44 protein-coding genes, 16 tRNA genes, 3 rRNA genes, 2 pseudogenes and 1 CRISPR repeat array (2 of these 66 running past the window's edge) are annotated in these 57,671 nt (G+C 40.2%); of the genes and pseudogenes, 46 read left to right on the top strand and 19 right to left on the bottom strand.

Annotated features, from left to right (window positions below):
• Positions 1-521: the 3' end of a tetratricopeptide repeat protein gene (locus tag RI196_RS15105; RefSeq protein WP_063386257.1), read on the top strand. It extends 2,200 nt beyond the left edge of the window; only the last 521 of its 2,721 coding nucleotides appear in the window; its start codon lies off the left edge, out of view; it ends in the stop codon at positions 519-521.
• A 686-nt stretch (positions 522-1,207) separates the two neighbouring features.
• On the opposite strand, the gene RI196_RS15100 is transcribed toward RI196_RS15105, so the two are convergent.
• Together RI196_RS15100 and RI196_RS15095 are read right to left on the bottom strand one after the other, a co-directional pair.
• Positions 1,208-2,281 (bottom strand): FUSC family protein, encoded by a 1,074-nt coding sequence (locus RI196_RS15100; protein ID WP_063386256.1) that lies wholly within the window; start codon positions 2,279-2,281, stop codon positions 1,208-1,210.
• 339 nt (positions 2,282-2,620) lie between these two features.
• Positions 2,621-3,922: a glutamate-1-semialdehyde 2,1-aminomutase gene (locus RI196_RS15095; RefSeq protein ID WP_311066456.1), complete on the bottom strand. Its 1,302-nt coding sequence runs from the start codon at positions 3,920-3,922 to the stop codon at positions 2,621-2,623.
• Positions 3,923-4,084: 162 nt separating this feature from the next.
• Here RI196_RS15095 and RI196_RS15090 point away from each other — a divergent pair, with 162 nt between their 5' ends.
• The 6 genes from RI196_RS15090 (at position 4,085) to perR (ending at position 8,458) form a co-directional block, all read left to right on the top strand.
• Complete coding sequence (locus tag RI196_RS15090; RefSeq protein WP_094244558.1) at positions 4,085-5,119, top strand: ABC transporter ATP-binding protein; 1,035 nt, start codon at positions 4,085-4,087, stop codon at positions 5,117-5,119.
• Positions 5,112-5,903, top strand: coding sequence for an ABC transporter permease (locus RI196_RS15085; protein WP_144598203.1), 792 nt, complete (start codon positions 5,112-5,114; stop codon positions 5,901-5,903). The genes RI196_RS15090 and RI196_RS15085 overlap by 8 nt, the downstream gene beginning before the upstream one ends.
• A 4-nt stretch (positions 5,904-5,907) precedes the next feature.
• Positions 5,908-6,693, top strand: a complete 786-nt coding sequence (locus RI196_RS15080) for an ABC transporter permease (protein ID WP_063386253.1) — start codon at positions 5,908-5,910, stop codon at positions 6,691-6,693.
• 140 nt (positions 6,694-6,833) lie between these two features.
• The gene (locus RI196_RS15075) at positions 6,834-7,238 is read left to right on the top strand and encodes an ion channel (RefSeq protein WP_063386252.1); all 405 of its coding nucleotides are present in this window, start codon (positions 6,834-6,836) and stop codon (positions 7,236-7,238) included.
• A gap of 61 nt (positions 7,239-7,299) precedes the next feature.
• Positions 7,300-7,770, top strand: coding sequence for a thioredoxin-dependent thiol peroxidase (bcp, locus tag RI196_RS15070; RefSeq protein WP_063386251.1), 471 nt, complete (start codon positions 7,300-7,302; stop codon positions 7,768-7,770).
• 244 nt (positions 7,771-8,014) lie between these two features.
• Positions 8,015-8,458 (top strand): peroxide-responsive transcriptional repressor PerR, encoded by a 444-nt coding sequence (perR, locus tag RI196_RS15065; RefSeq protein ID WP_186439264.1) that lies wholly within the window; start codon positions 8,015-8,017, stop codon positions 8,456-8,458.
• 24 nt (positions 8,459-8,482) lie between these two features.
• Here the strand turns inward: perR and RI196_RS15060 are convergent, their stop codons facing one another.
• Positions 8,483-8,845: a YgzB family protein gene (locus RI196_RS15060; protein WP_311066455.1), complete on the bottom strand. Its 363-nt coding sequence runs from the start codon at positions 8,843-8,845 to the stop codon at positions 8,483-8,485.
• A gap of 1,209 nt (positions 8,846-10,054) precedes the next feature.
• Between RI196_RS15060 and RI196_RS15055 the strand changes: the two genes are divergently transcribed.
• The 19 genes from RI196_RS15055 (at position 10,055) to RI196_RS14965 (ending at position 16,540) form a co-directional block, all read left to right on the top strand.
• Positions 10,055-11,608, top strand: a 16S ribosomal RNA gene (locus RI196_RS15055).
• A gap of 138 nt (positions 11,609-11,746) precedes the next feature.
• Positions 11,747-14,678 (top strand): 23S ribosomal RNA (locus tag RI196_RS15050).
• Between the two features lie 138 nt (positions 14,679-14,816).
• Positions 14,817-14,932, top strand: a 5S ribosomal RNA gene (gene rrf, locus RI196_RS15045).
• The 16S, 23S and 5S rRNA genes sit together here with 16 tRNA genes alongside, the layout of an rRNA operon.
• Positions 14,933-15,045: 113 nt before the next feature.
• A tRNA-Asn gene (locus RI196_RS15040) sits at positions 15,046-15,120 on the top strand.
• 3 nt (positions 15,121-15,123) lie between these two features.
• Positions 15,124-15,215 (top strand) — tRNA-Ser (locus RI196_RS15035).
• Between the two features lie 13 nt (positions 15,216-15,228).
• Positions 15,229-15,303: transfer RNA gene (locus RI196_RS15030), tRNA-Glu, on the top strand.
• A gap of 1 nt (position 15,304) precedes the next feature.
• Positions 15,305-15,380, top strand: a tRNA-Val gene (locus RI196_RS15025).
• A 108-nt stretch (positions 15,381-15,488) separates the two neighbouring features.
• A tRNA-Met gene (locus RI196_RS15020) sits at positions 15,489-15,565 on the top strand.
• Between the two features lie 2 nt (positions 15,566-15,567).
• Positions 15,568-15,643, top strand: a tRNA-Asp gene (locus tag RI196_RS15015).
• Positions 15,644-15,648: 5 nt separating this feature from the next.
• Positions 15,649-15,724: transfer RNA gene (locus RI196_RS15010), tRNA-Phe, on the top strand.
• 16 nt (positions 15,725-15,740) lie between these two features.
• Positions 15,741-15,813 (top strand) — tRNA-Thr (locus RI196_RS15005).
• A 12-nt stretch (positions 15,814-15,825) separates the two neighbouring features.
• Positions 15,826-15,910, top strand: a tRNA-Tyr gene (locus RI196_RS15000).
• A gap of 4 nt (positions 15,911-15,914) precedes the next feature.
• A tRNA-Trp gene (locus RI196_RS14995) sits at positions 15,915-15,988 on the top strand.
• 11 nt (positions 15,989-15,999) lie between these two features.
• A tRNA-His gene (locus tag RI196_RS14990) sits at positions 16,000-16,075 on the top strand.
• Between the two features lie 12 nt (positions 16,076-16,087).
• A tRNA-Gln gene (locus RI196_RS14985) sits at positions 16,088-16,162 on the top strand.
• Between the two features lie 16 nt (positions 16,163-16,178).
• Positions 16,179-16,253: transfer RNA gene (locus RI196_RS14980), tRNA-Gly, on the top strand.
• Between the two features lie 5 nt (positions 16,254-16,258).
• Positions 16,259-16,332, top strand: a tRNA-Cys gene (locus RI196_RS14975).
• 9 nt (positions 16,333-16,341) lie between these two features.
• Positions 16,342-16,430 (top strand) — tRNA-Leu (locus RI196_RS14970).
• Between the two features lie 26 nt (positions 16,431-16,456).
• Positions 16,457-16,540 (top strand) — tRNA-Leu (locus tag RI196_RS14965).
• Between the two features lie 124 nt (positions 16,541-16,664).
• On the opposite strand, the pseudogene RI196_RS14960 reads toward RI196_RS14965, so the two are convergent.
• The 7 genes and pseudogenes from RI196_RS14960 to RI196_RS14930 all read right to left on the bottom strand — a co-directional run.
• Positions 16,665-16,874: pseudogene (locus RI196_RS14960) on the bottom strand (tyrosine-type recombinase/integrase); the annotation flags it as partial.
• A gap of 101 nt (positions 16,875-16,975) precedes the next feature.
• On the bottom strand, positions 16,976-17,326 hold the full coding sequence (locus RI196_RS14955) for a hypothetical protein (protein ID WP_029761977.1): 351 nt from the start codon (positions 17,324-17,326) through the stop codon (positions 16,976-16,978).
• A 5-nt stretch (positions 17,327-17,331) separates the two neighbouring features.
• Positions 17,332-18,436 (bottom strand): annotated as a pseudogene (locus RI196_RS14950) (pre-toxin TG domain-containing protein).
• 79 nt (positions 18,437-18,515) lie between these two features.
• Positions 18,516-18,914, bottom strand: coding sequence for a hypothetical protein (locus RI196_RS14945; protein ID WP_094244560.1), 399 nt, complete (start codon positions 18,912-18,914; stop codon positions 18,516-18,518).
• A 23-nt stretch (positions 18,915-18,937) separates the two neighbouring features.
• Positions 18,938-19,354, bottom strand: coding sequence for a hypothetical protein (locus RI196_RS14940; RefSeq protein WP_311066453.1), 417 nt, complete (start codon positions 19,352-19,354; stop codon positions 18,938-18,940).
• A 381-nt stretch (positions 19,355-19,735) separates the two neighbouring features.
• Positions 19,736-21,406: a glycerol-3-phosphate dehydrogenase/oxidase gene (locus tag RI196_RS14935; RefSeq protein ID WP_311066452.1), complete on the bottom strand. Its 1,671-nt coding sequence runs from the start codon at positions 21,404-21,406 to the stop codon at positions 19,736-19,738.
• A 398-nt stretch (positions 21,407-21,804) separates the two neighbouring features.
• On the bottom strand, positions 21,805-22,365 hold the full coding sequence (locus tag RI196_RS14930; RefSeq protein WP_063387204.1) for a glycerol-3-phosphate responsive antiterminator: 561 nt from the start codon (positions 22,363-22,365) through the stop codon (positions 21,805-21,807).
• Between the two features lie 368 nt (positions 22,366-22,733).
• Here RI196_RS14930 and RI196_RS14925 point away from each other — a divergent pair, with 368 nt between their 5' ends.
• The 16 genes from RI196_RS14925 (at position 22,734) to RI196_RS14850 (ending at position 39,037) form a co-directional block, all read left to right on the top strand.
• On the top strand, positions 22,734-24,779 hold the full coding sequence (locus tag RI196_RS14925; protein ID WP_066250993.1) for a sigma 54-interacting transcriptional regulator: 2,046 nt from the start codon (positions 22,734-22,736) through the stop codon (positions 24,777-24,779).
• 115 nt (positions 24,780-24,894) lie between these two features.
• Entirely contained in the window at positions 24,895-25,890 is a 996-nt protein-coding gene (gene dhaK, locus RI196_RS14920) for a dihydroxyacetone kinase subunit DhaK (protein ID WP_311066451.1), read from the top strand.
• A 54-nt stretch (positions 25,891-25,944) separates the two neighbouring features.
• On the top strand, positions 25,945-26,574 hold the full coding sequence (dhaL, locus tag RI196_RS14915) for a dihydroxyacetone kinase subunit DhaL (protein ID WP_311066450.1): 630 nt from the start codon (positions 25,945-25,947) through the stop codon (positions 26,572-26,574).
• Positions 26,571-26,963 carry a dihydroxyacetone kinase phosphoryl donor subunit DhaM gene (dhaM, locus tag RI196_RS14910; RefSeq protein ID WP_063387208.1) on the top strand — a complete coding sequence of 131 codons (393 nt, stop codon included), beginning with the start codon at positions 26,571-26,573 and terminating at the stop codon, positions 26,961-26,963. The genes dhaL and dhaM overlap by 4 nt, the downstream gene beginning before the upstream one ends.
• A gap of 24 nt (positions 26,964-26,987) precedes the next feature.
• Positions 26,988-27,251, top strand: coding sequence for an HPr family phosphocarrier protein (locus tag RI196_RS14905; protein ID WP_063387209.1), 264 nt, complete (start codon positions 26,988-26,990; stop codon positions 27,249-27,251).
• Positions 27,252-27,549: 298 nt separating this feature from the next.
• Positions 27,550-28,377, top strand: a complete 828-nt coding sequence (locus RI196_RS14900; RefSeq protein WP_311066449.1) for an MIP/aquaporin family protein — start codon at positions 27,550-27,552, stop codon at positions 28,375-28,377.
• Between the two features lie 35 nt (positions 28,378-28,412).
• On the top strand, positions 28,413-29,903 hold the full coding sequence (gene glpK, locus RI196_RS14895; protein ID WP_311066448.1) for a glycerol kinase GlpK: 1,491 nt from the start codon (positions 28,413-28,415) through the stop codon (positions 29,901-29,903).
• 320 nt (positions 29,904-30,223) lie between these two features.
• Positions 30,224-30,622: a hypothetical protein gene (locus RI196_RS14890; protein ID WP_235600421.1), complete on the top strand. Its 399-nt coding sequence runs from the start codon at positions 30,224-30,226 to the stop codon at positions 30,620-30,622.
• Positions 30,623-30,960: 338 nt separating this feature from the next.
• Positions 30,961-31,311: an avidin-fold protein gene (locus tag RI196_RS14885; RefSeq protein WP_311066447.1), complete on the top strand. Its 351-nt coding sequence runs from the start codon at positions 30,961-30,963 to the stop codon at positions 31,309-31,311.
• Between the two features lie 240 nt (positions 31,312-31,551).
• Entirely contained in the window at positions 31,552-32,091 is a 540-nt protein-coding gene (locus RI196_RS14880; protein WP_311066446.1) for a dienelactone hydrolase family protein, read from the top strand.
• Between the two features lie 276 nt (positions 32,092-32,367).
• A CRISPR array of direct repeats spans positions 32,368-32,670; the repeat unit is 30 nt; unit sequence GTTTTTATCTTAACTATAAGGAATTGAAAC.
• A 603-nt stretch (positions 32,671-33,273) separates the two neighbouring features.
• Positions 33,274-33,858: a DJ-1/PfpI family protein gene (locus tag RI196_RS14875; RefSeq protein WP_311066445.1), complete on the top strand. Its 585-nt coding sequence runs from the start codon at positions 33,274-33,276 to the stop codon at positions 33,856-33,858.
• Positions 33,859-34,755: 897 nt separating this feature from the next.
• The gene (locus RI196_RS14870) at positions 34,756-35,190 is read left to right on the top strand and encodes an RrF2 family transcriptional regulator (protein WP_063387215.1); all 435 of its coding nucleotides are present in this window, start codon (positions 34,756-34,758) and stop codon (positions 35,188-35,190) included.
• 82 nt (positions 35,191-35,272) lie between these two features.
• Entirely contained in the window at positions 35,273-36,385 is a 1,113-nt protein-coding gene (gene mnmA, locus RI196_RS14865) for a tRNA 2-thiouridine(34) synthase MnmA (RefSeq protein WP_311066444.1), read from the top strand.
• Positions 36,386-36,517: 132 nt separating this feature from the next.
• Complete coding sequence (locus RI196_RS14860) at positions 36,518-37,462, top strand: LLM class oxidoreductase (RefSeq protein ID WP_063387217.1); 945 nt, start codon at positions 36,518-36,520, stop codon at positions 37,460-37,462.
• Positions 37,463-37,505: 43 nt separating this feature from the next.
• The gene (locus tag RI196_RS14855) at positions 37,506-38,150 is read left to right on the top strand and encodes an SDR family oxidoreductase (protein ID WP_063387218.1); all 645 of its coding nucleotides are present in this window, start codon (positions 37,506-37,508) and stop codon (positions 38,148-38,150) included.
• 38 nt (positions 38,151-38,188) lie between these two features.
• On the top strand, positions 38,189-39,037 hold the full coding sequence (locus RI196_RS14850) for a sugar phosphate isomerase/epimerase family protein (RefSeq protein ID WP_063387219.1): 849 nt from the start codon (positions 38,189-38,191) through the stop codon (positions 39,035-39,037).
• Between the two features lie 119 nt (positions 39,038-39,156).
• On the opposite strand, the gene RI196_RS14845 is transcribed toward RI196_RS14850, so the two are convergent.
• Genes RI196_RS14845 through efeO form a run of 3 tightly spaced genes read right to left on the bottom strand, consistent with a single transcriptional unit; the run spans position 39,157 to position 43,100 of the window.
• Positions 39,157-40,914, bottom strand: coding sequence for an FTR1 family protein (locus RI196_RS14845; RefSeq protein WP_144597039.1), 1,758 nt, complete (start codon positions 40,912-40,914; stop codon positions 39,157-39,159).
• Between the two features lie 32 nt (positions 40,915-40,946).
• The gene (gene efeB, locus RI196_RS14840) at positions 40,947-42,245 is read right to left on the bottom strand and encodes an iron uptake transporter deferrochelatase/peroxidase subunit (protein ID WP_311066443.1); all 1,299 of its coding nucleotides are present in this window, start codon (positions 42,243-42,245) and stop codon (positions 40,947-40,949) included.
• Positions 42,246-42,248: 3 nt separating this feature from the next.
• Positions 42,249-43,100, bottom strand: a complete 852-nt coding sequence (gene efeO, locus RI196_RS14835; RefSeq protein WP_063387222.1) for an iron uptake system protein EfeO — start codon at positions 43,098-43,100, stop codon at positions 42,249-42,251.
• A gap of 534 nt (positions 43,101-43,634) precedes the next feature.
• Here efeO and RI196_RS14830 point away from each other — a divergent pair.
• The 4 genes from RI196_RS14830 (at position 43,635) to RI196_RS14815 (ending at position 48,988) form a co-directional block, all read left to right on the top strand.
• A complete protein-coding gene (locus tag RI196_RS14830) occupies positions 43,635-45,485 on the top strand; it encodes a sigma-54-dependent Fis family transcriptional regulator (protein WP_311066442.1) in 1,851 nt (616 codons plus the stop codon).
• Positions 45,486-45,639: 154 nt separating this feature from the next.
• Positions 45,640-46,632, top strand: coding sequence for a thiamine pyrophosphate-dependent dehydrogenase E1 component subunit alpha (locus tag RI196_RS14825; protein ID WP_063387224.1), 993 nt, complete (start codon positions 45,640-45,642; stop codon positions 46,630-46,632).
• Positions 46,633-46,658: 26 nt separating this feature from the next.
• Positions 46,659-47,693 (top strand): alpha-ketoacid dehydrogenase subunit beta, encoded by a 1,035-nt coding sequence (locus RI196_RS14820; RefSeq protein WP_063387225.1) that lies wholly within the window; start codon positions 46,659-46,661, stop codon positions 47,691-47,693.
• A gap of 77 nt (positions 47,694-47,770) precedes the next feature.
• Positions 47,771-48,988 carry a dihydrolipoamide acetyltransferase family protein gene (locus RI196_RS14815; RefSeq protein ID WP_094244576.1) on the top strand — a complete coding sequence of 406 codons (1,218 nt, stop codon included), beginning with the start codon at positions 47,771-47,773 and terminating at the stop codon, positions 48,986-48,988.
• Between the two features lie 151 nt (positions 48,989-49,139).
• On the opposite strand, the gene RI196_RS14810 is transcribed toward RI196_RS14815, so the two are convergent.
• The 6 genes from RI196_RS14810 to RI196_RS14785 form a co-directional block, all read right to left on the bottom strand.
• A complete protein-coding gene (locus RI196_RS14810) occupies positions 49,140-50,582 on the bottom strand; it encodes a sigma-54-dependent transcriptional regulator (RefSeq protein WP_311066441.1) in 1,443 nt (480 codons plus the stop codon).
• An 18-nt stretch (positions 50,583-50,600) separates the two neighbouring features.
• Entirely contained in the window at positions 50,601-52,250 is a 1,650-nt protein-coding gene (locus RI196_RS14805) for a sensor histidine kinase (protein WP_311066440.1), read from the bottom strand.
• A 2-nt stretch (positions 52,251-52,252) separates the two neighbouring features.
• Positions 52,253-53,401 carry an iron-containing alcohol dehydrogenase gene (locus RI196_RS14800; RefSeq protein ID WP_063387229.1) on the bottom strand — a complete coding sequence of 383 codons (1,149 nt, stop codon included), beginning with the start codon at positions 53,399-53,401 and terminating at the stop codon, positions 52,253-52,255.
• A 259-nt stretch (positions 53,402-53,660) separates the two neighbouring features.
• Complete coding sequence (locus RI196_RS14795; RefSeq protein WP_063387230.1) at positions 53,661-55,148, bottom strand: aldehyde dehydrogenase family protein; 1,488 nt, start codon at positions 55,146-55,148, stop codon at positions 53,661-53,663.
• Between the two features lie 2 nt (positions 55,149-55,150).
• Positions 55,151-56,170, bottom strand: coding sequence for an alcohol dehydrogenase AdhP (gene adhP, locus RI196_RS14790; RefSeq protein ID WP_063387231.1), 1,020 nt, complete (start codon positions 56,168-56,170; stop codon positions 55,151-55,153).
• Between the two features lie 298 nt (positions 56,171-56,468).
• Positions 56,469-57,671, bottom strand: the 3' portion of a protein-coding gene (locus RI196_RS14785) for a ribulokinase (protein WP_066250957.1). 447 nt of this gene lie beyond the right edge of the window; only the last 1,203 of its 1,650 coding nucleotides appear in the window; the start codon falls outside the window, past its right edge; its stop codon occupies positions 56,469-56,471.

Here is a 57,671-nt window from a genome sequence, read left to right as displayed (position 1 = left end):
TGTCTGATTTCAAAGTAGTGGATGATTGGCGGCGGGATATTGATCGTCTGACAACAGTGGTGAACATCGAAGAAGAAAATATTATGAACCGCTTTAAGCCTGCACAAGTTATATTAAAAGGAGCAGGAAAGCTGTTTTCGTCCATTGGGAAAAACAAGCTGTTTATCGCACAGCAATACAAAAAATACATTGAAACTGAAACATTCGACGATGCGATTCAATCGATGATCCGAAAATTTTTTGCTCAATTCGACTTATTTGAAAAAGGAATTGAACGAGATGTGAAAATGTTTTTCCGTGAACCTGTTCACAACCTTGAACAAATTGTGCAAGAAGGAGAGCAGCAAATTTGGACAGATCAACAACAATTGGACAGCTTGAAAACAAACCCAGAGATTTATTATGATCCGCTGACAGTTTTTGAATTAAACTTAAGACAATGTGAAATATTGAATGAATACCATTCCTTAAACAATAAAGCGGTCGAAACGAATATAAATAAGTTTTCTAGCGGAGATTAAAGCAATGCTTAGCACATTTTTAGATTAGGGGCTGTCCATAAAGTCAAATCCCCATTGAAAAACAAAAAAATCATAGACATCGATATATCAACGTTTCTAAAACATTAAAGGGGGCGTCTATAAGCCGAAAAAACGACTTATTAGACAGCTCCTATTTATTTTATTAGTAGAAGTGAAACGCAGGTCGAGACTGTCTGAGAGCTTTGAGCTCAAAAAGCTGACGTGATTCTAAAGGAGCCTCCTTGTGATAACATCCAACAAAGCTTTGAGTTGGAAAGCTGAGAAAATACAGCTGTTCCAAATGATATAAAACTTGCCTGCGCTTGGATGATATAAGACGATTTCAATTTAACAAGATGAAGCGGTTTGGAAACAGCGTTTCGGCGGGGATCAGTTGGATCTTGAAGACAAATTAAAACGCAGCCTTTATCTGCAAAGCTGCGTCCATGAAATTCCAGTTATCATTTGCAGAGGATAAAAATGAAATAAGATTTATTTCCAAGGCAGAAAAGCTCCCGATACTTTTCTGAGAGAAGAGAGGTCATTCAGCTTCTCAAATAAATTAAATGATTGTCTTAAAAAAGATGAAAGACTACAGAATTTATGAATGAAATTCTGTAGTCTTTTACAATTTTTTGCTTTTTTCATCGCCTTCTGAAGGCTGTAAGACACGGAGATGAACTTGTTTACTCTTCATCCTCCACATGAATTTTATTTTCTTTTTTATGGAAATGTTGAAAGCTGTTAATCAATGTATCTAAATGCTCCAATTGATCGTGATAATCAACGATGGCGGAGACTAAAGATAGTATTTGGTAAAACGAATCGGAATCTTCCGCTTCTTTTTCAAATTTCAAAAACGCTTGAATGAATTCTTTTCGATTAAATTTGTCATAAGGAAGCAGGTCTTCAGCGTGATTATTTTTAATTTTTTTTGTTATTTTTAACAGCGCCTGCTCATGCAAAATTAATAAAAAGTCAAGCTCTGATATAAGCATTTCATGGAGCTTTCTAGGTATTTGCCGAAGTTCGTTTTCCAAGCAATGAATTTGGCGCAATGTGTAAAATGCCCTGTTCGTTGTGATAATCATCTGTCTATACAGGACAAGTTTTCTTGATTTTGGCAATACCTTCGCTTTAGAATAAGTTCGCTCTTCTTTGTAAAGCAAAAATAAATGATCAAGTTTTATCAGCTGATCTTTGATTTTGTCTATTTCCTCTTTAAGAGGGGCAAACTCAGATTTATTTCGAATATTGATCCGAATCCATTTCATAATCTCATGGGAAATTTCGGTGATTTTATGGTAAAGCTTTGTTTCGTATTTTGGTGGCATAAATATCAAATTAACAAAAAAAGCTGATAAAACCCCAAGTAAAATCGTTAAAAACCGTATGGTAGCAAACTGTACAAAATCGTCACCTGTTGTTTCAAGTATCGCAATAACCGTTACTAAAGCAATTGCGATTGTGTTTTCAATCTTTAATTTTAAACAAATAGCAATGGTAATCACTGCTGTAAGACCAATAATAAACGGGTTTGTTCCGAAAGAAATCCCGAATAAAACTGCGACAACAGCGCCGATTATATTTGCCTGAACTTGTTCAATGACGGTTAAATATGATCTATATATTGACGGCTGTATCGCAAAGATAGCTGCAATCCCTGCAAATGCTGGAGATGGAAAATGAAGCATCTCTGCCAGCATTAATGCCAGTGTAATTGCAATACCTGTTTTTAAGATACGGGCTCCAAGTTTCATGTTGAATAAAAATTTTTCCTTCCTTTCATCAAAAAGGTTGTAAGCTATTCAGACTATACATTGTTTAACACGAATATTCAAGGTTATTTTAAGAGAAAGGAAAAAATTAACACTCTTGTAATATGATATGATCCTTTAATATAGACAGACCAAATAGCTACGTTGTGATAGAGCGAACTTTTGCACTTTTTTTGTACAACTGAAGAGGCGGCAGTTTTACATCACCTCCATCGTTTCCAAAAGAAATAAACAACCTGAGTCCATAAATATCGGGCTCAGGCTGCTTAAAGATTTACTTTTTCATTTTGCCTGCTTGTGCAGTAGGCGCTTTAGTAAGACTCATTTTTTGTCATGTGAAAGCTGTTTAAACGATTGTTCGACTGCCGAAATGGTTTTTTTAATGTCCTCTTCTGTATGAGCGATTGTAATAAACCAGGCCTCATATTTAGACGGCGCCAAATTAATGCCTTGATGAAGCATCAGTTTGAAAAATTTAGCAAACATTTCTCCGTCTGTTTTTTCGGCTTGCTCATAATTCGTCACCTTTTCGCGTGTAAAATATACTGTTAATGCACCTTTTAAACGGTTGATGGTGATCGGTATATTATATGATCTTCCAGCGTTTAAAATGCCTTCTTCAAGCATCCTGCCGAGCTTATCAAGATAGTCATAAACTCCTTCTTCGCTCAGCACTTCCAAACAAGCAATTCCTGCTAAGATCGATGCAGGGTTTCCTGCCATCGTCCCTGCCTGATAAGCCGGTCCTAATGGCGCCACCTGCTCCATAATTTCTTTACGGCCGCCGTAAGCTCCGATCGGAAGGCCTCCGCCGATAATTTTTCCAAGTGCGGTTAAATCAGGCTCTACATGAAGCAGATTTTGGGCACCGCCGTACATAAATCGAAACGCTGTAATAACTTCGTCAAAAATAAGCAGCGCGCCTGCTTTGTGAGTAAGCTGTTTGACTGTTTCTAAAAATCCTTCCTTAGGTTCCACAATACCAAAGTTTCCGACAATTGGTTCAACTAAAACGGCTGCAACTTCATTTCCCCATCTATGAATAGCTTGTTCAAACGACTCCACATCATTAAAAGGTACAGTGATAACTTCTTGAGCAATGCTTTTTGGTACCCCTGCGGAATCAGGCGTTCCAAGGGTAGATGGACCTGATCCTGCTGCGACAAGCACCAAATCGGAATGTCCATGGTAGCACCCGGCAAATTTAACGATTTTATCCCTTCCTGTGTATGCACGGGCAACTCGAATTGTTGTCATTACTGCTTCTGTTCCAGAATTGACGAAGCGGACCTTTTCTAGAGAAGGGATAGCTTCTTTTAACATTTTTGCAAATTTGATTTCATGAGGCGTCGGTGTTCCATATAGGACGCCTGTCTCGGCAGCGTGCTTGATTGCTTTTGTAATATGAGGGTGTGCATGGCCGGTGATGATCGGGCCATATGCTGCTAAGTAATCGATATATTTGTTGCCATCAACATCCCAAAAATAGGCGCCCTGCGCCCGCTCCATTACAACAGGCGCTCCTCCGCCGACAGCTTTATAAGAACGGGACGGGCTATTTACCCCTCCTACAATATGTTCGAGCGCTTCTTTATGCAGCTGTTCTGATTTTGTAAAATTCATTGTTTCACCTTCTTTTTTACTTAACTGTACAGCCAAAAATATTCAAGCATCCTCGTTTATTCTAGCACTTTTCATAAAAAAGAAAAAAGGTGCATGCAAATTGTTAATTTCAAATAATTCGAGTAAACTAATGTTTGTGATTGATCGATGGAGGTTACAGCTATGAATGTCATTGAAGTAGAGAATTTGCGCAAAGAATTTAAAAGCTATTCAAGCCGCTCTGGATTAAAGGGGGCTTTTCGCGATTTATTCACTAGAAACTATAAAATCAACAGAGCTGTTAATGATATTTCCTTTACAGTGAAACAGGGAGAAATGGTGGGTTATATAGGCGAAAACGGCGCAGGGAAATCGACAACGATCAAAATGCTAACAGGGATTTTAACACCGACATCAGGGAAGGTCCTGGTGAACAATATGAATCCTCATAAGGAACGGGAAAAGTTTGTCCGGACAATCGGTGTTGTATTCGGACAGCGTTCACAGCTTTGGTGGGATATTGCTGTTCAAGAGTCATTCAGGCTTTTAAAAAAGGTATATAAAGTGTCCGATCAAGATTATAACGAACATATGGATCATGTCATTAAAACGCTGGATATCGGCCCTTTGTTAGATAAGCCGGTGCGAAAGCTGTCATTAGGGCAGCGGATGAGATGCGAGCTTGCCGCAGCATTAATTCATAATCCTCCTCTTTTATTTTTGGATGAGCCGACGATCGGCTTGGACGTTTTAGTCAAGCTGAAAATTCGTGAATTTTTGAAAGAGATAAATGCAAAATACAAAACAACGATTTTGCTGACGACACATGATATTGCGGATATAGAAGCATTGTGTGAACGCGTCATAATGCTTGATGAAGGAAAGATTATATATGACGGCTCTTTGGACCATTTGCGCGGGAATTGGGGAAAAGGGAAGCAAATTGAATTTCAATTTGCCTCTTCTGTTGATGAATCCCTTTTATTGCAATTAACGAATGGTTTTCACGTGCAATGGATGAAGGGAGATAAAAGCAATGTTTGGATCGCGCAAATTGCGAATCATGAGGAAATGCCGGAAATCATTAGCCGCGTCATGAAGGCTCAAACTATCGTGGATCTAAGCATTAAAGAAATATCAACGGAGGAGATTATACGCAACATTTATGAAAAAGGTGATGCGAACAGTAACTTAGAAAAGGTGATCATGAATGTCTAAATATTTGGAAATGATCCGCATCCGTTTTTTAATGATGCTCGCTTACAGGACAAACTATTATTCTGGAATTCTCATATACAGCATTAATATCGGTGCTTACTACTTTTTATGGACAGCCATTTATGGGGGAAAAGAAAGCATTCAAGGTTTAGATGCAGCGCAAATGGTGACATACGTGGCAATTTCATGGATGGCAAGAGCATTTTATTTTAACAACATCGACAGGGAAATCGCAATGGAAATTAGAGAAGGAAAAGTGGCAGTGGAGCTGATTCGTCCCTACAATTATCTTGGCATGAAAACGATGCAGGCGTTTGGAGAAGGCGTTTTTCGCCTTTTCTTTTTTTCCATGCCTGGAATGGTGATTGTAAGCTTTATTTTTCCGCTCGAATTACCGCTTGATTGGCAGGCGTGGTGTTTTTTTGCCATTTCCATATTTTTTAGTTTTGTTATTAATACAGAAATTAATTTATTGACAGGAATCTCAGCTTTTTTCTTATTTAACAACGACGGACTAATGAGAGCGAAACGCGTCATCATTGACTTGTTTTCCGGACTGCTGCTCCCCATTAGCTTCTACCCAGTTTGGGCTCAAGAAATAATGGAATATTTGCCTTTTCAAGCAATCAGTTATATTCCAAGCATGATCTTTACAAAAGGATTCCAAGAAGCTGAAATTACAGACGCTATTCTTTTTCAATTGTTTTGGTCCATTTTATTGATCATTCCAATTTGTGCTATGTGGGCGGTTGCGAAAAGAAAAATGATTATTCAAGGGGGGTGAAAAGATGTTTTATGTGTCAATGTTTTTTCAATATATCGCTCAATATTTAAAAACAAGGATGGAATACAGAGCGGATATGATTGTAGAGATATTGTCTGATCTATTGTTTCAGGCAGTAAATTTAGTTTTCATTCTCGTCGTATTTGGACATACAGAATCGCTTGGCGGCTGGCAAAGAGATGAAATTATTTTCATTTATGGCTTTTTCTTAGTTCCTTATGCTTTATTCAGCACCTTTTTTAACATTTGGGATTTTAATGAACGATATATTGTAAACGGTGAAATGGATCGCATTTTAACGAGACCGATCCACAGTTTGTTTCAGGTGATATTGGAGAGAATGGAGCTTGAATCGCTTTTTGGCGTTATTACAGGGCTTGTTGTCATGGGGTATGCAGCAGCCCGGCTGAATCTTACTTTTCATTGGTATGACATTTTTATTTTTATTCTATTTGTATTTGGCGGCACCCTTGTCTGCGGCAGTATTTTTGTTGCGCTTGCATCGATTGGGTTTTGGTCGGATGCTAAAACATCGATTATGCCAATGATGTATAACATTGGAAACTACGGCCGCTATCCAGTAAATATTTACAACGATGTGATACGTTTTATTTTAACGTGGATTTTGCCGTTTGCCTTTGTGGGAGTTTATCCGGCTTCCTATTTTTTACGAAAAACGGATTGGTATATTTACGCTTTTTTAACTCCTGTGATAGGCCTTCTGTTTTTTATTTTGTCGGTTATTATTTGGAATATTGGAGTGAAGCGATATCGAGGGGCAGGAAGCTGATCATAGTTTCCTTTCGTTAAGCGATAAAATTCAAAGAGGCTGTTGACATCAGTTTGGTTGACGAACAAGTTTCCTTTAGCTAGTGATAAAATTCAATAAGGCTGAATAACATGTACAAACAATAATTTTCGGGGGAAATTATGGCGATTGTCGTAGGAACAGGGATAATGTTCTGTTTGGTTATGAGCATTCGAACGATGTTTTCTGCTGTGAAAAGAGGTACGTTCCTTACGTTTGAAACTGTATATTTAATTGCTTTAGTATATGCCTCTTTTTTGTTAGGATTTGGTGTGATTTATTTAATTTTAACTCAATACGGCTTTCCGATTTTAGCTGAATCTGGGCGGCCTCTTTATGGGACGTATTTAGAAAATTTAACCACCTGCTTATACTTTAGTGCAGTTACGCTGTTTTCTGTAGGCTATGGGGATATCACTCCTTTCGGCATTGGAAGGTGGATTGCAATTGTACAGGCGATGATTGGCTACATATTGCCTACGGTTGTTGTTGCCAAAACAATGATTGATATTGAGAAGAAACAATAGTTGTAACATGAAGCGAAATTCGGTACGCTGAAGATAAAATGAACAACTGGAGGGATTAGATATGGCAGCTGAAGTGGGAAAGCCTGCACCAGATTTTGAGCTGACTGCTGACACTGGAGAAAAAGTAAAACTTTCTGATTTTAAAGGAAAATATGTAGTGCTGTATTTTTACCCGAAAGATATGACTCCGGGATGCACAACGGAAGCGTGCGATTTTCGCGATAAATATGAAAGCTTTCAAGAGCTTGATGCCGTCATTTTAGGAGTAAGCCCTGATCCGCAGGAACGACATCAAAAATTTAAAGAGAAGCACGGGCTCCCTTTTTTGCTTCTCGTTGATGAAGATCATAAAGTTGCGGAACAATACGGAGTATGGAAATTAAAGAAAAACTTTGGAAAAGAATACATGGGAATCGAACGATCTACTTTTATTATAGACAAACAAGGAATATTAGTGAAAGAATGGCGAAAAGTAAAAGTGAAAGGACATGTTGAAGAAGCTCTCACATTTATTCAAAATAGAGAAGAATGACAGCAAATGATTTGCTCTGTTCACCTATGTTGTCAAGGCGGGCATTTGTGCCCGCTTTTTCCCGTGCAAAAGCGAAAATCTTTTTCTTAAATTGGTGCATTTTTTCAATGAATAGATAAAATGTTCTACTAAATTAAACGCTCCCATTGACAAAAGTCTTATAATCAATGTACACTAATTATAAATATTATAAAGTAATAATGATACAAAATAAGAATGTTTTCAAGAAATGAGGTGCATGGCGATGTCAGACAATACGTTAAAGGAAGCTCTTGAAATTTTAAAACAAACGGGAGTCCGCATCACTCCGCAGCGTCATGCGATTTTGGAGTATTTAGTTAATTCAATGAATCATCCAACTGCTGATGATATATATAAAGCGTTAGAAGGTAAGTTTCCAAACATGAGTGTTGCAACTGTTTATAACAACCTTCGGGTATTTCGTGAAGTTGGACTGGTAAAAGAATTAACGTATGGCGATGCATCTAGTCGATTCGATTTTGTGACAACGGAGCATTATCATGTCATTTGCGAGGAATGCGGAAAAATCGTTGATTTCCATTATCCAGGTTTAGACGAGGTGGAGGATCTTGCAGAGCATGTAACGAACTTTAAAGTTAGCCACCACCGAATGGAAATATACGGGAAATGCCCTGCATGTCAGCAAAAAGAAAAAAATATGCACTGAGAAAGCTGGTAGGAAAACAAACTATCAGCTTTCTCTTTTCCTTGTTTTACGATTGTACTTTTCGTCGAATTCTTTGCCTTCAAGCTCTTTATCAAGAGTCAAAGGCTCTCTGCAATACATGCACATATCCACACGACCGAGCATTTTTGTCACTTTCCCGCATGAAGGACATACAACTTGAACAGCTCTCGTCGATAGCATCCCGATCCAGAAATAGACGACAGTACTTCCGATGATGGATAATAAACCAAGCAGCATGAAAATGGTCATGACCCATACATGTTCTCTGAAAAAGATGCCTATGTACATAATGATAAAACCAACAAATACTAAACTTAAGGCAAAAGTGCGGATTTTATTTATTTTGCTTGTATATTTTTTAGCCATTGTACAAACCTCCTGAACACTACTATAGCATATTTTCACTTTTTTTTCGTCACAGAACGGCCAATTGCTAACAGTATTTCTTTTTTTATTTATAGAAGCTTTTGTTTAATGTGTTTTATTCAGACAGCGGATGAATAAATGATTTGCAGAGAATCTATATACACTTAAAGAAAGGACTCGCCATCCAGATACATTAGCTGTATTATTTAATAGAAAAAGATGCTGCTTCGCTGCAATCCGATTATTTGGCCTTTGCTTTGCTGCTGTTGTTTATACAAACCTCCGATAAACCTTTGACTATAAAATATTATGGATTACTTAATGAAAAGGCAGCACTCAATATAGCAACAAATTTTTTAGGCAGTAGCCGGAGAATTATCGACTGATGTTTAAATAATGGAAAAATATTGTTTGACTGGAACGAGTATCTTTCCGATCTGAATCGAGCGTTAAAATACATTACCATTTCGGGGCGGAAAAGTTACCATCGTCGAAGATAATCAGGAACTCAACCAGAAGAGAGAAGGTGGAAAAATTCAGTTGAATTTGCAAAATTAATTAGACAGTGTTGGCTAAAGGAAAAGCATTGTTGATGCAAAACGATATCTTTGAAGCATATAATCATATTGTTGCTGCACTGCATCACTTGTAAAGACCGGAAGTGATCGGTTTCTGGCTGCTATATGTGCTCAAGTAAACCAAGCTGTATAAATAATTAAATTAATTGAGTATGATAAAGGGCAGTATAAAAACGTTTCAAATTATTTTTTACTGCGTTTGGCTGTTTAATCCGTTCAAAAGCTGATTTCTGTGCGGCTCAAAAAAATGTTTTTCCGAGTTATTTGAACATCTTAAAGTCAGACTGTATTTTGCGGATTAAGTGTGCTGCTGGAATATTTAATCGAGCGGATTCAGTTGTTTAGAATCAAAGGGAACAGGCGTTGGCAGTTTTTATTGATATTTTTTAAAAAAAGTGTTGACACTAAAATTTCATGATGATATATTATAAAGCGTCGCTGTTGAAAAGATGAATAATCTTCGAAACAGCAAAATAATCTATAAATGTAAGTTTAAAAATTTTATTCCGATTGTTGACATAACTTCATTTATCTGCTAGAATAAAAAACCTGATCGGAAATGATCTTTGAAAACTGAACAAAACGAAAAGCGTGCCTGTTGATTCTGACAAGAGCATTTGGTGACAAACTTTTTTTGGAGAGTTTGATCCTGGCTCAGGACGAACGCTGGCGGCGTGCCTAATACATGCAAGTCGAGCGGACCGAAGGGAGCTTGCTCCTTTAGGTTAGCGGCGGACGGGTGAGTAACACGTGGGCAACCTGCCCTGCAGACTGGGATAACTTCGGGAAACCGGAGCTAATACCGGATAACACCGAAAACCGCATGGTTTTCGGTTGAAAGGCGGCTTTTAGCTGTCACTGCAGGATGGGCCCGCGGCGCATTAGCTAGTTGGTGAGGTAACGGCTCACCAAGGCAACGATGCGTAGCCGACCTGAGAGGGTGACCGGCCACACTGGGACTGAGACACGGCCCAGACTCCTACGGGAGGCAGCAGTAGGGAATCTTCCGCAATGGACGAAAGTCTGACGGAGCAACGCCGCGTGAGCGAAGAAGGTCTTCGGATCGTAAAGCTCTGTTGTCAGGGAAGAACAAGTGCCGTTCGAACAGGGCGGTACCTTGACGGTACCTGACGAGGAAGCCACGGCTAACTACGTGCCAGCAGCCGCGGTAATACGTAGGTGGCAAGCGTTGTCCGGAATTATTGGGCGTAAAGCGCGCGCAGGCGGTTCCTTAAGTCTGATGTGAAATCTCGCGGCTCAACCGCGAGCGGCCATTGGAAACTGGGGAACTTGAGTGCAGGAGAGGGGAGCGGAATTCCACGTGTAGCGGTGAAATGCGTAGAGATGTGGAGGAACACCAGTGGCGAAGGCGGCTCTCTGGCCTGTAACTGACGCTGAGGCGCGAAAGCGTGGGGAGCGAACAGGATTAGATACCCTGGTAGTCCACGCCGTAAACGATGAGTGCTAAGTGTTAGAGGGTATCCACCCTTTAGTGCTGCAGCAAACGCATTAAGCACTCCGCCTGGGGAGTACGGCCGCAAGGCTGAAACTCAAAGGAATTGACGGGGACCCGCACAAGCGGTGGAGCATGTGGTTTAATTCGAAGCAACGCGAAGAACCTTACCAGGTCTTGACATCCCCTGACAACCCTAGAGATAGGGCGTTCCCCTTTCGGGGACAGGGTGACAGGTGGTGCATGGTTGTCGTCAGCTCGTGTCGTGAGATGTTGGGTTAAGTCCCGCAACGAGCGCAACCCTTGACCTTAGTTGCCAGCATTCAGTTGGGCACTCTAAGGTGACTGCCGGCTAAAAGTCGGAGGAAGGTGGGGATGACGTCAAATCATCATGCCCCTTATGACCTGGGCTACACACGTGCTACAATGGGTGGTACAAAGGGCAGCGAAACCGCGAGGTGGAGCGAATCCCAAAAAACCACTCTCAGTTCGGATTGCAGGCTGCAACTCGCCTGCATGAAGCCGGAATCGCTAGTAATCGCGGATCAGCATGCCGCGGTGAATACGTTCCCGGGTCTTGTACACACCGCCCGTCACACCACGAGAGTTTGTAACACCCGAAGTCGGTGGGGTAACCCTTACGGGAGCCAGCCGCCGAAGGTGGGACAAATGATTGGGGTGAAGTCGTAACAAGGTAGCCGTATCGGAAGGTGCGGCTGGATCACCTCCTTTCTAAGGATATATACATTGAAATAGGGTACGCTTTTCCGTTTTGTTTAGTTTTGAAGGATCATATCCTTCTTGATTGTTCTTTGAAAACTGGATAACGGAAAGACATTCACGAATAGATCGCTCATGTTAGGAAGAAACGGTTAAGTTAGAAAGGGCGCACGGTGGATGCCTTGGCACTAGGAGCCGATGAAGGACGGGACAAACACCGAAATGCTTCGGGGAGCTGTAAGTAAGCGTCGATCCGGAGATGTCCGAATGGGGGAACCCACTGCCCGTAATGGGGCAGTATCCATACCTGAATCCATAGGGTATGGAGGGCAACCCGGGGAACTGAAACATCTAAGTACCCGGAGGAAGAGAAAGCAACAGCGATTCCCTGAGTAGCGGCGAGCGAAACGGGAACAGCCCAAACCAAGAGGCGTGCCTCTTGGGGTTGTAGGACACTCGATTAAGGAGTGACAAAGGAACGGGGTAGACGAAGAGGTCTGGAAAGGCCCGTCAGAGAAGGTAACAACCCTGTAGTCGAAACTCCGTTCCCTCCCGAGTGGATCCTGAGTACGGCGGGACACGTGAAATCCCGTCGGAAGCAGGGAGGACCATCTCCCAAGGCTAAATACTCCCTAGTGACCGATAGTGAACCAGTACCGTGAGGGAAAGGTGAAAAGCACCCCGGGAGGGGAGTGAAAGAGAACCTGAAACCGTGTGCCTACAAGTAGTCAGAGCCCGTTAACGGGTGATGGCGTGCCTTTTGTAGAATGAACCGGCGAGTTGCGATTTCGTGCAAGGTTAAGCCGAAAGGCGGAGCCGCAGCGAAAGCGAGTCTGAAGAGGGCGAAATAGTACGAGGTCGCAGACCCGAAACCAGGTGATCTACCCATGTCCAGGGTGAAGGCAAGGTAACACTTGCTGGAGGCCCGAACCCACGCACGTTGAAAAGTGCGGGGATGAGGTGTGGGTAGGGGTGAAATGCCAATCGAACTTGGAGATAGCTGGTTCTCTCCGAAATAGCTTTAGGGCTAGCCTCAAGGGAAGAGTCTTGGAGGTAGAGCACTGATTGGACGAGGGGCCCCCATCGGGTTACCGAATTCAGTCAAACTCCGAATGCCAATGACTTATCCTTGGGAGTCAGACTGCGAGTGATAAGATCCGTGGTCAAAAGGGAAACAGCCCAGACCGCCAGCTAAGGTCCCAAAGTATACGTTAAGTGGAAAAGGATGTGGAGCTGCTTAGACAACCAGGATGTTGGCTTAGAAGCAGCCACCATTTAAAGAGTGCGTAATAGCTCACTGGTCGAGTGGCTCTGCGCCGAAAATGTACCGGGGCTAAACGTATCACCGAAGCTGCGGGTTGACACCGTTGGTGTCAGCGGTAGGAGAGCGTTCTAAGGGCATCGAAGCCGGACCGGAAGGACCGGTGGAGCGCTTAGAAGTGAGAATGCCGGTATGAGTAGCGAAAGAGGGGTGAGAATCCCCTCCGCCGAAAGCCTAAGGTTTCCTGAGGAAGGCTCGTCCGCTCAGGGTTAGTCGGGACCTAAGCCGAGGCCGAAAGGCGTAGGTGATGGACAACAGGTTGATATTCCTGTACCACCTCCTCACCGTTTGAGCAATGGGGGGACGCAGGAGGATAGGGCAAGCGCGCGGCTGGATGTGCGCGTCCAAGCAGTTAGGCTGGCAAGCAGGCAAATCCGCTTGCCGGAAGGCTGAGCTGTGATGGCGAGGGAAAGGAAGTACCGAAGTTCCCGATTCCACACTGCCAAGAAAAGCCTCTAGCGAGGTGAGAGGTGCCCGTACCGCAAACCGACACAGGTAGGCGAGGAGAGAATCCTAAGGTGAGCGAGAGAACTCTCGTTAAGGAACTCGGCAAAATGACCCCGTAACTTCGGGAGAAGGGGTGCTCATCAAGGTGATAAGCCATGATGAGCCGCAGTGAAAAGGCCCAGGCGACTGTTTAGCAAAAACACAGGTCTCTGCGAAACCGTAAGGTGAAGTATAGGGGCTGACGCCTGCCCGGTGCTGGAAGGTTAAGGGGAGCGCTTAGCGAAAAGCGAAGGTGCGAACCGAAGCCCCAGTAAACGGCGGCCGTAACTATAACGGTCCTAAGGTAGCGAAATTCCTTGTCGGGTAAGTTCCGACCCGCACGAAAGGCGTAACGATCTGGGCACTGTCTCAACGAGAGACTCGGTGAAATTATAGTACCTGTGAAGATGCAGGTTACCCGCGACAGGACGGAAAGACCCCGTGGAGCTTTACTGCAGCCTGATATTGAATGTGGGTACAGCTTGTACAGGATAGGTAGGAGCCAGAGACGCGTGAGCGCCAGCTTGCGCTGAGGCGACGGTGGGATACTACCCTGGCTGTACTGACATTCTAACCCGCGCCCCTGATCGGGGCGGGAGACAGTGTCAGGTGGGCAGTTTGACTGGGGCGGTCGCCTCCTAAAAGGTAACGGAGGCGCCCAAAGGTTCCCTCAGAATGGTTGGAAATCATTCGGAGAGTGCAAAGGCAGAAGGGAGCTTGACTGCGAGACCTACAAGTCGAGCAGGGACGAAAGTCGGGCTTAGTGATCCGGTGGTTCCGCATGGAAGGGCCATCGCTCAACGGATAAAAGCTACCCCGGGGATAACAGGCTGATCTCCCCCAAGAGTCCACATCGACGGGGAGGTTTGGCACCTCGATGTCGGCTCATCGCATCCTGGGGCTGTAGTCGGTCCCAAGGGTTGGGCTGTTCGCCCATTAAAGCGGTACGCGAGCTGGGTTCAGAACGTCGTGAGACAGTTCGGTCCCTATCCGTCGCGGGCGCAGGAAATTTGAGAGGAGCTGTCCTTAGTACGAGAGGACCGGGATGGACGCACCGCTGGTGTACCAGTTGTCCCGCCAGGGGCACCGCTGGGTAGCTATGTGCGGAAGGGATAAGCGCTGAAAGCATCTAAGCGTGAAGCCCCCCTCAAGATGAGATTTCCCATCGCGATAAGCGAGTAAGATCCCTTGAAGATGACGAGGTAGATAGGTCCGAGGTGGAAGCGTGGTGACACGTGGAGCTGACGGATACTAATCGATCGAGGACTTAACCAAGTAAGAGCATCTATTCGTGAAGGAACCGTTATCTAGTTTTGAAAGAATCATGTTCAAAAAGGAATTGACAACTACGGTCAAAAAGTTATAATAGTAGTTGTCTATCCACTGAATGGGACAAATGAATACAATAATTTGCTTGGTGGCAATGGCGAAGAGGTCACACCCGTTCCCATCCCGAACACGGAAGTTAAGCTCTTCAGCGCCGATGGTAGTGAGGGTCTATCCCTTGTGAGAGTAGGACGCTGCCAGGCAATCACTTTACAATAGAAAAGAAGTTGTAAGTTTGTTTCTTTCAAATTTGATTCAGCCTATAGAAAATGAGGCATTCTACATAATAGTAACATCAGCTAGTCTTCTTTTACATTCCGCAGTAGCTCAGTGGTAGAGCATTCGGCTGTTAACCGAACGGTCGCAGGTTCGAATCCTGCCTGCGGAGCCATTTGGAGAGCTGTCCGAGTGGTCGAAGGAGCACGATTGGAAATCGTGTAGACGGTCAACGCCGTCTCAAGGGTTCGAATCCCTTGCTCTCCGCCAGAATGAAATTTTTGGCCCGTTGGTCAAGTGGTTAAGACACCGCCCTTTCACGGCGGTAACACGGGTTCGAATCCCGTACGGGTCACCATGGAGGATTAGCTCAGCTGGGAGAGCACTTGCCTTACAAGCAAGGGGTCGGCGGTTCGATCCCGTCATCCTCCACCATGTACATAGTAAATAAAATGAATATTAATGAATTTCGGCGCTAGGGCCACAGCATGTTATGATATGTATACATAATTTTTGTGTGAAGAGTGTTTATTGTTTTATCGGCGCGGGGTGGAGCAGTCCGGTAGCTCGTCGGGCTCATAACCCGAAGGTCGCAGGTTCAAATCCTGCCCCCGCAACCAATGGTCCCGTAGTGTAGCGGTTAACATGCCTGCCTGTCACGCAGGAGATCGCGGGTTCGATTCCCGTCGGGACCGCCATAAAAGGCTCGGTAGCTCAGTCGGTAGAGCAAAGGACTGAAAATCCTTGTGTCGGCGGTTCGATTCCGTCCCGAGCCACCATTATATGTATACATATGCCGGTGTAGCTCAATTGGTAGAGCAACTGACTTGTAATCAGTAGGTTGGGGGTTCGATTCCTCTCGCCGGCATTTTTTACAATCGGAGGGGTAGCGAAGTGGCTAAACGCGGCGGACTGTAAATCCGCTCCCTTAGGGTTCGGCGGTTCGAATCCGTCCCCCTCCACCATGATAGGGGCATAGTTTAACGGTAGAACAGAGGTCTCCAAAACCTCCGGTGTGGGTTCGATTCCTACTGCCCCTGCCATTTATAAGATGGCGACTGTGGCGAAGTGGTTAACGCACCAGATTGTGGCTCTGGCATTCGTGGGTTCGATTCCCATCAGTCGCCCCATATTAATATCATTGGGCTATAGCCAAGCGGTAAGGCAACGGACTTTGACTCCGTGATGCGCTGGTTCGAATCCAGCTAGCCCAGCCACCTTTTAAATTTAAGTGCGGAAGTAGTTCAGTGGTAGAACACCACCTTGCCAAGGTGGGGGTCGCGGGTTCGAATCCCGTCTTCCGCTCCAATAATGGCGGCATAGCCAAGTGGTAAGGCAGAGGTCTGCAAAACCTTTATCCCCGGTTCGAATCCGGGTGCCGCCTCCATTATTACAAGCCGGGGTGGCGGAATTGGCAGACGCACAGGACTTAAAATCCTGCGGTAGGTGACTACCGTACCGGTTCAAGTCCGGTCCTCGGCACCAGTGAGGAATTGCATCAATATCATTACGCCGATGTGGCGGAACTGGCAGACGCGCACGACTCAAAATCGTGTTCCCTTGAGGGAGTGTGGGTTCGACTCCCACCATCGGCATCATTAGTATCCGATATCTCACGATCAAAAATCGTGGAAGCTTTAAAACGACTGCGTTTGCATTCGTTTTTCATTTTTTGGAAAACCGGAAGAATCCGATAGAATTCGAAAAAATTTTGCACGGCTATTTTGTATGGTAGAGCTCCTCCATTGCAACGTCTACCTGCCGGGATTCTTTTTGCTCCATCTCGTCCAAAATGTGTGAATACGTCTGCAATGTTGTCACAATGTCCTTATGACCAAGATGTCGAGAAACGTATTTAATATTCACCCCTTTATATAGGAGCATTGATGCGTGAGTGTGGCGAAGGCCATAACAAGTAATTGGCTTAATCCCGATCGTACCGCCTTTGTTTTTTTGTCATGTAGACACCTCATTTTTTAGTCTATTATTACTATAATAATCTGTGTCTACTTTTAGTCTAACATTACTTGTTACCTATTCTCTTCATCATACTCCAAAAATAGGTCTTGTAAATCTCCATTAATTGGTTCATTATTATTGTTAATTGTCACTTTAAACTCAATATCCTCTTCTCCTATTGATACTACCCCATCTAACACCCCTAAAATATTAGATACAGCATCCACTTCTACTTGTTCGATTATTTTAAATAATATTTCTTTATTTTTATCTGATAGTTCTGAATAAAACATCAACGCTTCTTTCCAATAAGGGTCTGTAACTTCATTAATATCAGTATTATTGAATATATCTCGATAAAAATTACGATTTTCTTTTATAATTGACTGATGTAAAAGTTTAACAAACTCTTCTTTATTCATATATCTCATCTCCTTCTCATCTCTGGATACAATTGTTTATTTAATTCAATTAATTTTCGAAGTTGAGAATTAGGAATGTCTGGATATACTCTTCTTAACTCCATTATATCTCTTGCTAATAATTGTCTTACACTCTCAATTCCTTTTGAACTTCTCAAAACTATTCCCCTAGGACCTTTTCTTGTATGTCCAGCTTTTGGTATTAATATTGCTGGTGCATTATTTGGATCATAATTTCGAATGAATTTTTTCATAATTGCTTTTTGTCCAACATGATGTGCATCTAACCTCGGTACACCTTTTATTTCTTTATATAATCCTACATCATACTTACTAAATTTACCCGTACCCTTACCGTCCACCTCATCCCCAGTTTTGCCAATCATGTTAATCGCAGTTTCTTTTACTTCTTCCTTAGCCTTGCTCATCCATGCGCGGGACGCTGGACCAATTCCCGCCAAGGCTGGCTGCCATTGGACAGACGAAACGCTGGTAAGACGGTCATCCCATTGCTTCTTAAAATATCGCAGCGTTTTGGTAATCGGCGCTTTCACGACTTGGAGGTACGCCGCTTGAAAGACAGACATCATTTTATCATAGCGGAGAACATATTTCATTTGCGGGACCAATTTCGAAACATCCGCTGCTATCCCGGCCGCTTTCGCTCCTTTGATCCCCGCTTTTCCAGCGATTCCTGCCCCTTTGGCTGGAGGAATGACGGACAACAATAACATTCCTCCCGTAACCAGGCGGTCCCATCCGGATATCCGTTCTCCAGTAATCGGGTCGTATTCTCCAAACAACCGCTACAAGTCATACCAGCCAAGAAGCTCCAGACTGAATTCTTTTATGTTGTCGGCGAGCGTTTGGTCTGCCTGTCTGATGGACGCGGCCGTCTGATACAGCAGTTCCTCCGCTTCATTCAGCTTTTCTCCATAGCGGTCGAGCCAATGAATCAGTTCGTCTGTAAGCTCGCGGATGGCGGCGGAACCGATGCCGGGAATCTCCATGGCAAAAAGAGGGAATCTCCTGGGAAAGCAAGGTCCGCGCGCGTTGTATAGAGCATTGCTCTATATAGTTTATTCGAAGTGCTCCTTGAGGAATAAACAATCCGCTTGAACTTTTTGTTCAAGCGGATTGTTTATTTATCGATATATTAGGGAATCTTGCTTCACACACTATAACAAAATTACTTTACCGTAATACTAGGAGGATATATTGATAATATTTCAATTACATCATTAGAAGTTAAAAATACATAATGTTCTACCTCTCTTGACTCGTATATACCGCAACTTTCTTTATGAAACCATTTCAAATATTCTGAGTTTTTAACTTTAAATAAAGACCAATCACTATAAAAATCTGTACCGTAATATTGATCTAAATAATTTAGCGTTTCTAATAACGAACCTTCATCAGTATTTCTATACGATAATACTCCTTCTTTAAAATTCACTACAACTTTTTTTTCACCATTTTCATCACTAAATTCTAAAATAACACCATCTTTACCATCCAAAAGCATATCATTATAAATTGTTGAAGGTATATCATCTAGCGGTATCCATCTTTTCCATTGTTCCATAAAACTTCCTCCATATTTGTTTTCTAGTAACGAAACTTTATTCTCTTCTTGCCATCTTGAATTTCAAGTGTAGGACGGCCATCACTACTTCTCTTTCTAACAATAACTGTTCTTCCATCCTTTAAAATACCGACTTTGAGGTCAGGCGTATCCTTAGTAATTTTAGGTCCCAACGAGTGAAAGTCATTCATTGCTTCACTAAATCCACCAGATAACTCATACTGAATAGTTCTTCCTTTTGTTGCTCTTCCAGGCTTAGCAACTTTAATTAAATCATCAACTGTTTTGCCAGTACCCTTAGTGCTAAGTTCAATGCCATCGTTGCCTGCTTTACCTTCGCCTAGATTTAACCCCGTCTTCTCACTCAGATAAGCTCGAACTTTATTCTCCAATCCATTGGTGTTCTTGGGCGGAACTTTAACGTCCCCAACCCCTTCCATGGCAAATCCCATTTGCCGGTCAGGGATTGAATTTTTCAGATTGGTCAGGCTATGTCAATTGTTGGGGTGCACTGGATGTGAAATGCTTGATACAGCTGTTCTAAGTTAGACCTTGCATTACTTTGCGTCATCCACTTCTTAAAAACTTTTTACATAATAAGCTTTCTTTAATATGATTTTTTGTATTTACGAATTTAAGAAATAACCGGTGCAAAGTTCAACACCACCATTATCGAAAAAAATCCCCTCATAAGTAAACAGTAAATTGATGCATATTTACTGTCTCCTTATAGGGGGATGCTGTCAAAATTCGGCTACTTTTTCCTTTTCGTTCAAATAACCGGATAATAAAAGCCTTTGCTGTCAAATATATTTTGTCTATTATTGTTTTTCATCAACAGGCGTGACGGCGTCGTGCAGATATGTTTCTAATTCTTTGCGATAAAGGTTTTGCTCCTCTTCTGTCCACTCCAAGTTTTTCGCCATATATTGAATAACGGATTCCTTCCATTGGTGAACTGAATGAATTTCAAAAAATAACGATCCCGTTCTCCGGATAAAGAAGTCCTCCGGTTTTACGACCATCTCTTCTTCCAAACCATATTGAAGCTGGGCTAAAACATCAATCGGTAATTGAAACTCACCTCTTACTTTCTTTAATTCAACTGCCAGTTCAAACACCCGGTCTACATTCGTTCCATATAATCGGACCAATCTTTCCGATTGTTTTCTGCTAAATCCCAATTTTTCTCCCTGTTCAACTTTTTTAGTTACGAACGATTCAAAATTTGTTGAACCTCCGAAATCTCCTCCCGAAATCGGCAGGTTTTTCGTTCTGCAAGGGGAAAATGCTTCGTTTTCTTCCTCTTTTAATAATTTGGCAACAAGATCAACGATCGTTTCTGCCATTTTACGGTATCCTGTTAATTTTCCGCCGGCAATGGTAATAATACCTGAATCAGACGTCCAAATTTCATCTTTGCGTGATATTTCAGAAGGACTTTTTCCTTCTTCATGGATTAATGGTCTGAGCCCGGCCCAGCTTGATTCAATATCTTCCACGGTGATATGGACCGTTGGGAACATATAATTAATGGCCTTAATAAGATAATCTCGATCTTCAACAGTCATTTTAGGATGTGCAATATCCCCATCATAGAAAGTATCTGTTGTGCCAACGTAAGTTTTTCCATCACGCGGAATGGCAAACACCATTCGTCCATCAGGTGTATCAAAATAGATCGCTTGTTTTAATGGGAATCGGCTTTGGTCAAAAACAAGGTGAATTCCTTTTGACAAAATCAAATGTTTTCCTTTTAAAGAGTGATCTTTTTCCCGTAACGTATCGACCCAAGGGCCTGTTGCATTTATAATTTTCTTTGCGAACACTTGATATGATTCTCCTGTTAATTGGTCAACAACTTTTACACCTACGGCTTTGCCTTGTTCATAAATAAATTCGTCTACCTTTGCATAGTTAATCGCTTTTGCACCGCATTCGACTGCCTTTTTCATAACTTCAATTGTCAAGCGGGCATCGTCAGTTCGATATTCGACATAATATCCTCCGCCTAATAATCCATCTTGCTTTAATAAAGGTTCTTTATCAATAGTTTGCTTTGCATTCAACATCGTTCTTCGTTCGCTTTTCTTCACGTCAGCAAGGTAATCGTAAATTTTCAGTCCAATGGATGTGCTCCATTTACCGAATGTTCCTCCTTTATAAATCGGAAGAAGCATCCATTCAGGTGTAGTTACATGCGGGCCATTTTCATAGACGATCGCGCGTTCTTTCCCAACTTCAGCGACTAACTTCACTTCCAGCTGTTTTAAATAACGGAGGCCTCCGTGCACAAGCTTCGTGGAACGGCTTGAGGTTCCTGCGGCAAAATCCTGCATCTCAAATAAAACTGTTTTCATTCCACGTGTTGTTGCATCAAGTGCAATTCCTGCACCTGTAATACCACCGCCAATAATGATTACATCAAACTGTTTTCCATCGACGTCTTTTAATATTTCTTGTCTTTGATAAGCAAATACATTTTTGTTCATTTGTTATTCCTCCTGTGATCCGTCAAAAGTCCTAAAAAAAGAGACCACATACACACTACGCTTCTTCTACAGACGTAATGCTATGTGGTCTCTCCTTGTCTCCAACCGAATATTAACTTTGAATGTATTATAGCATATTCTTCATCTTCTGAAAATTCTTTTGTATGCGAATTTAAAATTCAAAGCTTTTCCCCATAATGAACTTTTCTTTATTCAGTTGATGAAGAATCAGTGTTTGAAAACGCTATTGACACCATCGCACAAGCCATTTTTTCTTCATTCAATTGATGAAGATGGCTTGCGTCTTTCATGTCTTCTACAGCGTTTCTGAAACTGAATGTCTAAAACTGCCGCCAAAACCTAAAGCATCGAAAAATTGGGTAGCCATTCAAAATAAATTATGACTGTTCAAATTCTTTCCATAATTGCTTATTGGATGTTGTCACGGCTGCAGCACCAGCTTGTAAAGCATTGTTGACATCGTCAATACTGCGGATAAATCCACCAGCAAAGATCGGGATTTGAATTCGTTGATGAATTTCAGCAATAATGTTCGGCATGGCGCCAGGTAAAACCTCAATCACATCGGGTTTTGTTTTTTCTAATAAGGAATAGCTTTTTTCTAAAGCGTTTGAGTCAATGAGAAAAACTCGTTGAATAGCCAATACGCCTTTTTGTTTCGCTTTCAAAACGACACTTGCTTTTGTCGAAAGCAGTCCATAGGGCTTGAAGGACTGGCATAAATATTCGGTTGCGTATTCATCATTTTTAAGACCATGTATTAAATCAACATGCAATAACAAGTTTTTACAATGCTGCTTAGAAATATTGACGATATTTTTCAACTGGGCAATATGGACATCTAATAACACACCATATGCATAGGAACTCTGAAGAAAAATTTCAAAATCCTTCATATTGCGAATCGCTGGAATAATTTTTTGATCTTTATATTCCATTGTTCGTTCCACCTTTTTTATTATTGGCAAAAAATCAGTGTGAATTCAGCTTTCAAACTTAATTGAAACAGAGAAGAGGTCTTTGCTTCAAGTCTCTAGAAAAAAAGAAATCCACAACAAAACACCCCTTCATCCAAACGACTAAAGGGAATTGATGTGGATCTCCTTCTCTCCGCTACAATTTATTAACTTATTAATATTGTACCATAAACAAAAGCGCTGTCAAAGCAATGAGAACATCCACGCATGATCGTTTACAGGGTGAAAAAAATTTTTTAATCGTGAGATTCATAACTACTATCTATTTCAAAAAATTTTCCAGTAATCCTGTTAACAAGTATATTAAAATGGAAAAAGGAGGGGATTTCATGTTCATTAAATTAACAGTTTACAAAAAGAACGGTCTTCATGTCCGGATGGCAGCAGCTTTTATTTCGCTGCTTCAAAATCTCATACAAAATAAAGAGATATTAAAAAAGACGTACGTTCTCTATCAGGATAAAAAAGTTCAAGTGAATAATCTATTATCTTTAGTGTCCTTAAAGATTGGACAAGGAGAGGAATTTATCCTGCATTTTGAAGAAAAAATAGACGATCAAATCGTCCAGCAGATAAAAGATTTTTTTGAACAAACGGATCTTGAAGATTCCCAGCAAGCAGAAACAGATCGACTTCTCATGGAAAATTCCATTACCCTTCATGAGGCCATATCTGCTTTACCGAATGGAATCGTCGTTGTGAATAGCGACAATATCATCACTTATGTCAATGCAGCTGCAGCAAAACTTTTGGAAAAAGATCCTCATGAGCTTATCAATCAACGCGCTGACGAAGTGATTCCCCATTCAAGATTGCATGAAGTACTGAAGACAGGAAAAATGGAATTATCCAAAAAGCAAGAAATCAACCATCATACATTGTTAACAACCCGTTCGCCAATTATTTTTAATGGAAAAACGATTGGGGCTGTTGCTATTTTTCAAGATATATCTACCATTGAGAAAATCAGTAAAGAATTGAATGAAGTAAAAGAGCTGCAGCAGCGACTAAATCTTGTTTTAAAATCTGTCTCAGATTTAATCGGATTAACAGATAAAAATGGAAATTTTATATACAAAAATGATGAAATGGATGTTTTGTTAAAAAAATTAAACAGTGTCCCAAACATTCAATCAATAATCGGGCAACATGAATGGGAAAATATTAAAAGCACTCAAAATCAGATTATGAAACTAATTCAAGTAAACCAACAATCTAGTTATATTACAAAAATAAATCCTATTTTCGTTGACGATGAATTTCGCGGAACAGTCGCCACCATGACTCCATTCGATGATATTAAAAAGCTCCTCGAAAAAATTGATCTAATGGAGCAAAGAACGAAATATTTGGAAATGGAGCTGTCCAAACATCAAGGATTTGATGAAGCATTTCATAAGATCATAGGAAACAGTGAGACATTAAAAGATTCCTTAACAATCGCCGCAAAGGTTGCAAAAACAAATTCGACAGTGATTATTACAGGAGAAAGCGGAACAGGGAAAGAACTTGTTGCTAAGGCCATTCATGAAGCAAGCGACAGAAAGAATAACCTATTTATTCGAGTGAATTGTGCAGCCATCCCTCCTCAATTAATGGAAAGCGAATTATTTGGTTATGAAAAGGGAGCCTTTACAGGAGCGTATAAAACACATCGAGGAAAATTTGAACTCGCTAATAAAGGTACGATTTTTTTAGATGAAATCGGTGATTTAAGTTTGGATTTGCAAGCAAAAATTTTACGTGTGCTGCAGGAAAGGGAAGTGGAAAGAATTGGCGGATATGCGCCCATTCAGCTTGATGTTAGGGTAATTGCCGCGACTCACCGTGATCTCAAAAAAATGGTAGATGAGGGCAGTTTTCGCGAGGATCTTTATTATCGGTTGAATGTTGTCCCAATTCATCTGCCGCCTTTAAGGGCAAGAAAAGAAGATATTCCGCTTTTGGTGGAGGCGTTTCGAAAACAATTGAATGCTAGATTGGGAAAAAATATCAAAGGGTATGAAAAAGGATTTATGGAAGCATTATGCAGTTACCATTGGCCAGGAAATATTAGAGAATTACAAAATGTGATTGAACGGTTATTTAATCTCGCAGATGAAGAAATTTTGCGATGCAAGGATTTACCTTACTACATCTCGAACCCTCAATGTCAAGAAAATAAAAAAATAATGCAGAAACAGAGTATCAATTTTGGCAACGAAGTGCTGACCTTCAAAGAATATGAAAAACAAATTTTTTCGTTTGCTTGTCAATATTACCCAAGCTATAACCAATTAGCGAAAGCGCTTGGGATCACTCATAAAACGGCAGCTAAAAAAATAAGAGAATATGGATTGGAGCATTTAGTTGGGAAAAAGTATCAAATGGATTGATATTTTTTTCCAATGAACTCGCCATAAAAATATGAAAACGCATCCGTAAAGCGCTTTCGTTGTTGGCATCATTTTTGCATTAATAAAAAGTGCAAAGTTAAGAGGAGGTATGTCTATGAAAAAATTAATCAATGATCCTAATCAAGTAGTTGAAGACATGTTAGCAGGGATGGTTGCGGCTCATTCTAATCGAATGAAGAGATTGCCAAATACAAACGTAATCGTAAGAAAAGATGCACCTATTCAAGGAAAAGTTGGCTTGGTTAGCGGTGGAGGAAGCGGTCATGAGCCTTCACATGCTGGTTATGTAGGTAAAGGAATGCTAGACGGAGCGGTATGTGGAGAAGTGTTCACTTCCCCAACCCCAGATCAAATTTTTGAGGCGATTCAAGCGGTTGATAGCGGAAATGGGGTGTTATTGATTATTAAAAATTACACTGGCGACATTATGAATTTTGAAATGGCTGCCGAAATGGCTGAAGCAGAAGGAATCAACGTAGCAAAAGTGGTTGTGAATGATGATGTAGCTGTGGAGGATAGTACATATACGACAGGCCGGCGGGGAATAGCAGGTACGGTTTTTGTTCATAAAATTGCCGGTGCATTAGCGGAAAAGGGTGCAACGCTAAAAGAAGTAGAAGCAGTAGCTAAGAAAGTTGTGGAAAATGTGCGGTCAATGGGAATGGCCTTAACTCCATGCACTGTTCCAGCAGCAGGAAAACCTGGCTTCGAGCTCGGAGAAAATGAAATCGAAATTGGAATGGGGATTCACGGAGAACCTGGCATTGAAAAAACACAAATCCAGCCAGCGGATGAAATCGCACAAATACTTCTTGAAAAAATTTTAGATGACTTAAAACTTGAGGAAAACGACAAGGTTGCGGTCATGATCAACGGTCTAGGTGCAACACCATTAATGGAATTATATATTATGAACAAAAAAGTCTCTGAGGTCCTAAAGGAAAAGAACATTTATATACATGAAACGTTTGTTGGTGAATTTATGACATCGCTTGAAATGGCTGGCTGCTCTATTTCGTTATTAAAATTAGACGATCAACTCATTGAGTTGTTAGACGCACAAGCGGATACAATCGCATTCAAAAAATAGCAATCTCGCTTTCTTACAGTCTGCCTATAGAAGGAATATGAGGAGAGATGATCAATGACATTTGACGTTGAACAGGCTAAAAAATGGATCATAACTTTTAACGATAAAATTCAGGAAAATAAGGAGTATTTAACGGAGCTGGATCAAGCAATTGGCGATGGAGACCATGGATTAAATATGGCACGGGGATTTCAGGAAACCGTCAAGAAAATTACAGAAGGCAAATATGATGATCTTGGTTCTTTGTTTAAAGATGTTGGCATGACTTTAATTGCTAAAGTAGGCGGAGCTTCAGGTCCGTTATATGGAACAGCTTTCATGAAAGCTTCTCTTGCTTTAAAGGGTAAAAAAGAAGTTGATATAAAGGCTTTAGTTGAGGCATTAGCAGCATCATTGGATGGGTTAAAAGTTAGGGGAAAGGCACAAGTAGGAGATAAAACGATGATCGATGTTTGGGAGCCTGTCATTGAGTATATGAAAAATCATGAAACGATTCATTCTAAAGAGCTTACTGATTTATCTAAAGAGAAAATGGACGACACAAAAGAGCTTGAGGCAAAGAAAGGCCGTGCGGCTTATTTAGGAAAGCGTTCTATTGGTCATATTGATCCTGGGGCAGCTTCATCGTATTTATTGTTTGCTTCCTTAGCTGAATTGCTCGAAGAAGGAGAGGTGGCCCAATGAAATATGTAAGTCTTGTCTTAATTTCACATAGCTATGAAATTGTAAGCGGCCTAAAAAAGCTTCTGAATCAAGTTCAACCTGAAGTATCTGTAGCCATCGCTGGAGGGGTTGAAGGAGATATCGGAACAAATGCATTAGACATTAAGGAAGCAATTGAATCAGTCTATTCTGAGAAAGGCGTTGTCGTTTTGTTTGATTTAGGGAGTGCACTCATTAATGCTGAAATGGCTATTGAGATGCTAGAGAACAATGAAAACATTATAATAGCCGATGCTCCTCTCGTAGAAGGAGCTTATGCAGCGGTCGTTGAGGCTGGTTTGGGAAGCTCGATTGAAGAGGTCGTTCGAGCTGGCGAGAGTGCAAAGGAGCTTGTCAAAATCAATGACTAGCGAGAAAAATTAGGAGTGAACTCAATGATCGAAAAAGAGATTACAGTGACCATTGAAAATGGTCTGCATGCTAGACCAGCAGCAGATTTTGTGAAAAAAGTAAACCAGTATAAAAGCAAGGTTGAGTTAATGATCGGCGACAGAAGGATTAACGCGAAAAGTATTCTTCAGCTTATGAGCGTTGCCATAATGGAGGGACAGACGATCAAAGTGATGACTGATGGAGAAGATGAGAAAGACGCATTAGCGTTTATTGATTCTTTTCTCCAATCAGGTAAAGAATCGTAATCAAGCCTTTGCTTTTGAATTGTTGCAAAATTCATATTAGGTTCATGGGTCCCATTTCCTTTAACTTACTTCAAAACAAATAATATCATAATTCAAAAAAAAAGTGATTGACAACGCTTTCTTTTTGTAATAATCTGAAATCAAGTTAATATTTGTGATGGAGAAATGGAGATCCACAGTAATTCCCTGTATGCAGCCTGCATACTAAGGGGGGAATTTGCTGCGGATCTTTTTTATTGACCAAAATTGTAGTCTTTTCGCAAGAGATAACAAATATATGAAAAAGGAGGAAACTTTGATGTCTGCATTTTTAGGTGAGCTAATTGGCACCATGATTTTGATTGTTTTTGGGGGTGGAGTTGTCGGCGGTGTTGTACTTAAAAAATCAAAAGCTGAAAATTCAGGCTGGATTGTTATTACGATGGGATGGGGTCTTGCCGTAGCGATGGCGGCATATGCTGTAGGTCAATTTAGCGGAGCCCATCTTAATCCGGCTGTAACCATCGGATTAGCTGCAATCGGTTCTTTCCCATGGAGTGATGTACCGACCTATATTATTGCCCAAATGATTGGCGCATTTATCGGTGCTGTGATCGTTTATTTGCACTATTTGCCCCACTGGAAAGCAACCGATGACCAAGGTGCAAAATTAGCCGTATTCTCAACAGATCCTGCAATCAAAAATCCTGCAGCGAATCTTTTAAGTGAAGTCATTGGTACATTCATTTTGTTGCTTGGATTTTTGGCACTTGGAGCGAATAAATTTGCAGAAGGAATGAACCCGTTCATCGTTGGATTTCTCATCGTTGCAATAGGTCTCTCCTTAGGCGGAACTACGGGTTACGCCATCAATCCTGCCCGTGATTTAGGTCCGAGAATTGCTCATTTTATTCTGCCGATTCCAGGTAAAGGAAGCTCTAACTGGGGTTATGCTTGGATTCCTGTTGTAGGGCCGATTATTGGGGGAACGTATGGAGCGTTATTTTATAAATGGGCTTTTGAAGGAGTCAGTACCTCTACTTTTTGGATTTTCACAATTGTTGTAGCAGTTATCGTTGTGGCAGCGCTAGTAAGCAATAAAGAACAAAGCTTGAATGTCTATAAGAAAACGAAAGCAACACTTTAAGTTTATAATTTTAATAAAAAAATGAGGTGAAGAAAATGGAAACATATGTTTTAGCTCTAGACCAAGGAACGACAAGTTCACGTGCGATCATTTTTAATAAAAAAGGGGAAATCGTTCATATTTCACAAAAAGAATTTGCGCAATATTTTCCTAAACCAGGCTGGGTAGAGCATAATGCCAATGAAATTTGGGGTTCCATCTTATCCGTCATCGCCACTTCCTTGTCTGAGTCAGGAATAAAACCTGAGCAAATTGCAGGCATCGGAATTACGAACCAACGCGAAACAACGGTTGTTTGGGATAAAAACACAGGTCAGCCGGTATATAATGCCATTGTTTGGCAATCACGGCAAACGGTAGATATTTGTGAGGAGTTAAAGGCGAAGGGATTAAATGATACATTTCGTGAAAAGACAGGTCTGTTAATTGATGCATACTTTTCAGGAACAAAAGTCAAATGGATATTAGATCATGTTGAAGGGGCTAGAGAAAAAGCGGAAAGAGGAGAGCTTTTATTCGGAACAATTGATACTTGGTTAATTTGGAAGCTCTCGGGTGGAAAGGCACATGTGACGGATTATTCAAATGCTTCAAGAACATTAATGTTCAATATTCATGAGCTGAAATGGGATGATGAACTGTTAGAAATTTTAACCGTGCCTAAATCCATGCTTCCGGAAGTACGTCCATCTTCAGAAATTTATGCACATACAGTTCCGTATCATTTCTTTGGGCAAGAAGTTCCGATTTCTGGAGCGGCTGGGGATCAGCAAGCAGCACTATTCGGTCAGGCTTGTTTTGAAGAAGGCATGGCGAAAAATACGTACGGTACGGGCTGCTTTATGCTTATGAACACGGGCGAAAAAGCTGTTGCTTCTAACCACGGACTATTAACAACGATTGCTTGGGGATTAAACGGAAAAGTGGAATATGCTTTAGAAGGAAGTATTTTTGTTGCAGGATCTGCCATTCAATGGTTAAGAGATGGACTTCGTATGTTAAAAAATGCTGCTGATAGCGAACAATATGCAGAACGTGTAGAATCCACAGACGGTGTATATGTAGTACCGGCGTTTGTCGGATTAGGAACACCGTATTGGGACAGCGATGTTAGAGGAGCTATATTTGGTTTGACACGGGGAACGCAAAAAGAACACTTTGTTCGTGCAACTTTAGAGTCCCTTGCCTATCAAACAAAAGATGTGCTGACTGCTATGGAAGCGGATTCGGGTATTTCCTTGAAAACCTTGCGTGTAGATGGCGGGGCAGTAAAAAATAATTTTCTAATGCAATTCCAGAGCGATTTGTTAGGTGTCCCTGTTGAACGTCCTGTTGTCAATGAAACTACTGCTCTTGGAGCGGCTTATTTAGCCGGCTTGGCAGTAGGATATTGGAAAGATCAATCAGAGATCGCGACACAATGGAACATTGACCGTACATTCGAACCATCTATGAATGAAGAAAAACGTAACAAATTATATGAAGGCTGGCAAAAAGCTGTAAAAGCTGCGATGGCTTTTAAATAAAGGTTCTCAGTCAATTGTTGAGGTGCACTTGATATGAAGTGCACCTCTTTTATATGTATGGAAGGTAAATCAGTGAGCATTATTCCTTATTTCTGAGACGATCAAAGTTGCGGAAAAACCATAAAAAATTTTTTCTCGGTATAAGTTATTCATCTCAAAGTGTATTCAGCTTACTCTAACTTACGGATATAATTTTATATGAAGTATAGTATAGTTATTCTAAATTCTTTAGTATACTTCAATGAAAAAGGAATCCAAAGTTAGAAAGATGATATTTAATGTTCAAATTGGTAAGAATGCTAAAATTGCGAGATCTAGAATTGTTTCGTATAGATAATCAAGATAATGAAACTATCTGTATGCTGTTGATTTTAGATTACAGAAGACCAAGTGTTTTGGATGATTTTCCAATTTTAAAGGAAATAGAGGATGAAAATTCATTTGAAGGCGCGGAGAATTATATCCACACTGTAATAATTTCAGAGGAAAAATTAGAAGAAAATATTGTCGGTCGAATTATTGAAGTAATTGAAGGATTAGTGGAGCATAAGCCAAATTGTGACAATAACTATTCATTTTATATTAGTAAATTTCCTGATCATTTTGAGGCTGGTGCACATTTAATAGAATATATTAAACCTATTTTAAATAAGATGAATTTTGGAATTGATCTAACATATATCACTGATAAACATTTCAATTATTTAACTCAAGAATAATTTTTTCATTAAAAGTAAAAGCGGTATCAAAAATGGAGATCTACTTTTAACTTCTGCTGAACTCGGGGGAACGAAAGTAAGGAATCCGGAGAAGCTAAAGGCAGAGCGATAACCCCGCCTTCTTGTACTAAAATTTAAGTTCGGCATTGGATGTATCAAGGATTCCTGCTGAATGTAGGAATCCCTTTTTGACAGATTCCGCACTAGAAAATCTGATTAAGTATTTCTCAAAGTATCCCTTGTGAAATAGTTGAACATGAGAAAATAAATTTGATGGCTAAAAAAGGATAAAACATGTGGTAAAATAGTGAAAATTAAAAATTAGAGGAGCGTTGTTTGTGATAAATTATAATGGCCGCAAGTTTGTTTCAATTGAAAATACAGATAATGGAGAAGTTTCTTCAGAAACGCTTTTTGAATATAAACAAGAAGGAAATATAATCTCAGCAACGTATAGCGGTGGAGAAATTATAAAAGGATTCTTAATTGGGATAGTAAAAGAAAATGGATGCTTAGAGTTTAGGTATAACCATGTGAATATCAAAAACGAGATTAGGGGTGGAAAATGTACTTCTACTCCAAAAATCTTACCAGATGGGCGAATTAGACTGTATGAGAATTGGAAATGGCTCGATGATAAGGAAACGGAAGGAAATTCAATTATTGAAGAAGTTGTTGAAAATCATTGATATATAAACTTGAGTTGAAAAATAAAGATTGCTGCGCTGCTGGTAGTATAGTGATGAAAAAGAAAAAAAAGAATTTAAAGTAGGTGCAACAGCTTTAGTGGAGGAGCAATAATGATTAGCATACAAAAAGATTCGGATGCTGCAATTATCTTGTTCACGAAATTTATGGAATCAATCAACATATGAAACATGTTTGTCAATCATTATCTGAAATTCGACTTTGATGTCTTCTGTTCGAATATGTTAGAACAGGAAACTCCTTTTGATTATTCTCAAGAGGAAGATGCTTACTTTAATTTTATGGAGAACATAGGTTTTACAAACGCTTTGGTCATAATTAAAAGTTTATTATCGGAGATTAAGGATGGATATAAAAACATATTTGTCGCCGGATTCAGTGCAGGAGCAACCGTTGCATGGCTATGTAGTGAAGAACGACTTGTTGATGGAATTATTGGGTATTATGGTTCCGTATTAGAAATTATATTGGAAATATCGCCTCAATGCCCGGAATTGCTGTTCTTTCCAGAAGAAGAAAAATTGTTTAATGTTGATGAGTTAATTTTAGCTTTAGAAAACAAGCATAATGTTGAGGTTCATAAGTTGAATGGACAACATGGATTCAGCGATCCATTCTCTTTAAAATATAACGAAGCATCAGCAAAAAAAGCTTTTACCAGATGTTGTTTTTTCTTTTGGAAACATTTAGACGTATTAACTCCGATGGAAAAGCGGACTAACTTCTTTATCTGTGGTGAAGCTCCCTTCATGATTGACTAATTGGCAGGCTAGCTGGAGAAGGCAAGGTTTAGTTTCAAAACAATGACGATATTTTTTCTGGTATGAATTTTGAAACAAACGCAGTAATCACATCGCCCAAGTGTGAAAAAAGTCGTCGACCTCCAATCGTGTAAAAATCCCTGGAGATCGACGACAGCTGTTTTTTGAAGGAAACAGCAGAATAATGGGTCATTGCTAAATTTTTCTATGTTCGTTATAATTAAAACCAACATCCGCCATTATTTAGAAAACATACTAACATCAACGTTTTTTGGGGTTTTTATCTTAACTATAAGGAATTGAAACTTGTATTTTTTCTTTCATTTTTCGATGTTTCAAAATCGTTTTTATCTTAACTATAAGGAATTGAAACCAGAGCCACCGATCACTCCTTTGCCATAAGGACAAATAGGTTTTTATCTTAACTATAAGGAATTGAAACCTCTCCAACAGTTTTAAAAGATTTCGTTTTGGATCTTTCTTGTTTTTATCTTAACTATAAGGAATTGAAACGAAATATTCCTCGGCACTAAATCCCATCTGCTTGAAGTTTTTATCTTAACTATAAGGAATTGAAACGCCATATCTTGAAGCTTCAGTGCTCGCTTTTTGCGGTTTTTAAGTACAAGGAATCAAAACTAATTGAGCATTAGTTCACTTGAAAGCGGAAGCAGCTGCACCCGATCTGTGAGCAATAGTTTCTCAATTATAAAGATCAACGAATAAACATATGCAGTGCCATTTATTTTTGCCTCTTGCCTCTGTTGCATCACTTTTCTACCCTATTGATCTCTCAATGAATTTAGACATTTGATTTTATAATCGTATCTTATAAAAGGGAGAAGTCTTAAGACAGCCGATATCAATTCCTGTTTGCAGACCATGCGGACGTTTTTTAACTCAATTGCAAATTCCTTGTAAACACCCTTGCCTTTCATTCATTCACAAATAAAAACAGCTTTCCTAAATACATGATCCCTCCAAATTTGAAATACCTTTACTTCACGAAAATCAATCATATTCTTTAGCAGACAATAAATTTGGCGAACGATGAATGGATAAGAGAAAAAGTTATTCAGAGAGATTTCGGGTGAAAGACAAAATAAAAGCTTGTAAGTATGAAAAGCAATGCCGTATGATAGCAATAAGTTAGGCAATTTTTTCAATTTTTGGAGGTATTCTATGAAAATTGCATTTATTCTTTTTGATCGAATGACAGCTCTTGATTTTGTAGGTTTTTATGATGCGGTAACACGCTTGAAAACAATGGGTTTTAATGAAGAATTAAGCTGGACCTTGTGTGGAATGAAAGATGAAATAAGTGATGATCGGGGAATTACAGTTAAGATTCAAGAAGTGGCTCCTGATTTATCTCAGTATGATTTGTTATTTGTCCCCGGGGGGTTCGGTACTCGAGAATTATTGCATGATTCTGAATTTATCGAATGGTTAAAAACGGGCAGCAATGCGACGTATAAAGTGTCCGTTTGTACAGGTTCCATACTTTTTGGCGCTGCTGGTTTTCTTGATAGAAAGAAAGCGACGACCCATCCAAACGAGTATGATTTACTTCGATCTTATTGTTCAGAAGTTATAGAAGATCGAATTGTGAAGGACGGTTATGTTATTACTGGCGGCGGGGTCGCAACATCTGTGGATCTCGGTTTATTTATTTGTGAGCTGCTTGCAGGCAGAGAAGCTGTTCTTCGCATTCAAAAACAAATGGACTACCCATATTACAAAGTTAGGCAATATAATTTAGACTAAGCTCTTCTATAAGAAGCTTTCTTTTTTTGTTGTTATTTATTTTCAGAATTGTTATGATACTGCTTTCTCGTTGAATACATAAATGCTGCAAATTACGGATTATCACCGGTTTTGCTTAATCACTAATTAGGCGAAGAGTTTCGGAACGATGCCTGTTTAACAGGGGTGATTTTATAGGGATTAGTATAAAATTATTTCAAACGAAAGCGTCTCAATAAATTTAGACGGGGTTTGCACAAGCAAAAGTATAAACTAGGCGAAAACCGCATGGAAATTCCGTAATTTTTGCACCAGATTGGAAGCAGATTACTCGGACTTATGCAAGATAAAACTTTCCGTACTTATGGAACTCTAAATACCGCCAACTGGATAAGCGTGGAAAAAATAAAATGAAAGCTCTCTGCTCCTCTTTGAGATTCACCTTTTCAAAGAGGAGTATTTGTTTTGATAGTATTCTTTCTTAACTAGCAGGTTGCTCTCTGATGTCAGTCTATATAGACACAATGAGCAGATAATTGTATAGTAAATCTATCGATCATGTCTATAATGAAATAGCAAAAGGTTTCTGCCAATGTGAAGATTTTTTACAAAGAATTTTTTAATCGTTGTGCGCTACATGTAAACACTGTACATGACTAACTTTGATCGTCTGGAAATGAATCGATGCTCTGGCAAAGCTTCAGCAATCGCAGCTCATATAGTTGAATGGAATCATGATTAAAATGCTAATTTTTGTTTTTTTCTAATGGGCTTTATATCGCTTATTATCATTACTACTCGACACTAAGTTTAGGCCAATGATCCGAATTTTTTATTTGCGGCTGATGAAAAGAAGTAATTTTAAGTTGACAATATAAACTGTAATGATTATTATTACATTTAGGAGGAAGGTTCAATATGAATAGCGATTTTTCGATTGCCGTTCACTGCGTTGCGTATCTGGCTGAAAAGCAAAATCAGCGAGTAACCAGTGAAGACATTTCTCAAAGTGTTTCTGTCCACCCAGTAAGATTAAGAAAAATCTTAAGCATATTAAGAAAAGAAAATATAATTGCTTCTAAAGAAGGGGCAAAGGGCGGATTTTCGTTAAACGCTCAGCCTGAACAAATTACGTTAGACAAAATTTTTAGAATCACTAGTGAGGAAACGCTTGTGCCGAAATGTCCCGATTCCAATGACAACTGTATAATAGGCAAACATCTGTCAGATGTACTCATTCGTATTTTTCATAATGCAGAAGAACATTTTTTAAACTATTTAAAAGGTGTGACGGTCCAAGATATCATTAATGAAATTCATAATAATAGCTCAAAAAGTTCGTTTCATGCCTGAAACAAAATAGTTTGTTGCGGCAAAAATTTTTTTTAAATAAAACTGTAATCAAAAACGTTTCAGTTTAAGGAGGTGAATGATAATGAAGAAAAAACGAGTAGTCGTCGGAATGTCTGGAGGAGTGGATTCCTCTGTAGCTGCTTATCTTCTTAAAAAAGAAGGGTACGACGTCATCGGGGTATTTATGAAAAACTGGGATGATACGAATGATGATGGTGTATGTACGGCAGCTGAGGATTATGAAGATGTTAAACGAGTTGCCAACCAACTCGGGATTCCTTACTATGGCGTCAACTTTGAAAAAGAATATTGGGATCGTGTATTTACGTATTTCATGGATGAGCTGAAGCGAGGCCGAACACCGAATCCAGATGTAATATGCAATACTGAAATTAAATTTAAAGCGTTTGTTGACTATGCTCTTTCACTTGATGCGGATTATATCGCAACGGGTCATTACGCAAGAATCAACAGAGAAAATGGCCAAATCACCTTGCTGCGTGGAAAAGATGCGAATAAAGATCAAACGTATTTTCTTAGCCAGCTAACATCGGACCATTTGTCTAAAGTTCTGTTCCCGCTGGGTGAGTTAACGAAGGGTGAGGTGCGAAAAATCGCCCAAGAATTGAACCTTATTACCGCCAATAAAAAAGATAGTACCGGAATCTGTTTTATTGGAGAACGAAATTTCAAAAACTTTTTAAAGAATTTTTTGCCGGCACAGCCTGGAGAAATTCGTTCGCTTGATGGAGAAGTGCTCGGTACTCATGATGGTTTAATGTATTACACAATCGGCCAACGAAAAGGGCTTGGCATCGGCGGCAAAGGAACAGGAGAACCTTGGTATGTCGTCGATAAAGATTTAGACAACAATGTTTTACTTGTTGCTCAAGGCAAAGACCATCCGGCATTGTTCTCTACTGGACTGATTGCATCAAACCTGAACTTGATAAATGGGGATGTTCGTCTTAGTACGTTTGCATGTACAGCTAAATTCCGCTACCGTCAAGAGGATCAAAAGGTGCGTGTCCATATTCGTCCGGATGGAACGGTGTTTGTAGAATTTGAAAAACCAGTTAAGGCTGTGACACCAGGGCAAGTAGCGGTATTTTATGAAGGTGAGATTTGTCTTGGCAGCGCCATTATTGACAAAGTGATAAAAGACGATGCTGCTATTGCCGCGGTTGCATCATAAAAAGTTCGTTACAGATATAATATATGTTTTTGTACAAATTATAAATATTGTTCATATCTGTAAAACAAATTATTTTAAACAGGGCCTTTCCTTTATATACGGCCCACCTTTTCTTAAGGAGTGGTAAAAACAATGGAAAAATTTAAAAATCATAAAGGGTATTCACGCATGTATCAAGAGAACAAACTGACTTTAGGGCTGTTCTTTCCGATTGAATCGTATATGGGAGACGTCCCTGAGATGAATATCGAAAAGCAAATGAAGCTGGCAAAACGAGCAGAAGAGCTGAATTTCGCTTCATTGTTTGTGAGAGATGTGCCGCTGCGCGATCCAAATTTCGGAGATGTTGGACAAATGTATGATCCGTTTACGTATTTAGGGTATGTTGCGGCTCACACCGATAAGATTGCTTTAGCAACTGGAAGCATTATTTTAACGCTGCGTCACCCACTTCATGTGGCAAAAGCGGCAGCTTCTGTAGACAGATTATCTGGTGAAAGACTCATTCTCGGCGTCGCAACTGGTGACCGTCCAATCGAGTTTCCAGCATTTTCTGTGAATCCAGAAGAACGGAGCGAATTATTCCGAGAATCAGTAGCTGCTATAAGAAAGGTTTGGCGTGACCATTTTCCGACGATTAACACGACACGAGTGCATATGACAAGTGGAGATATGCTGCCAAAACCAAAATTGTCAGATATACCATTAATGGTAACAGGTCACAGTGGACAATCTCCTGAATGGATTGCTGAACATAGTGATGGATGGATATACTATCCGCGTGGAATTAAGTTTCAAAAAGCATTAATCGATAATTGGCGTTCGCTAACAGAAGAATTTAAGCCATTTTCCCAATCTCTTTACATTGACTTAACGGAAGATCCAAATCATGTACCAATTCCGATACATCTTGGATTCCGTACGGGACGAAATTTCGTAATCGAATTTCTTGGAGCTTTACAGGATGCAGGTGTGAACCATGTCATCATCAACTTAAAATATGGACAGCGTCCAGTCGAAGAAGTGATTGAAGAATTAGGCGAGTATGTGCTTCCGCATTTCCCTGCTTTAACATGATAAGAAAATTTAAAAACCATCAATATGAGAAAGGATGGATATGATGAAAGTTTTGGTCATTGGAGCCAACGGGCAAGTAGGACAACAAGTAGTAAATATGCTTCATGCGCATGAACAGCATTCTGTTCGTGCAATGGTTCGAAAGCAAGAGCAATTGGAGGATTTTCAGAAAAAAGGAATTGAAGCGGTGCTCGCTGATTTGGAAGGCACTGTCGATGAAATTGCCGAAGCGGCCAAAGGCTGCGATGCGATCGTATTTTCAGCTGGTTCAGGTGGACACACAGGGGCTGATAAAACATTGCTGATAGATTTAGACGGCGCTGTAAAAGCCATGGAGGCTGCTGAAAAAATCGGAATTGAACGTTTTGTTATCGTGAGCTCATTCCAAGCCCATAATCGTCAGAACTGGCCGGAAAACCTTAAGCCATATTATGTCGCCAAACATTATGCCGACCGTGTGTTGATGAATAGCGGCCTAAATTATACGATTATTCGTCCTGGTTATCTAAAGAATGAAAAAGGTACAGGACTGGTTACCGCAGCCGAAAACTTACCTGTCGGTTACATTCCTCGGGAGGATGTAGCAAGAACGATTGTTCAAGCTCTTGATGAACCAAATACGTATAGAAAAGCATTCGATTTAATGTCAGGAGATAAAGAAATTAGCGAAGCGTTGAAATCACTGTAATGTACCGTTCAACGGAAAAGGAAGGGAGAAATTAGAAAATGGCTTACCCTTTTTACGCAATGGATTTTGCTTTCTATAATTCAATGGGTATTTATAGTTTTGAAGCTCGATGTGAAATGTTAAAGGAAATTGGCTATGACGCAACCCATTTATCCGTCTGGCACGGAGAGCGATGGAGAGATGTAGAAAAGCTCAAAAACGTTAAGGAGAAATATGGGCTGGACGTCGCAGGCGTGTACGTTGTGTTAGATCTTTCACTAGGCGAGGACCATCCAAGAAATGCAGGCATTTTAAAGATGCTGGAGATTATGGAAGGGTGCAGCACGGTTGAGCTGGCGATTCAATCTGTCGGAGAGCATATCCGCCCTTCAGATCCAAAAGGGGACGACATCGCAGTAAAATGGCTGGAAAAAGCATTGAAGATTGCCGAACGAAGAAATATTAACATTTTGCTTTACACGCATCTATCCTTCTGGATTGAACGCCATGAAGATGCAGTGAGACTATGCAAACGCCTGAACCATCCTAATCTTGGAATTGTCTTTTGCGGCTACCATTGGTATGCGGCAGATGGAACAAATCTAAAAGGAACGATTCAAGCGGTAGCTCCTTACTTAAAACAAGTAAACATGTCCGGCAGCAGCCGCAATCCGCACGGTTTTGGCGGAGTGGCAACAATCGAGCCTTTGGATGTTGGGGAGTTAGATAATTTTGCGTTGCTTGGACAGTTAAAAAAGATCGGTTATAACGGAATGATCGGCTACTTAGGTTGGAGTGAAGGCGGCGACGCTTATAGTAAGCTGAGACGTTCACTCAATGCGTTCCGTGATATGGAGCGTAGAGTTGAGGCACACCCGCACTGGGCGGATTTAAAATTAACTCCATAATGAAAAATATTGAGGTGCTAGTCGTACAATAATAAAGCTCAACTAGCACCTCGTGCATTCAGCCAATGTACTGCGGTATTCACCGAAGTACATTTTTTTATTGAAGCTTTTAAGATCCTTTATTTTTCAACAACTGCCTTTTCATTTACAGCCGTTTTTTTCACATACATCGTTACGCCGATGATGATAAGAATAAGAAGCAGCTGTGGCACTACTGTTTCAATCGTCGGATAGAAACCGATTGGTTCAATATAAGGAACATTCGGCAATGAATGTGTTGGCAGCGTGTTTGCTATCTGCATGGCATGAATACTGATTCCGAGCATTTTGAATGATAATACATAAATTAGCAGCGTTGCGCCCATAAAGAACGGCCGGACGGGAATCGCTGAACTAAAGCGGATGATAATAAACCCGAGGATCACTAAGATCGCCATGGCGATAGCGATTCCTAAAATTAACTGGCTGATTTCCATCGACGGAGCCATTCCGGCATAGAAAATAATCGTTTCGGCACCTTCGCGAAAAATTGAGAGAAAACTTAGCAAGGCCATGGAGAACAAGCTTCCTTTTGCCAATGCGTGTCCGAGATGCTCTTTAATATATTGATTCCAGTGGGCGATATTTGACTTTTTGTGAAGCCAAGCGCCAACCGTCATCATCATTACAACAGCAGTGATGCCGACGATTCCTTCGATCGATTCGCGGCTTCCGGCAACAGTTATTTTGGAGAAAAACATGTTCATGACAACAGCTAGAATAGCACTAGAAATGATGCCGCACAAAACGCCGATCCAAATCCAACCTTGTTTGTCGGCATGATTCGTTTTCTTCAAAAATGAAAGCAAACCGGCGATGATTAAAAGAGCTTCAAATCCCTCACGCAGTAAAATAAGCATAGCATCTATATACGTATAGCTTGTTTTGGCTGCGATGAGCTGAAGGGAATCATATAATTCACTAATCATCGTTTGAGCTTTTTCTACGTTTTTATTGTCAGACTGCAATAAACTGATTGCGGAGGGAATTTCAGTTTCCATGCGATTGTATAGGGAGTAGTCTTTTGTCCGAACCTCCCCTTCAACTACCGGCCATATAAGCAATATTTTGTTTAAATGTTCTGATGCCTCGGATGGGTTATGATCTTTTAGCGACTGTACGCTTTTTTCCAATAAATCTGTTACATCACTTAATGTGTATTCATTTCCAGCGGATTTTCCCGCATTTTTCCCGCTTAAAAAATTTTCAACAGAAGCTGTCAGATCCTTGAGGCTCTTTAAAGCCTTCTCTCGATCAGGCGGAGTTTGCGTCAGTGAAATTCTTAACAAAGCAAGCTGTGTTTCAATTTCGCCATACGAAACAACGCTTTCGGTACGAACAATGTTCTCGTTTGCCGTCCAAGTGGAAAGTAATTGCTGATATTTCATGGCCGCCTGATCAAAATTATTGTTTTGAATCATTTTTTCGATTTCATCAATAAATTGATACATCTGTTTTAGCTTTTCTTTTTCTTTTTGCGGATCTGTCGGATTTTGTTCTTCTTCGTACGAAGTAAGCGCTTTTGATAAAGCGGACAAATTTTCACTTATTTTCGTAGCATCTTTTTCAGATTGAGCCAGGGCGTTTTTCGCATTTTTTAACTGTTTATCGACTTCAGCTGTTTTTTTGCTATCAACAGCTTTTACTTCGTTCCATTGCTGTGAGAATTGTTCCAAATTGTCCTGTACGACATCCCAGTTCGCTTCCTTTGTTTTCATGATGGCATCGCCTATCAAAACATATAAATCATCAAGGTTCTCTGCGGCTACGGCTTTATTTGAGAAAATACCCATTGTGAAAAGAATTGCGAAGGCAATAAGCCCTAATTTTTTATACATCAGCTTCAACTCCTATGAAAGAGAGAAAGGGATTATGAAAATAACGTTTCTCCAATATATCCGCCTTTTTTTACTCCAGGAAGACAGGCAAATACGGCACTTCCTCGATGGACGATATATTCGTTTAATTCATCCATTTGCGAAAGCCGCTTTTGAATTGGGATAAATTGCTTGCTTATGCTGCGCTGAAAGCTGATAAACAATAATCCGGCATCAAATGTTCCAGTTTTTGCATCTATTCCATCCGCATATGAATAAGAACGGCGCAAAATTTTCTGTTTTCCGTCACCGTGAGCGACTCGAACATGGGCGGTCATTGGAATGTAGTATTCTCCGTTTTCATCCTTCTTTTCAAAATCCGGCGGATCGAACTCATTTTTTTGCCCAAGGTATGCACCTGAATCCCGGTATCTGCCAAACGTATTTTCTTGTTCCTTTAAAGTAGTCCGATCCCAAACTTCGATAAACATTTGAATCCGCCTTACTACTAAATACGTTCCGTTCACGAGCCAATCAGGTCCGTCACCGGGCTGCACCCAAACGTATTGATTCATTTCAGCAGAATTTTTCACATTTGGATTCACTGTTCCATCCTTAAAGCCAAATAAATTTCGCGGCGTTTCCTTTTTCGGACTCGCTTGCTTTGTACGCTGGAAGCCGGCCTGTGCCCAGCGAAGAACCGCTTTGCCGCGGGCAATTCTCGCTAAATTTCTAACCGCATGGAAGGCAACCTGCAAATCATCCGAGCATGCTTGAATACAAAGATCTCCTCCTGTCCACTGCTCTTCCAATGAATCAAGCGGAAACTTCGGCAGTTCTTTTAGTTCATCCGGCTGCTTTTTTTGCAAACCAAATCTGTCCTTATTGTTTTTTGTAAAAAGCGTCGGGCCGACGCCGAAAGTAATGGTTAAATTTGACGCATTAAGTCCTGCAACTTCCCCCGTATCATCTGGAGGAAGGTATTTATTATTAGCTGGATCTCCAACCGATTTGCCTTCTGTCATAGCTGCAGCAGCCTTCGTCCATTCTTTAAAAAGCTGAATAAGCTCGTTTCTGCCTTCAGCTGTCACGTCAAATGCAGCAAAATAAATGTGGTTTTGCACTTCAGTTGCAATGCCTGCCTGATGTTTTCCGTAAAACGGAACAACCGCATTTGTATTTTCTTTTTTTTGAGAGGTCGGCAACACGTCTGCCAATGCTAGCGCTCCACCAATGCCGGATGCACCGATTAGCACGCCGACTCCTCCGATGCCCGCAGCCTTCAACACATCACGTCTTGATACGTTCTTGTTAAAGACAGATGTCGTTTCTTTTTTATCAGGTTCAGACATTGGCTATCCCTCCAGTACAACCCCTAGTTTAGAAAGAGGCTCTGCCAGTTCATTGATCGATTGGCTCAATTCTTTTACTTGATCCTTGGTCAGCTCAGTATATGAAATATATCCGTCGCCTTTTTTATATTTGTCAAGAAGTGCATAAACTGCTTGAAACCGCTGTTCGATTTCCTTAGCGAGCGCCTCATCCTTTTCCTTAAGGGCAGGGCTCATTAATTCATAAATCTTTTCAGCACCCTCAACATTGGCAACAAAATCGTATAAATCTGTATGGGAATAACGATCCTCTTCACCTGTAACTTTTGATGTTGAAACTTCATTTAAAAGGTCGACTGCGCCGGTGATCAAAAGATCGGGTGTCACATCAACAGTTTCAACTTTTGCGCGCAAAAGCTTCACATCTTTTATAAGCTGCTCAGCATATTTTTCATAGCCTTTCGTCGTATTTTCAACCCAGAGTCCCTTTTCAATCCGGTGATAACCTCCCCACTCTGCATCAGGGACATCACCTTCACGAGCGTCAATTTTCGGATCGAGTTCTGCAAACGCTTCAGCAATCGGTTCAGAACGCTCATAGTGCATGCGAGCCGGCGCATAAAGTTCTTTTGCTTTTTCCACATCCCCAGCGATCACTGCATTGGCAAACTCTTCTGTCTTTTTAACAAATTCATCTATTTCAGCGATCGCAAACGTGCGATAATCTGTAGATATTTGATTTAAATCAACTTGGGAGCTTTCTTTCGCTGTCTCTTTTTTTGCCGGTTCCGTTGTTGAACTTTCATTTGATTGGGAACAGCTAAACAACAAACTGCTTGATAAAAATAATATGACAGGCAATTTATAGCGCTTCATGCGATCAACAACCCCTCAAATTAATGATTTTCATTCTCAATTATATTGGGAATGAAAATCAACTTCAATAGTTTTTTCCTGTTACTAGAACTTAAAGGTGAAAATTGTATGTCAATATTGCTCGCTAGATAAGCCTATACGTTTTGCTGCATGAAAATATTGAATGACTAACATCCTCGAAATGCAAATGTTAAGATACTTCCAGAATTTCAGTCTTTCAGTTTCATATATTTGATTATGACGAAAAATCATTTAATCAATGTTTGGTCAACACAACGTTTCATTGTTTTCACCGCATCATAATAATCTGATTTTGACAATGAAAAGTTCCATGGCTGTCGCTTGGATCGTTTTCATTTTCACGATGACCTAAGAAGTGTTTATCTAAAAAACTTTTCCAGACAAGTCGCTATCTAAAATAAAAAACTGTTCAGCAGTAAAAGCTTTAATTCAACGATTAGCGTATTTTAAAAGGAATTTTGCATAAAAAGTCGAATGTTCATATTGGTGGAAAATGTGGGAAGGAGGAGAAAAATGAGTATCGTTGATCCTTTGAAACACGAAATTTGGCGCCGTTTTGTTCGGGAGGGAGTATTGGATCATGGGAGGATGAATAAAAGAATTGAAGAGTCATGGTATATTTGCCGCCGACAAAATGTCGATCCTTACGATGGAAAAGGAAGGATTGTGCTCGATTCGCAGCTGTTGACGGAAAGAAGGAAAAAGAATCAAAGATTGCTTCAAATTGCTGCTCCGATATTAGGACATTTGGAAAAAGTGTTTCAAGAAACGAAATCAATTCTTCTTCTCGCTGATAGTAACGGATACGTTTTGTATATGAACGGCCATAAACAGGCCATGAACAAGGCAGAAGCAATCAAATTTATTGAGGGGGTGAAGTGGACTGAAGATGAGGTGGGGACGAACGCAATTGGAACAACATTGAGGATTCGTGAACCTATTACGGTTACTGGGTTAGAGCATTACTCTCTTGCTTCTCAGCAGTGGGTATGTTCAGCCACGCCGATCTATGACGAAAAAAAAGAACTTGTCGGAATTATCGACTTATCTTACCCCATCGACTGCTCTCAATTTTCCAACCATGCCTTAGCCACTGTTGTCGCTGCAGCGTATACGATTGAACAACAATTTCACATGAGAAAAAAGGACGATATGTTGGAGTTGCTTAAATATTCATCGAAAGTGAAAAATCCTCATTTCCCTTCAATGATATGTGACGATCAAGGGAAGATTGTATGGATCAACCATTGTTTACGTTCTTTCTTCGCGAGCATGATGGATCAACCGCTTGAAGAAATTTGTGATAAAAATTGGCGAATCAAAACGAAGACTCCTATTTTTTCTTCCATTTACCATGATTTGATTGGCTATGAAGTTACCCTGCAGAAGACGAATTATCATGAAGCTTTTCCATTTCCTACAACAATTTATCACTTTGAAGGAGTAGTTGGAAAAAGCTTATCATTTCAAAATCTTCTAAAGATCTGTGAAAAAGTTGCAAAAACGGAGTCGACTGTTTGTATCATGGGAGAAACAGGAACAGGAAAAGAACTCATTGCTCGTTCGATTCATCAAAATAGCGTGAGAAAAAATGAGCCGTTTGTTGCAGTAAATTGCGGAGCTATTCCAAAGGAATTGATCGGCAGCGAGTTATTTGGTTACGTTGAAGGAGCATTTACAGGAGCCAAACGGACGGGACATAAAGGGAAATTTGTTCAGGCTGACGGCGGAACCATTTTTCTTGATGAAATCGGCGAAATACCGTCGGAAATGCAAGTAGCGCTTTTAAGAGTGCTTCAGGAAAAAGAAGTTGTACCGATTGGCGGGGAAAAGCCCATTCCTGTTGATATAAGAGTCATAACTGCAACACATCGCAATTTATACAAATTAGTAAAGGAAGGAAAGCTGCGTGAAGATTTATTTTACCGCATTTATGTATGCACGCTTAACGTTCCGCCATTAAGAGAGCGTAAAGAAGATATCCCATTCTTTATTGAGTATTATTGTCAAAAAAATGATTGGCTCATTTCTTTTCCAGATGATGTCATACAGTTGTTTTCAGCTTATCACTGGCCCGGAAATATAAGGGAGCTGTTTAACGTGCTCGAGCGTATACGAGTGGAATATGGAGACCGTATTCCATCCATTTCCCACTTGAAATCCATGCTGATTGCTTGGGAGCAAGAACAGGAAAATTCCGAAACATTCCATAAAGGTAATTTGTCGTATCGGGATCAGCTAGAAAGAGAACGCATTCTAAATATGTTGAAGAAAACAAATGGAAATATTGGTGAGGCGGCTGCTGCGTTAAATATCTCTCGAAGTACACTGTATCGCAAATTAAAAAAATATAAATTGAGCTAATTTGCGACAAAACGATAAAAATTAGGACAAAATGAGATGAAAAAAATATTTTTTATAAAGTGCTTACAAAGAATGTTGATTTGTAAGCATTTTTTTATTGGCATGATAGTTGCAAATGAAAAAAGTGAAGCCAATCAAATAGGAGGTTATCTTTATGACGATTGCCAAATCAACATCTACTCCCATTACACAAGAAAAAGCAAAATGGATATTTCAGAAAATGCATGAAATTCGCCAGTTTGAGGACAAGGTTCATGAAATTTTCAGCAAAGGAGTGCTGCCTGGCTTTGTCCATTTATATGCTGGCGAGGAAGCGGTCGCTGTAGGAATTTGCGCGCATTTAGATGACAAAGATTATATCACAAGTACGCATCGCGGACATGGACATTGCATTGCCAAAGGCTGTGATTTGAACGGAATGATGTCTGAAATTTACGGAAAGGCAACAGGATTGTGCAACGGAAAAGGAGGATCGATGCATATTGCCGATGTTGAAAAAGGAATGCTTGGGGCCAACGGAATTGTCGGCGGGGGGTTCCCGCTAGCTGTTGGGGCAGGCCTGACAGCAAAATTGAAGAAGTCGGGAGCGGTTGCAGTTTGTTTTTTCGGAGACGGCGCGAACAATCATGGAACATTTCATGAAGGTATTAATCTTGCAGCTATATGGAAATTGCCTGTTGTTTTTGTGGCGGAAAACAACGGATATGCAGAAGCGACCCCATTTGAATATGCATCCAGCTGTAAAAACATTGCGGATCGGGCTCAGGCCTATAATATCCCGGGAGAAGTGGTCGACGGCAAAGATGTGGTAGCTGTATATGAGGCGGCAGAAAGAGCAGTTGCACGAGCTCGAAATGGAGAGGGCCCGACATTAATTGAATGTAAGACATATCGGAATTACGGACATTTTGAAGGTGACGCCCAGACTTACAAATCTGCGGAAGAAAAACAAAAGCATTTACAGGAGAATGATGCAATTGCAAAATTCCGCCATTACATTCTTTCCAATCAATTAATATCCGAACAAGAATTATTAAATATCGAACAACAGGTAACAAAAGCGGTTGAGGAGGCGGTACATTTTGCTGAAAAAAGCCCGTTTCCGTCTGCTGAGGATCTTTTAAAGGACGTTTATGTATCTTATTAAATCAAAGGAGTTAGGAGGAACGAAAAATGGCAAGAAAAATTTCTTTTTCTGGTGCGGTCAATGAAGCTATGAAGCTGGCAATGCGCAAAGATCAAAATGTTATTTTACTTGGAGAAGACGTTGCAGGAGGAGCGAATGTGGATCATTTGCAGGACGATGAAGCTTGGGGAGGAGTAATGGGGGTTACGAAAGGTCTTGTTCAAGAGTTTGGAAGAGAAAGAGTGTTGGATACGCCTATTGCGGAGGCCGGCTATATTGGTGCAGCAGTTACCGCCGCAGCAACAGGACTAAGACCGATTGCCGAATTAATGTTTAACGATTTTATCGGCAGCTGCTTAGATGAAGTTATGAACCAAGCGGCAAAACTTCGTTATATGTTCGGAGGCAAGGCGAAGGTGCCTGTAACGATACGAACAATGCACGGTGCCGGCTTTCGAGCGGCGGCACAGCATTCCCAAAGCCTGTATGCCCTTTTTACCCATATACCCGGTTTAAAAGTCGTTGTTCCTTCTACACCGGCGGATGCGAAGGGACTGTTGCTTACCTCCATCTTTGACGATGATCCCGTTATCTTTTTTGAAGATAAAACACTTTATAACCTGAAAGGAGAAGTAGAGGAAGGATTTTATACGATCCCGTTTGGAAAAGCGGATATCAAACGGGAAGGCAGCGATTTGACCATCGTAGCGATAGGGAAGCAAGTGCACACGGCCTTGAAGGCTGCCGACATATTAAAAACGAGAGGAGTCGAAACGGAGGTAATTGATCCGAGAACACTGTCCCCGCTTGATGAAGAAACGATTTTATCTTCTGTATCGAAGACAGGCCGGTTAATTGTCATTGATGAGGCAAATCCTCGCTGCAGTGCAGCTGCTGACATTTCCGCTCTTGTAGCAGATAAAGGATTTGATTATCTGGATGGACCAATTAAGCTGATTACGGCTCCGCATTGTCCGGTTCCTTTTTCGCCTGCGCTGGAGGATCTTTACTTGCCGACACCGGAAAAAGTGCTTAAGGCAGCGGCTGAAATAATTGGAGACGAAGCGATCGTGACCGCATAAAAAAAGCTGTGCGTGTTGATGAATGGAGACATCAACACGCATAGCATTTCTAGTATTCATCAAAGGAGAGATGAAACATGACAGTTGAAATTATCATGCCAAAGCTGGGAATGAGCATGGAAGAAGGAACGGTAGTAGAGTGGTTAAAGAAAAAGGGCGATCCAGTAAAAAAAGGAGAACCAGTTGTGGTGATCAGCTCTGATAAGATTGAAAAGGATATCGAAGCACCGCAAGATGGCGTGTTATTAGAGATTGCTGCCGAGCAGGATGAAACAGTGGAAGTAGGAAAAGCCATTGGCTATATCGGTCAAGAAGGGGAGGTAATCAACAACATAACGAACGATGCTGCCCAAGAAGTGGCGACAACCATTTTGAAAGAAGAAAGCTTATCTTCTCAAACAACAATTCGCGTTTCACCTGCCGCCCGAAAACTAGCACGTGAAGCCGGGATTGATTTGAGCAGTATTTCGGGTTCAGGGCCAAAAGGAAGAATTACAAGAGCGGACGTTGAAAAAGCGATTCAATCGAAAAAAGCATCCCCCCATTTAGAACCTGAACAAGAAGTAGTAATCCCGACAAATAAGCCGGCGGAAGAGCAAGAAGATATTGCAGTAAAAACTGTCACTGGCATGCGTAAAGTGATTGCATCAAGGATGTTTACAAGTCTGCATCAGACAGCACAGCTGACGATTCATATGAAAGCCGATGTGACCTCTTTATTTGAGCTGCAAGAAAAGATTAAAAGTGAACTGCAGGATGAGCAGAATTTAAAATTGACTATTACTGACTTTGTAGCTAAGGCGGTCATTCTGTCGCTGCGAAATCAAAAGCAAATGAACAGTTTGTATGAAAATGGGCAGATTCAAACGTATGATTCAGTGCATTTAGGCATTGCAGTTGCATTGGAGAACGGGCTCGTTGTGCCGGTTTTGCGCCATGCCGACAAGCTTTCCTTAAACGAAATTTCGAAAAATATCAAGGAACTAAGTAAGAAGGCAAGAGAAGGAAATTTAAGCAGCGAAGAAATGAGCGGCTCGACCTTTACGATCACCAGTTTAGGGGCTTACGGCGTTGAATTTTTCACCCCGATTTTGAATCCTCCGGAAGTGGGCATTCTCGGAGTAGGAACAGCTGCGGATACGGCAGTGTTTTCAGGAGATACCATTCAAAAGAGAAAAATTTTGCCGCTCAGCTTAACGTTTGACCATCAAGTAATTGATGGAGCTCCGGCAAGCCAATTTCTCGGGCTGGTGAAAAAATATTTAGAAAAGCCGTATCAGCTTTTATGGCTGTGAGTTTTCGGCTTTCAAGCTTGCTTGATTTTTTCACTATAAAAGTAATGCGTTAATAAAACAAGCGGATCTTTCATGATCCGCTTGTTTTAGCTTACGGGCAGCATTTAATTCTCATTCACAATAATTTTTATTTATTTAAGAAGTGCTTAATTTAAATTTTCCCTTTTTCATTAAGCAAATATCGTAGCTGCCGAGTTGTAATGTTTAGTGCTTCTGCTGTTTTTTTTCGATCTCCTGTATGTTTTTTAAGTGATTTGAGGACAAATGATCGGCCAATTTGTTTTTCTAATTCTTTAATGGAATCCAATACTTGTTCAAGGTCGATGTCATCTTGCTGCTTCCATAACGATAAAATATGTTTCGTCCAATTCGATAAATAAGCTTCTAAATCATCATGAACTGTGCTAGCTTTTGGAAATTTTGTTAGTTGGAAGCTGAAGCTGGTTTTTAATTTGTCGGGTAAATATTTTGGCGTAATTATGTTTGTCTCTCCATCTGCCAATGTTGCGGCTCTTTTGACAATGTTAAATAGCTCTCTGACATTTCCCGGCCAGTTATAGTTTTTCATTAGTTCAATGCTTTCATCTGAGAATGTAAGATGTGAAGCGTTTATCTTTTTTAGAAAATAATCCAAAAACAGCGGGAGATCTTCTATTCTGTTTCGCAGTGGGGGAATTCTTAATTTCACTACATCTAAACGATACAATAAATCTTCTCGAAACGTTTTTTCTTGGACAGCCTCGGCCAAATTTTTATTCGTGGCCGCAATGATCCGTGTATTCGTTTTACGGATCGATTCACCGCCTACTCTGAAATATTCCCCCGTCTCTAGTACTCTTAGCAGCTGTACTTGAATGGCCTGGCTTGCTTCACCAATTTCATCTAAAAACAGTGTACCGTTATTGGCTATTTCAAATATTCCTTTTTTCTGTTTAATGGCTCCAGTAAAAGCACCTTTTTCATGCCCGAATAATTCACTCTCCAATAACGTTTCGGAAACAGCTCCGCAATTTATTCGGACAAATGGTTGATCGTATCTTAAGCTCATGTTGTGAATAAAATGGGCAAGCACCTCTTTGCCTGTTCCTGTTTCTCCTTCAATTAATACATTTATGTTTTTCTTAGCAATTTTTTCCGCCAGCTTGACTAATTCATTCATCTTTTTATTGTTGCCGATAATAAATCCAATCGTATCGGCCAGTTTGTCGGTGTTTGCTGGTGAAGAAAATTTCTCGCTATTTAATAAATCTTCTAATGTTTTCTCTAATTGGCTTATATCATCGAACGGTTTTTCAATATAATCATTTGCACCATTCTTAATGGCCTCTACAGCCGTTTTCACTGTGCTGTATCCTGTCATAATGACAGCTTTACAGGAAGGATGAGCTGTTTTTAATTGCTTAAGCAAATGCAGACCATCTGTACCAGGCAGCTTGACATCAATTAGTGCTAAATCAAAGGAATGGAGCGAAATTAAGTTGGAAAAATCTTCAGCATTCAAACCTACTTTTACATCATATCCTTTTTCTTCTAAAAGATGTCGAAAAAAGTTTCCTACTTCACGTTCGTCGTCTATTACTAGTACCTTTTTCATTGCAAATCATCTCCCTTTCTATTCGTGTCTAACTGGGAGCTTTAAAATAAATTCACTGCCTTCTCCGTATTTACTGTTCACGACAATTGTACCGCCGTGTGTTTCAGCGATCCCTAAACTAACGGACAACCCTAGTCCAGTGCCTTTTCCTGGACTTTTCGTGGTAAAAAAAGGATTAAATATTTCCTGCAAATGCTGGTTTTGAATTCCGATTCCATTATCTGTTATGGACAGTGTGATCCATTTTTTGTTGTCTTCAATTATTTCTTTTGTTTCAATCTTGATGATCTTCTTCGGTATATTTTTTTCTTCCAAGGCATCCTTTGCATTAATTAACAAGTTTAAAATGATCTGTCCGATTTGCTGAATATTTCCTTTCACATGATCTATATGCTCAGCCAGTTCTTGTTGAATGATGATATTTTGTTGCTTAAACTGGTCGCTAAAAATTCCTAATACTTGTTCCACCGCTTCATTGATAGAGCATTCTTCGAACACATATTCATCTTGACGCGAAAAAGTAAGTAAATTTTGGATAATGGATTTACATCTTTTTCCACATAAATATATGTCTGATAAAAGTTTGTAGGAGCGGTCGTCCTGTTTGAATGATCTTAATAAAAGCTGAGAATTGCCAAGGATAGCTGTTAAAGGGCTGTTCAGTTCATGCGCGATTCCGGCTGCCATTTCTCCAATAGCCGCTAATTTTCCAGACTGAATTAGTTGAGCTTCCATCTTTCGTTTTTCTGTAATATCGATAATGTAGATGATATATGAATAAACCTCATGGCTCCTATTAAAGATCGGAAATGAGCGGAATTCAAAGACGTGATTTTTTAAATGAAACTCATCAATAATATTTTCTTTGACTGAGAGATATTTTTCCTGAGTAGCTTCCTTTTTATCGATTTCTAATAACTTGTGTATATTCTGTCCGATAAGATCGGTTTTAAAATATTCTTTTGCAGAATCATTCGATTTTAATATATTTCCTTCTAAATCTGTAATAAACATCATATCTGATACCGCACGAAACGTTTCTTCCCATTCTTTTTTGGCTGTTAAGACTTTATGATAAAGACGGACATTTTCGATGCAAACGGCAATTTGATCGGATAGCTGCTGAAAAAACGCAAGGTCCGATTCATCGAAATGATTGATTTTTTTGCTTCCAATGCTTAAAAGACCGATAGCCGCTTCTTTGCTTACGAGGGGAATGACTAAGGCGCTTTGAATACCTAATGATTGATACGCCTTTTTTTCAATGAAATAATGAAGATCATTATTCATTTGGTAAAAAATTTTTTGTGACGACTCAATTGCCTGCCAATATAAAGAATCTTTTTTTGGAAAAACAAATCCAATAGGAAAATATAAAGAATTGGGAGGATATACATTTGTTAGCGTCAGCTTATCATGTTCATATAAAGATAAACTGATTCGTTCAAGCGGAAAAAAAACTTTTAGCTTTTCAAATATATTTTTCAGCATTTCATCTATTGACATATCGATATTGAAGCTTCTATTTACCTCATTTATCACCTCTAGCTGCATGTTTTTCTTTTTGAGCTCTTCAACCATGACTTTCAATTCATTATAGTAGCTTTTTTTAGAAGACTGGACGCCAGTCAGCTTGCTGATCATTTCTTCCCGATCTTTTAGCAACATTTCTACCAAGCCTTTCTGAAAAGTTCTTCAATAATTTCGACAGTGACATCCCTTGGATTTGTGATCATACATGCATCATTTAAAGCAGTTAAGCTCATTTGAGGAATTTCTTCTTTTTTTACATGAATTTCAGAAAGCCTTTGCGGAGCTCCAACATCTTGAATTAATTCCTTCACAAGGTCAATCGCCTTTTTGGCTGCTTCCATTTTCGATATGTCGCAATCATTTAATCCAAGGAGATACGCAATATCTGCAAATTTTTGAGGATTTGCTAAATAATTAAATTCCATGACATGAGGCAATAAAATAGAATTCACATCGCCGTGCAAAATAGGATATCTGCCACCAACTGCATGAGACATGGCATGAACAGCTCCTAAAATGGCATTGGAAAAGGCAATTCCAGCTTGTAAACTTGCCATTGCCATATTGGTTTTCGCCTCTTTATTTAATTTAGAGGCGACAGAAGGCCGTAAATATTTAGCGACAAGCGATATAGAATTTTTGGCATGAACATCAGTTAGCGGTGTTGCGGCCAAACTAATATACGATTCAATCCCATGTGTTAAAACGTCGATTCCTGTTGAAGCAGTTAAATGGGAACTTTTTGTCACGAGTGTTTCAGGGTCAATAATAGCAATATCTGGTATTAATGATTTTGAAATGATGGTCATCTTTTTCTGTTTTTCTGTATTTAAAATAATAGAAAATTGTGAAACCTCTGATCCCGAGCCGGCTGTAGTAGGAATCATGATTTGAGGCGGGAGGGGATGCTTAATTTTGTCGACGCCTTCATAATCATGAATGACTCCGCCATTTGTCGCTAACAGAGCAATAGCTTTGGCTGCATCAATAGCGCTGCCTCCGCCAATCCCGATCACCGAATCGCATCCATATTTAAGATATATATTTCGCCCTTTATCCACTTCTGTATCCTTTGGATTAACCGTAATATCAATGAATGTCTCGTATTTTAAACCGGCTTTGACGCAGCTATCAATGACTACATCCAGCCAGCCGGCCTCCGAAATACCGCGATCACTGACGATGAGCACATTGGATGCGCCCAAACGTAAACAGCAGTTGCCGACTTCAGAAATGGAACCGTTTCCGAATATTATCTCCGGCATGACAAATTTATGAATGTTCATTATGTCCCCCCTTTAACATTGACAGTTTTTCCATAAATACATAATTCCATATAAAAATAAAAAAATCCTTTTAATATGTAAAAGGTAAACAAAATATGTAAGTGGCAAGCAACAATTCATTGCTTACCACAACATATTGAAAGTAGCCGGCATCCGCCAGCTACTTTCAGACAAAAATACGAAATCAAGTAGAGAAAAACGATTTGTTTTTCTCTACTTGAATTATTTAGGGGCCTATCGAGCACTCCCCTATTTTGTATTAATTCTGGGCAATCCAGACGCTTTTCACTTCTGTATAGTTGTCTAATGCATAGGATCCCATTTCTCTTCCTATGCCGGATTCTTTATATCCGCCGAACGGACTTGCAGCGTCAAAGACGTTGTAACAGTTTACCCAAACTGTTCCAGCACGGAGCTTGTTAGCAATGTAATGAGCTTTTGTAACATCGCGCGTCCAAACCCCTGCTGCTAATCCATAATTTGTATCGTTTGCACGTTCAATCAACTCATCTATATCTTCATATGGCAAAGCGGCGATTACCGGTCCGAATATTTCTTCTTTTGAAATGGTCATAGAATCTTCAACGTTGGCAAAAATAGTCGGCTCTACAAAATACCCTTGTTCGGAAGGTTTTTGTCCTCCTGTTAAAAGTTCAGCACCTTCTTCCAGCCCTTTTTCAATATATCCAAGGACTCGGTTTTGCTGCTCGGAAGAAACAAGCGGTCCCATTTCTGTATCTGCTTTTAGTCCAAATCCTTGTTTAATAGATTTTGCATGGGATACCATATCAGCCACAACATTGTCATACTGTTTCTTCTGAATGAAGACGCGGCTGCCTGCACAACAAACTTGTCCTTGGTTGAACATGACGCCATTTAAAGCACCCGGAATTGCTTTTGAAAAATCAGCATCAGGCAAAATGATGTTCGGTGATTTACCGCCTAGTTCTAACGTAACGCGTTTAAGAGATTTCGAAGCGTTTGCCATAATTAATTTTCCGACTTCAGTTGAACCTGTGAAGGCAATTTTATCAACTTGTGGATGTTTGACTAATGCATCACCTGCTGTTTCACCAAATCCGGGAACAATATTGACAACACCGGCAGGAAAACCGGCTTCTTCAATAAGTTCAGCTAAATATAAAGCTGAAAGAGGTGTTTGTTCAGCTGGCTTTAATACAACTGTACAACCGGTTGCAAGCGCGGCGCCAAGCTTCCACATTGCCATGAGCAATGGAAAGTTCCAAGGAATAATTTGCCCTACGACGCCAACTGGTTCATGACGTGTATAGTTAAAATACGGTCCATTGACTGGAATTGTTTGTCCGACAATTTTCGTAGACCATCCAGCATAATAACGCATGTGTTCAATTGCCAACGGTACGTCGGCATTGATTGTTTCACGAATTGGTTTCCCATTATCCAATGTTTCTAGCTGAGCCAGTTCTTCTTTATTTTCCTCCATTAAATCCGCCAGTTTATACATGAGCCTGCTTCTTTCTGCTGCGCTCATTCTTGACCACGGTCCACGGTCAAACGCTTCTCTGGCTGCCTTCACAGCGCGGTCGATATCTTCAGCATCTCCTTCATAAACTGTTGCCAATCTTTCTCCCGTTGCAGGGTTAGGAGTGTCAAATGTTTTTCCTGAAGCGCTTTCAACAAAGCTGCCGTTTATATACATTTTTTTCTTACCGGATAAAAACTTTTCAACTTTTTCTTTTAATTTAGGGGCTGCAATTGAGCTCATCATCAATCCTCCTTCAATTTTAGTACGATACGACCGTTGATTTTTCCTTTTTCCATTCTTTCAAATACTTCATTTATTTCTTCTAATTCAGCGGTTTCAACAATTGGACGGACTTTTCCGCGAGCAGCAAAATCTAATGCTTCCTGCATGTCCTTTCTTGTACCGACGATGGAACCTTTAACGGAAACGCCGTTTAATACTGTATCGAAGATCGGAATAGGCAGATCAGCATTTGGCAGACCAACAACAACTAATGTGCCTCCCCGTTTCACTGACTGATAGGCCTGTTCAAATGCTTTTTTATTCACCGCTACACTAATAGCAGCATGAACACCGCCTACTTGATCATGTATCGCTTTGACAGGATCTTCTTTTAAACCGTTGATTGCAATATCTGCACCTAAATCTTTGGCTAATTTTGATTTTTCATCACTGATATCAACAGCTACCACATTAAGTCCCATCGCTTTGGCGTATTGTAATGCAATATGACCAAGTCCTCCAATACCGTAAATGGCCACCCATTCACCTGGCCGAGCACCTGATACTTTCAACGCTTTATATGTCGTTACGCCTGCACATAAAATTGGCGCTACTTCAACTGGATCTAAGTTATCAGGAATTTTCGCCACATAATCTGCGGGAGCTTTACAGTATTCCGCATATCCGCCATCAACGGAATATCCGCCATTCAATTGATGCGGGCAAAGTGTTTCTTGACCAGTTAAACAATATTCACATTCACCACATGCAGAATATAACCATGGGATGCCGACGCGATCTCCCACTTTTATTGATTTAACTCCCTTTGCGACTTCTACAACAATTCCGACTCCTTCATGCCCCGGAATTAACGGCAATTTGGGTTTAACCGGCCAGTCACCATGGGCTGCATGTAAATCCGTATGGCACACACCGCATGCTTCGATCTTAACTAAAACTTCACCTTCCTCTAGTTTTGGTCTTTCCACCTCTTTAATTTCAAGTGCTTTTTTAAATTCGTTAACTACTGCTGCTTTCACTCAAAACAACCCCTTTCATTTTTTTTTCGACTTTATATCATGCAAGAACCGTACCAAAATTGAAAGCGCTTAATTTGTGGAATATTAGAAAAATACAAAATAGATTTTTGCCGAATTTTTGGCAGACTTGAACAAAATATTGGCAGAATTGTTGCGTGAAAAGAAAAAGCAGGTTGTTCCAATGAGAAACCTGCTAAAAATATAGTGTTCAGTTTTTGCTCAAGCATGAATGATCATATTGCTTTCGGCACTGACGATATGCTTCCATGCAGATATTTTTTGGGGCGACATGTTCGGATTAAAGAGATTTTAAATCCTTCATCCAACTTTTTTTCGTAATTCCGAAATAATTGTGTAATTGCTGATATATTTGAAATAATTTTTTATATTTTTCTACATGGCTGAGAATTGGTTTGTAAGTTTTCAAAATTGGCTGTTTCATCTTTTCAACAGCCTCTTCTACGCTATCATATCCTCCATTTTCCTTGCCAGCTGCAACAGAGCCAAGAATGGCAGCGCCAACTGCAGGGGTATAATCGCTGGCTGAAACAATAATCTCTTTATTTAAAACGTCTGCATATATTTGCATGAGTAAATCATTTTTTTGGGGCAAACCACCGCAAGCAAATATTTCATTAATTTTTAATCCTGCTTGTTCATAATTTGAAATAATGATTTTTGCGCCAAATGCTGTAGCTTCCATATATGCTCTATAGATATCCTCAGGTTTGGAAGCGAGGGTCAGTCCTACAATCATTCCTGAAAGATCTGCATCTGAAAGTATAGATCGGTTTCCATTATGCCAATCTAATGCAATGAGACCAGATTGACCAGGCTCTAGGTGAGATGCCTTTTTTTCCAGTAAATCAAATACTGAAATTCCTTGTTCTTTCGCTTCTTTCATCAATGATTCCGGAACTTGTTTTGCAAACCAGCCAAATAAATCGCCTACAGCGGATTGTCCGGCTTCGTATGCATATAATCTTGGGATAATAGAATTTTTTACTACTCCCGAAATACCCGGTATATGAATTTCTTTTTTGCTCAGCATAATATGGCAAGTGGACGTCCCCATTACCATTGTCAATTGATGCGGTTTGGATGAACCGACTCCTAATACTGCGGAATGAGCATCGATAATGGCAACGGCGACAGGCAGATTTTTCGGCAATCCTAAAAGACTTGACATTTCATCAGTGAGGACCCCAGCTTTTTCACCAATATATCCAATTTTACCTTTTAACTTTGAAGAAACAATGTTTTTAAATTCAGGATGGAGCTTTTCGAAAAATTGCACGGGAAAACCGCTGTTTTCATTCCAAAAAGCTTTGAAGCCTAACGAGCAATTGCTTCTGACAACTTTCCCTGTTAACTGTGAAACAATCCAATCTCCTGCTTCCAAAAATAAGCTAGCTTTTTCATACACTTCACGATCTTTGCAAAAAACTTCATAGCATTTTGGGATAAACCATTCTGTTGAAATGTTGTAGCCGTAATTTTT

Origin of the sequence: Aeribacillus composti (genome assembly GCF_031760945.1) — a bacterium.
In the GTDB taxonomy this organism is placed as follows: Bacteria; Bacillota; Bacilli; order Bacillales; family Aeribacillaceae; genus Aeribacillus; species Aeribacillus composti.
Note: the sequence above shows the minus strand (reverse complement) of the source record. Positions and strands in the feature narration are given on the sequence as shown.

Bases quoted from the DNA above. Each gene is read 5' to 3' on its own strand.
- RI196_RS15060 (WP_311066455.1), bottom strand. From the start codon at position 8,845: ATGGCTAAAAAATATACAAGCAAAATAAATAAAATCCGCACTTTTGCC.
- RI196_RS14870 (WP_063387215.1), top strand. From the start codon at position 34,756: ATGAATAGCGATTTTTCGATTGCCGTTCACTGCGTTGCGTATCTGGCT.
- efeO (WP_063387222.1), bottom strand. From the start codon at position 43,100: ATGAAGCGCTATAAATTGCCTGTCATATTATTTTTATCAAGCAGTTTG.
- RI196_RS14940 (WP_311066453.1), bottom strand. From the start codon at position 19,354: ATGGAAGGGGTTGGGGACGTTAAAGTTCCGCCCAAGAACACCAATGGA.
- efeB (WP_311066443.1), bottom strand. From the start codon at position 42,245: ATGTCTGAACCTGATAAAAAAGAAACGACATCTGTCTTTAACAAGAAC.
- RI196_RS15085 (WP_144598203.1), top strand. From the start codon at position 5,112: ATGTCTAAATATTTGGAAATGATCCGCATCCGTTTTTTAATGATGCTC.
- RI196_RS14900 (WP_311066449.1), top strand. From the start codon at position 27,550: ATGTCTGCATTTTTAGGTGAGCTAATTGGCACCATGATTTTGATTGTT.
- RI196_RS14875 (WP_311066445.1), top strand. From the start codon at position 33,274: ATGAAAATTGCATTTATTCTTTTTGATCGAATGACAGCTCTTGATTTT.
- RI196_RS14805 (WP_311066440.1), bottom strand. From the start codon at position 52,250: ATGTTGCTAAAAGATCGGGAAGAAATGATCAGCAAGCTGACTGGCGTC.
- perR (WP_186439264.1), top strand. From the start codon at position 8,015: ATGTCAGACAATACGTTAAAGGAAGCTCTTGAAATTTTAAAACAAACG.
- dhaM (WP_063387208.1), top strand. From the start codon at position 26,571: ATGAAATATGTAAGTCTTGTCTTAATTTCACATAGCTATGAAATTGTA.
- dhaK (WP_311066451.1), top strand. From the start codon at position 24,895: ATGAAAAAATTAATCAATGATCCTAATCAAGTAGTTGAAGACATGTTA.
- bcp (WP_063386251.1), top strand. From the start codon at position 7,300: ATGGCAGCTGAAGTGGGAAAGCCTGCACCAGATTTTGAGCTGACTGCT.
- RI196_RS15090 (WP_094244558.1), top strand. From the start codon at position 4,085: ATGAATGTCATTGAAGTAGAGAATTTGCGCAAAGAATTTAAAAGCTAT.
- RI196_RS14845 (WP_144597039.1), bottom strand. From the start codon at position 40,914: ATGTATAAAAAATTAGGGCTTATTGCCTTCGCAATTCTTTTCACAATG.
- RI196_RS14905 (WP_063387209.1), top strand. From the start codon at position 26,988: ATGATCGAAAAAGAGATTACAGTGACCATTGAAAATGGTCTGCATGCT.
- RI196_RS14850 (WP_063387219.1), top strand. From the start codon at position 38,189: ATGGCTTACCCTTTTTACGCAATGGATTTTGCTTTCTATAATTCAATG.
- RI196_RS14925 (WP_066250993.1), top strand. From the start codon at position 22,734: ATGTTCATTAAATTAACAGTTTACAAAAAGAACGGTCTTCATGTCCGG.
- RI196_RS14795 (WP_063387230.1), bottom strand. From the start codon at position 55,148: ATGAGCTCAATTGCAGCCCCTAAATTAAAAGAAAAAGTTGAAAAGTTT.
- RI196_RS14880 (WP_311066446.1), top strand. From the start codon at position 31,552: ATGTTAGAACAGGAAACTCCTTTTGATTATTCTCAAGAGGAAGATGCT.
- RI196_RS14810 (WP_311066441.1), bottom strand. From the start codon at position 50,582: ATGAAAAAGGTACTAGTAATAGACGACGAACGTGAAGTAGGAAACTTT.
- RI196_RS14820 (WP_063387225.1), top strand. From the start codon at position 46,659: ATGGCAAGAAAAATTTCTTTTTCTGGTGCGGTCAATGAAGCTATGAAG.
- RI196_RS14860 (WP_063387217.1), top strand. From the start codon at position 36,518: ATGGAAAAATTTAAAAATCATAAAGGGTATTCACGCATGTATCAAGAG.
- RI196_RS15100 (WP_063386256.1), bottom strand. From the start codon at position 2,281: ATGAAACTTGGAGCCCGTATCTTAAAAACAGGTATTGCAATTACACTG.
- mnmA (WP_311066444.1), top strand. From the start codon at position 35,273: ATGAAGAAAAAACGAGTAGTCGTCGGAATGTCTGGAGGAGTGGATTCC.
- RI196_RS14935 (WP_311066452.1), bottom strand. From the start codon at position 21,406: ATGAACAAAAATGTATTTGCTTATCAAAGACAAGAAATATTAAAAGAC.
- RI196_RS14825 (WP_063387224.1), top strand. From the start codon at position 45,640: ATGACGATTGCCAAATCAACATCTACTCCCATTACACAAGAAAAAGCA.
- RI196_RS14830 (WP_311066442.1), top strand. From the start codon at position 43,635: ATGAGTATCGTTGATCCTTTGAAACACGAAATTTGGCGCCGTTTTGTT.
- RI196_RS14930 (WP_063387204.1), bottom strand. From the start codon at position 22,365: ATGGAATATAAAGATCAAAAAATTATTCCAGCGATTCGCAATATGAAG.
- RI196_RS14815 (WP_094244576.1), top strand. From the start codon at position 47,771: ATGACAGTTGAAATTATCATGCCAAAGCTGGGAATGAGCATGGAAGAA.
- RI196_RS15075 (WP_063386252.1), top strand. From the start codon at position 6,834: ATGGCGATTGTCGTAGGAACAGGGATAATGTTCTGTTTGGTTATGAGC.
- RI196_RS15095 (WP_311066456.1), bottom strand. From the start codon at position 3,922: ATGAATTTTACAAAATCAGAACAGCTGCATAAAGAAGCGCTCGAACAT.
- RI196_RS14800 (WP_063387229.1), bottom strand. From the start codon at position 53,401: ATGAACATTCATAAATTTGTCATGCCGGAGATAATATTCGGAAACGGT.
- RI196_RS15080 (WP_063386253.1), top strand. From the start codon at position 5,908: ATGTTTTATGTGTCAATGTTTTTTCAATATATCGCTCAATATTTAAAA.
- glpK (WP_311066448.1), top strand. From the start codon at position 28,413: ATGGAAACATATGTTTTAGCTCTAGACCAAGGAACGACAAGTTCACGT.
- dhaL (WP_311066450.1), top strand. From the start codon at position 25,945: ATGACATTTGACGTTGAACAGGCTAAAAAATGGATCATAACTTTTAAC.
- RI196_RS14855 (WP_063387218.1), top strand. From the start codon at position 37,506: ATGAAAGTTTTGGTCATTGGAGCCAACGGGCAAGTAGGACAACAAGTA.
- RI196_RS14955 (WP_029761977.1), bottom strand. From the start codon at position 17,326: ATGAATAAAGAAGAGTTTGTTAAACTTTTACATCAGTCAATTATAAAA.
- RI196_RS14945 (WP_094244560.1), bottom strand. From the start codon at position 18,914: ATGGAACAATGGAAAAGATGGATACCGCTAGATGATATACCTTCAACA.